The following is a 57,671-nucleotide window of genomic DNA, read 5'->3' on the forward strand; positions in this document are numbered from 1 at the left end:
AACTGCTAAAGAGGAAAGGGAACACAATTTGTAATTACTTTGCCGATCGCTAGTGTTTCTAAAACTTAACCGAAACTTAACAGAAATCGCTGTAAAAATGCGGTAAAATCAACCTTGAAAATCGCAGCCAGTTAAGAAACAGCGAAAAATTTATGTGCCTGCAACCAGGAGATATCCTGCGCCAACGTTACCAAATTGTCAGTGAATTAGGTCGGGGAGGGTTTGCGAGGACATATACAGCTAGGGATTTAGACATACCGGATAACCGCCTGTGCGTTGTTAAGGAAATTAGGCCGCCAAGCGATCCCCAACTCTTGCCAGAAGCAAAGCAGCGATTTGAAAGTGAAGTTCGAGCTTTGCACCGATTGGGCACACACCCGCAGATTCCACAGTTATTCGATAGCTTTGAAGAAAATGACAATTTTTATTTAATTCAAGAATACATTGAAGGACATCCGCTGAGGCAAGAATTCGCTCCAAATACTCAATGGACTCAAGAGCAAGTAGTTCAATTTTTGCAGGATATCTTGCCAGTTATCGCTTTTGTTCACGAACACAATGTCATTCACCGCGATATCACTCCTTCTAACTTAATTAGGCGCGATTGCGATGGAAGAATAGTTCTGATTGATTTTGGGGCTGTCAAAGAAATCAGTTCCTTGGAAATAACTGATTCGGGAAACACTATCAGCCGAACTATTTATACGCAAGGATATTCGCCGGCAGAGCAAATTGCTGGCAATCCTCAATTTTGTAGCGATATCTACTCTGTAGGTATTGTCGCTATTCAAGCCCTTACAGGCTTGTCTCCTGCTCAAGATTTCCTGACAGATTCCCGGCGGGGCGATATCGTTTGGCGCTACTCCACTCCCGATCGCCCTATGGTACAAATTAGCGCTGGCATGGAAAAGATTTTAAACAGAATGGTGCGCTACAACTTCCCCGATCGCTACCAATCTGTTGCTGATGTTTTGCAGGCTTTGAATTCGATCGCAAGCTTACACCCGCCGCCCCCACTGTCACAGAATTTGAATGTACCGCAACAGTTGCAAGATAATCATCCAATCGTATCCCTATCGCCACCGCCGAAACGCGATCGGTTTTCGGGATTTTCTCGATCGCACTTTCGCCGATCGCTGTTGGGAATTGGGGGAATTATTGCCGGATGTGCGATCGCCCTTTTTTTTCACAACGTTTTTACCCCGAAAACTTGTCTTTTACTGCAAGGTGATGCTTTAAGCTGCGGCGAAGAATCTCTACTAAAATCCTCGACTCCTCGATTAAAGCAAGCAGGAGTTAATGAATTTGCCAAATCCAATTATCGGGAAGCATTTAATTACTTTAAAAGATCGTGGCATGAAGAAGAACGCAAAGATCCCGAAACTTTAATTTACATGAATAATGCCTTATTAAAAGCTAAAAAAGCCGATTATTACACCCTTGCCGTAATCGTTCCCGTTAGTACCAACGAACAAGGTAGAGTCGATATCGATTTGGCTAAAGAAATCTTGCGGGGAGTTGCTCAAGCGCAAACGGAAGTTAATTTTAAATTATTCAATTCTGATATAGATCGCAACCTAAATGGTTTAGATTTTCAAGAGAATCAAGCTATTAACGGTAAAGGTTTACAAGTCATAATTGCTGACGATGCCAATCTAAAAGAAGAGTCGATCGCCCGCGCTAATTCCCTAGTCAAACTGGGCGGTCTTTTGGGCGCTATCGGTCACTACACTAACGCAATGACAGTCCATACAGTCGATATTTACAACCAAAATCATTTAGTATTAATTTCCCCAGGCAGTACGACGGAAGAAGCCACAGAAAAACCCCGAAATTTTTTCTTTAGAACTGTGCCTCGGACTAAAGTTAGTGTGGAAGTATTCGCTAAATATCTGATTGAAAAAAAAGGTCAAACCAAAGTAGCAGGTTTCTACAGCACCAGGAGCGAAGCCACTTCCTCTTTTTGGGAAGAATTCAGAAAACAGTTTAGAGAACGGGGAGGAAATATTGCAAATATCACCGAATTCGATTTGTCACACAGCGACTTTAACGTGAAAAAAGCCATACAAGAAGTCAGGCAAACAGAGAAAACAACGATAGTTTTAAGTCCGAGTCACATCCCGATCGCTCTCAACAATGCGATGGCTCTTTTGCAAGCCAATCTCGACCGCAATTGGGTTGTGGGTACAGGGGGAATATACAGTCAAAAAACTTTAGAAGCTGCTGCTCAGTTACCGTCTTTTGAGAAAATGGCCGCCGCAGTTTCTTGGCATCATTTAAAATCTCCCAACCGCAAATTCCTTGAGAATACTCGCAAGCTTTGGGAAGGAAATGTCAGTCACCGAACTGCATTAACCTACGATGCCGCTAAGGCGCTGATTCAAGCAATAGAAAAGCAGCAGCAACCCAGCCGCGAAGGGATGCAAAAAACCTTAGCCGATCCAAATTTTAGCGCCACAGGAGCCACCGGAACAATTCAGTTTGACAAAACGGGTTCGCGCAAAAATTTTAGTCCGATATTAGTGCATATTGTCAAGTGTTCTAAGGAGCAGTTTGGGGTGACTTTTGTGCCGATCGAATTTCCGACAGCAGCAGCGGCGGGTTTAAACTGCGATTGATATAGCCTTTCTCAGGTTTCTGGAGGTGCTCCTAGGCATAGGGCATGGGTGGTTCCTGTTCATGCAAGGGAATTGCTGGGCCGGCTTGCGTGCGTACCTCGCTTCAAGAAATAACTGCTATAGAGAAGAAGGCATTCGGCAGAAGTTCTCATTTCTCATAGGTAATTACCGGGCGACTACTTGGGAGGCCGGGGGAGGCGAAAACTCAGGGGGCTGAGGATTTGATTGAGAGTTCGCAGTTGTTGTGCAGTGCCCAAACAAATCAGCATATCTCCTCCTTCGATCGCAGTTTCTCCCGTAGGCCCCACAATCAAAGTCCCGCCAGCACGCCGCACCGCTAAAACCAAAGCCCCCGATTGCGATCGCAACTTGGCATTTCTCAAAGTTTGCCCAACGTAGACACAACTATTGGGATCGACGAGAAATTCTTCCATGTAAAAAGAACTCTCCGTACCCGTCAAAACACCGTCTAAAAAATCCATAACTTGAGGCCGCAAAGCCGCCGCCGCCATGCGCTTTCCGCCGGTAATGTAGGGGGATACGACGGCATCGGCCCCGCCCCGCTGCAACTTCTTTACGGCTTCTTCTGTGGTGGCGCGGGCGATCGCCCGTACCTTCGGATTCAGAGTTTTCGCTGACAGGACAGTGTATAAATTCTCGGCATCCGAAGGCAAAGCTGCTACTATGCAAATTGCGCGATCGATCCCCACACTCAGCAATATTTCATCGAGTGTCGCGTCTCCTTGGACAGCCGTGTACCCCAGCGCCAAAGCTGCCTCAACCGACTGTACCGCCGAATCTATCACCACAAAATGAATATTTTCTGCCTGAAACTCCAAGGCAATTTGGCGGCCAGTGCGCCCAAAACCGCAGAGAATGTAATGCCCGATCAAAGAATCTACCAATCGCCGCTGCTGCCTAATTCTTGCTCCTTCTTGAAAATATCCTTCAATCAGCGCTTCTGTAAAGCGGTTGACGATGAAACCTATCACAATCACACCCATCAAAATTAGGCATATAGTAAACATTCGCCCGCGTTTGCCGAGGGGGTTAAGTTCACCGTAGCCCACAGTTGCTAGGGTAAATACTGTCATGTAAACGGCATCTAGCAAAGACCATTTTTCCACCTGCCAATACCAGAGAGTACCCGTGCATACAATGCCGCCCAGGGCGATGACTCCGTTTCTTAAGTCTTTTTGCAGGCGCTGGTATTTTTGTTCTAGAGTTGAATACACCGATCGGGCTGACCTATTACCTATTAGCTGCTACCAATTTTAACCATATCAGCCCTAGACGCAGGGGCGGTCAATCGATTTTAGATTTTAGATTTTAGATTTTAGATTGAGCCCACGGATAAATGCGGGGGCTCGAGGATTTTAGATTTTAGATTTTGGATTGATTCCCCGGATAAATCACGTGGCGGGTACCACCTTTGAAATTTTTGGTCAAAAAGCCAGTTTCTGCCTAAATACTTTGCTGCCAAACTCAACATTTTGACCGCAAGCATCCAGGATACAAGCCCCCTGATTCATCCGTCCAGAAATAAAAAACCTGTATCCGATGAAACTTGCCCCCCGAATTTATCCGTGGGGTCAATGCTTCAATTCTAAAATCTAAAATCTAAAATCTAAAATCTAAAATCGATTGACTCTTAACCCGGTTTTTTTTGCGTGAGTTCCGACTGAGTTCCAATCCCGTCGCAGAGGTGGCGATTGTTTTGATTTGCGATCGGATTTGTCTGAAAATAATTGCGGGCTCCATCGCAACCCTGCAGCAACAAATCGTCAAGATTAAAATTCCACAGCATCACAGTACCGTCAGCACTAGCACTAGCGATCGCTTTACCGTCTGGACTAAAACTCGCACTCCACACAGCATCCTTGTTACCTTTTAAAGTTTTGAGCAATGTACCGTCAATGTTCCACAGCCTCAGCATTTTGTCTGTGCTTGCAGATAGCAACATTTGACTGTCGGGACTAAAGCTGATATTTGTCACTCCACTTGTATGCTTTAAAATACTTAGCGGTATGCCGTCTTTGCTCCAAATTCTCGCAGTTCCCCCAGCACTTGCAGCCGCCAGCATTGCTCCGTCGGGACTGAAAGTTACACTCATAATTTTATCACTTTCCATCTGTAAACTTCGGAGCAATTTGATATCGGTGCTGCCTTCGAGTGACTGCTGTTTTTGCAACTTTTCCGTAACCTTTCTCAAACTCCAAAGTTTAACAGTGCCATCAGTGCCAGCCGCAGCAATTATCTGACCATCTGGGCTAAAACTCGTGCTGGTTATCCAACCTCGCTCCACTTTTAAACTTGGCAATTCTTCCCCGTTTATTTTCCATAGTTTAACTGTTCCATCGGCACTTGCTGAAGCAAGTATTTTACCATCTGGACTCAAAGAGACGCTGGTTATTTGACCGCTATGTCCTTTTAAATCATGAAGTAATTCGCCATTTTTTTGCCAAATTTTGACAGTTTGGTCGTTGCTGGCTGAAACAATAATTTGACCATTAGGATTGAAGATTGCCCTGATAATTTTATCCGTATGCCCTGTTAATGTTGCTTGCAAAGTTCCATTAGCTTGCCAAAGTTTGATATAATTATCATCCGTAGCAGTCACAATCGTTTGACTGTCGGGACTGAAACTCGCGAAAGCAAGGGTACTGGCTTGAGTCTGCAAGCGGCGGCGTTCCCGAAAGTTGTAAACTGCCTGTTCTAGGGCGATCGCCACTCGCATCTGAATATCTGAACTCACTCCGAGCGATCGTTTCATTTCTGTAACAGCTCTGATGCTTTCTAGCAAAGCTTCCTCTTTTTTATCGGCAGCAAATAGTGTTTCTGATAGCAAACTGAGAGTGAGAATTTTGTTGTTTCTTTCTTCGATTGACGGTTTTACCCAAAAGGCTACTATCAGGATTGATATTAATATGACTGCGGCTCCTGTAACTGTTTGCACTCTCAGTTGTTGCTCGCGCCAAAGTTTAACTGCAATCGCTTTTTTCTGCTTTTGTGCTTCGCTTAGTTCCTCTAGTAACTTTTTTTCACGGCGCAGTTGTTCAATTTCCGTTTGAGTTTGTTTTTCGCGATCGCGCAATTTGGCAAATTCCGCTTCTTGACTCGCACCTAAAAATTGATAATCTTGGGTGCTCAAGCTTTTATTGGCAGCCCATTTTCTAGCATCTTCGAGTGCTTGACCGCGCAACAATCGAGATTCGTCTTGACAATTTGTCGCTACCCATGCTGTTAGAGATTCGGCATAGGGGCGCAAGTCGCCGAGCGCTTTTTCTACCCAGTCATGGCTGAATATAGCTGCGTAAATGCGGTTGGATACGGTTAATTTTCCGGCTCGTTTTACTACTAATCCGCTCAGCCGCAATTCTGTTTGTTCGGGAGTATCATCCGCCCCAATTCCCGCACCCTCCTTTAACAACGGGAGTTCTGAAAATTGCTGATTTCCGCTGGATCGCAATTCAGTTTGTTCGGGAGTATCATCGGCGCTGATCCCTCCTGCCCCCCTTAACAAGGGGGGTTCTGAAAGTGGCAATATTTTTTGATATAGTCCTAATAACCTACTGGCGCGGTGCTGACTTCGGAGAAGGCGATCGCGAATTGTTTTGATGTGTACTGGTTCATCGGATGATTCCCAATTATCAATAATATGTGATTGCACTATGTCGCTAATTAATAATTGATTTGTAGTAAAATTTTTAGTTTGGCTTTCATCCGTTAAGTCTGATATAATAGAAGCCGATGCTAAGCTTTTTACATTGTGCAAAATCAGCTTGCAAAGCTTTTGAGTCAGAAAAGGCTGCCCTCCAGTCCAATCCAAAATCTCTTTTAAAACCTCTTGAGGATTGTCTACTTTTCCCTCAAACCCCTTTGCTAAAGGCAGAGCTTCCTGTAATGTAAAACCGTGCAATTCAATTGCTAAACCGATATTAAAGGGCGTGCGAGTTGCATCGCTAATTAAATCCGATGGCGTAGCTACTCCCAGCAAAGCAAATGTAATGCGCTGGTATTCTGAATTGTGAGCGCGTTTATTGTAGCAACATCTAATTAATGCAAAAAAATCGTCTAGCGGTTCTTGGAAACTCAGAACGCTATCAATTTCATCAATAAAAATGACCATGTTTTGAGAAATTTTGACCAGCAGCAACTCTTCAATTAACTCTCCTAAGCGCTGCACCGGCGGCATCAACTCTCTCTCCCGCCACCAAGTCATAAACTCGACTGGGTTAAACAGGTTGAAGCTGCACAAGAGTTTGTAAGCGACGCCTCCGTACCACTTATCTAGAGAGACTTGCTGGTTGCCAATGTCCGAAAGGTCGATCGTAGCACAGGCAATGCCATCAGCCGAGAGTTTTTGTACAGTTCGCACTAGCAAACTGGATTTGCCCATTTGTCGGGAATTGAGCACGTAACAAAACTCTCCAGCTTTGAGGGCTTGATAAAGTTCTGAGTCAGCTTGTCGCACTACATAAGTAGGTGCATTTTGCGGGAGACTGCCGCCGATTTGATAGTGGTAATCGACTGTCATTATATTGCCTCTATTGATAACTTTGTCTCAGTTCTATGGTGCCTGTAGCACAAGCAATTTTACCATTTTGATAAGTTGGTTCTGGTGGTTGAATTGTACCAGCAGAATCAGCTCCGCACAATATAGATGTGGTCGTTAGTTTATTTTTAGAAGCATTTGACTCAACTTTTGGAGCAGGAATTACAAAAACCCCACCGACAAAGCTTTTAAGGTCTTTTTGCTTTGAGACTCCATAATTAAATGTTGCTTTTTTTGTGGTGACAAGGGAATATTTGTAATTTTCAGTCTCGGTTTTAATAATGCGAATTTCTAAAGCCTTAACAGAAGTGCTAAAAACACTTTTTTCGGCAAAATAGGCTTGCTGACGTTTGTTGATTAAGCTAATATAATCTCTGGGTTCCCATTGCTTGTTGATCCTAACCCTAACCTGAAAGGATGGCACAACAAATACCCAAGCCAATACTCCCATCACCATTAAACTCACTAAGCATCCACCAACATTCGATGCAAGGCTAGCTGATTTATAATTTTGTTGACTCATTGTTTTGTATCCTCTCTATTCGTTGTAAAAACTTTAGTTCTGCAAATTTCAATTAAATGTCGATTTGATATTGTAATCGACCGTCATTATATTGCATATAGTTAGATTATTGGGGCCATTCTTTTGTGCCTTTACCACAAGCAATTTTACCATTTTCATAGGTGGGTTCCGCTGGTTTAATTATACCGGGAGAATCAGCTTGGCACAATATGGACGTTGTAGTTATTTCCTCTTTAGCAGCATTTGGCTCAAAGTTCTTAGCAGGAACTAGAAAGACACCGCCGACAAAACTTTTTAAGTCTTTTTTATTGGATACTCCATAATTAAATGCTGCTTTCTTAGTGGCACGAATTGAATACTTAAAATTTGTTGTCTCTGTTTTAATGCCAAGTCCTAAAGCATCAACAGAAGTACCAAAAGTATTTTTTTCTATAAATAGGGCTTGCTGTGCGCGGTTCATTGAGCTAACATACTGTTTTGCTTCCAATGTCCTAGTCTTATCTTGCGGGCCAGCAAGAAATGATGGCAGAGCGATCGCGCCAATTACTACAATTCCCATTAAAAGCAATAAGCACCCGCAACCTTTACAAGCTAAGTTGCTAATACTTGATCCTTGATATTTAGTCATGGTATTTTCTCCTTAAATGGTAGATAGAATGCGAATTAAAGTCGGCGAGACAAAGGCTCTGGATCTGCGTTACCAGGCTCGGCCTGGTAACGAGGAAAAGGAGGAAATACTAATCCTTAAGCTCGCAGCTTTTGTACCTCTTTCCGCTCAATTGATGTCGGCTGAACCACTTTACTGCCGATCGCAAAATCGCGCAATTCCACTCTCGTAAACTTCACACCCCAAGGATCAGTCGCTGTATCCAACTCCTCTACTAAAGCATTATTGATTTCATGGCGAGCCGTGTAAAGTTCCTCCAGAGATAATGTCGCAATGTGAGTCCGAATTGAAAGAATCAGCATATTTAACATCGCTTCCTTGAGATTCTGCACTTTGTAGGAAGCTTTTTCTAAGTCAATTATTCGCCAGTAAACAATAAACTCAACGGTGATGGCAAGGCGATCGCGCGTTGTGCATTCTTGCGGTGGCAAGTTTAAAATTTGCTCGCGCAGAGTTTGTTTATAGGCGACTGTTTCGACGAAGGGAATCAAAAAAGTCAAACCAGGTTCGAGTTTTTTGCGATCGTACTTCCCGAAAATTTCAACTAAGGCCTCATCTCCTTGACGGACGATTTTGACGCTGCTGGCTAAGGATACTCCGGTAATTGCAAACAACACCATCAAAAAATACTGATACATAATGAATCTCCTGGTAATTTTAAGCTGTGAACTAAAGAGGAATTGAGGTTGCGGCTAAGGTTTAGCCGTTGATGTGAATTAATCTGTCAGGTACAACAATCAGCGTGTTTCCTTCGCGGCGCAAAACATAAACTTTTTGTCTGGGTGCGATCGCCCCTTGGGAATCTTCATTGCGAGCTTTCCACGAAGCCCCTTCATAAATCACCATTCCGGTTTCTCCGGGGAAAATTTCGGAGATTGTTGTCGCTTCCGTGGCTTCGGGAATCACAAACTTTTTGCGAACAATAAAAATCGGTCGAATCCAGATGCTCAGCGCGAGGGCTATCCCCATCCAGTAGAAGATTTGCCAGTCAAAGTCTTCATACATTATATTTGCCCAACTAAACTGAAATGCTATAGATCCTCTCCACAAAATAAAGGATTCAATTAAAGCAGAAGCTCCCATCATTAGCACGTAAAACCTGTATTTCTGGGGCTGAGTTTTGATGATTAATAACTCGATCGCACTAAGCACAACTCCCAGCAGCAGCCAGAATAGGGGCGGCGTGAAGGCGAAACCTGGTTGATTAGTGGCTGAGGCCAGCGACCAAATTAGGATAGAATACACAATGCTTTTACCTCGTTTTGATGGGATTCAACCTTGTTATTTCTAATCTAATCAGGTGGCTATTTGAGTTGGCGACTGAGTTATTTGAAAAATCATCGACTTTTCATCGACTTTTCATCGACTTTAGGGGCGGTTGGCATTTATGATGGTTTCAGTGTTTTGATTGTGATAAGCAATGCCACGATCGCTAAGGGTGCGCGAAGAGTGCATTCGCGCAGTTAAATCCTGTCTCCTGAGAAATGGCTTTCCCAGTCAGAAAATCCTGGCTGAGGATTTAGGGATGGCGCAATCTACCGTCAGCCATTTTCTGAATGGCAAACCTGTGGATTATGCAAATTTCATCGAAATTTGTCGCGGATTGGGCCAGGAATGGCGCGATATAGCCGATTTTGACGCGAATTCAGAGCCAGAGGAGGTAGTGCTGGTGAGGGCAAAAGTGGCGATCGTCCGATCGACCTCACACAAAACCCTTCCCCAGCAGTTACACCAAGCTTTGAGTGCGGGAGGCCACGAAGTCTTTTTTATTAACAACAGCAGCGACTCAGCCTCATATTTAAAGCGTTGCGATTATTTGCTGTTGCTTATTTCCGAAGAATCGGCCGCTAGCGAAATGATATTGGAACAAGTGCAGCTAGCCAAAGAATTGCACAATTCAACTGCTCATAAACCAGCAATTTTACCGATTTTAGTTGAATTAAATACACCGCTTTCTTTTGATTTACTGAGCTATTTAGCAGGAATTCAGCCCTGGCTGTGGCGCGGTGTTGGCGAGTCATTTAAGTTAATATCACAAATTTTAACCATTATCAAAGAAGGTCGCACATCGTTAACTGCCGACCATGAATTAGCTGTAGAATGGCAAGTAATTACTAGCACCAAACAGTCAATAATTCAACCCCTGCCAGCAGCGCCGCCAGAATTGCCGGGAGGACAAGTTGAACTCACTTCTTGTTTTTATATCGATCGCCCTCCGATCGAATCCCGCTGTTACGAGACGATCGCCCAACCGGGAGCACTGATCCGCATCAAAGCACCCAGACAAATGGGCAAAACTTCCTTGATGGCGAGGATTTTGCATCACGCAGAAGTGCAAGGTTCTCGCACGGTAGCGCTGAGTTTTCAGCTAGCCAATAGGAAAATATTCGCTAATTCAAACACATTTTTGCAGTGGTTTTGTGCTAGCATCGGTCAAGAGTTAGGAATGCTGGAACAGTTGCCAAAGTGTTGGGAATTAGCCGATTTAATTGGCAGCAATCAGTGCTGCAAGGCTTATTTTGAACAGTATTTGCTGTCAGAATCCTCAAAACCTCTGACATTAGGCTTGGATGAAAGCGATCGCCTGTTTGAATCCCCGGAAATTGCAGACGACTTTTTTGGGTTATTGCGAGCTTTACACGAAGAAGCAAAACGGCGAGATATTTGGAAAAAGTTTCGTTTAATTGTGGTGCATTCAACAGAAGTTTATATTCCGCTGGATGTGAATAAATCACCGTTTAATGTAGGTTTACCGATTGAATTACCGGAGTTTAATTCCACGCAAGTGCAAGAGTTAGCAGCGCGACACGGACTGAATTGGGTTGATACAGAAGTTGCCGAATTGATGGCGTTAGTAGGAGGACATCCCTATTTAGTGCGGCTGGCAATGTATCGCATTTCCCGTCAAGATGTGACTTTAAATCAATTGCTGAAATCGGCGACAACGGAGGCAGGGATTTACAGCGATCATTTGCGTCGGCATTTGTGGAATTTAGAAAAATATCCAGAATTAATCGAGGCGATGAGAGAGGTTTCGAGTGTATCAAAGCCAGTCAGATTGAGGCTAGAATTGGCGTTCAAATTAAACAGTATGGGCTTGGTGAAACTGGAGGGCAATTATTGCAGTGCGAGATGCAATTTGTATCAGGAGTATTTTCGCGATCGCCTTGACTGCAAATAATCCCTATTTACCCGATCGCCAAATCCACACTAACTACAAATTCGGGAAAAGCCAGGGGCGAAACTTCGTCGCCCCGCCAAAACATGAGGATTAAACTGTAACCGTTAACCGTTGGCTGGCGGTAAACTTCCAAGCAGTTTTCCTGTAAATTGACAATCCAGACTTCCTGAATTTGCGATCGAGCATAAATAGGAAGTTTCACGTCTCTGTCATAATCTATTGAAGTGTCAGCTACTTCTATTAACAGTAAAACTTCGGATGGGACAGGATGGGCGGTTGAATAGTAATCGGCGCGAGGTTGCAGCAATACTAGATCGGGTTGCGGTTCGGTTCGCTGGCTGACTTGAATGGGGTTTTGTACAGTCACAATCGCCCTTTCTTCTGGAAGCCGGCAAAAGAGTCGGGTAAGGCGGTTAACACAACCTGCGTGACGAGTTCCAATTGCGGCCATTTGAACAAGTTCTCCTTCTATCAATTCTACGTGATCGCCCTCTGAAAGAATACCAGCTTTACCCATCAGATGGTATTCTTCTACGGTGAAAAGTCTTTTGAGCAACTGCACTGCCATAACTTACCGTTCCTCTAATTATTTCTTCGATTATAGTCACACGCCCTATTAAATGCCAGTGATGTCTAAAGTCGATGAGAAGTCGATGAAAAGTCAGTCGAGTTCTCAAATAGCCTGGTGATTTAATAGAGATAGAATAGAAGCAAGGCACAATATGCGAGGTTTGCATACCCCGCCGCACTCAGTGATATATTCAGTTTAACCTCAATGAGGCATTTACCTGAAACCTGAATATTGTCGCGCCTCTCCTCCAATCATTACTCGCTGGACAACTAATCGGCTAACACATTTGAAGAACAATCATGCAGCTTAAGAAAAATCCTCAACTCGATGCACTCGATAAAAAAGCGGAATCTTTAGAAAAAAAGATTCTCGCGGACAAAAAACGTAAATCATGGGTAGAAACTTTACTGAGAATAACTTTTATTTATTTTCCTCTGGCTAGCATAATACTTGTTGCGCTCGCGTTGCCGAATCTGTTCTCTTGTGGCGGCGGCAAAGCGAAGCAGTCAGAAGCTAAACAATATGTTAGGTCAATGAACCGCGCTCAACAAGCTTATTTTGCCGAAAAAGGTGTTTTTGCAACTTCCTTTGATGCCCTCGATCTTGGCATTAAGCCTCAAACAACCAACTACAATTATTCAGTAATTGCTGGTAAAAAAGCTGCCTTTAGTTACGGCGTAGACCGCACGGTACAAAAGGATATTAAGAGCGTTGTCGGAGCTGTTTTTTTAGTACCCACTCCTCTTGCAAATGGTAAGAAAGCTGCCGATACAAGTACGATGCTAACTATATTATGTATCGCCAAATCTGATAGTCCAACTCCACCTGCTGCTCCAATAAATATTAACACTAAATTAGCTTGCGGTGATGGGACAGTAGAAGTGAGTAAGTAAATCGCGAGCAAGATTATGCCAGAAATTGTCAAAGGGTTCATCATCTTAGCTTGCATCTTCATTCCCCTCGAAAGAGTCTTATCCTTGCACAAGCAAAAGATATTCCGTCTCGGATGGGCAACCGATGCCACTTATTTTTTTACAGGTCACTTTATTGGCAGATTAGGCGCTATTGTTGTGGCTGTAATTTTGTCGCTGATAACTAATTTACTCAACCCGGAATTGCAAAGCAAAGTAGCCTCTCAACCTGTATGGTTGCAGTTTGCAGAAGCAGTTATCGTTTCCGATATGGCATATTATTTCGCTCACAGACTACTGCATGAAGTACCCTGGCTTTGGCAATTTCACGCAGTCCATCACAGCATTGAACACATGGATTGGTTAGCAGCAGTGCGGGTGCATCCCTGCGAGCAAATTTTTACTCAGATTTGCAAAATTATGCCTCTTTACTGGTTGGGATTTACTAAGGACAGTTTGGTGGTTTATGCTCTTTATTCGGCGGCGATCGCTTTCTTGATTCATTCTAATCTTAAAGTAAGATTTGGCATTCTAAAATGGTTCGTAGCGACCCCACAATTTCATCACTGGCATCACAGTAAAATTCCCGGAATCAACACCAAAAACTTTGCTGTTCAGTTGCCACTGTTAGATTTGCTATTTGGCACTATGTATATGCCAGCGAAAAAAATGCCTCATAAATATGGAATCTCTGATTCTATGCCTGCTGGATATGTCGGACAAATATTCTTTCCATTTTCTCGGATGATGAAAAATGCTAGATGAAAATGCAAAACCAGGTATTAATCGCTATTCACGCCTTTTGCGAGTAATTATGGGTTTTGGCTTGACGAGTGTTGCTTCTCTGAGTGCAGTTTCCCTATTTCATCACATGGATATCCTAACTTTTATCGCCAGTTTAAATACGAAACAAGTAACTGTCGCTCAATTGCAGCAGGGTGAGTTGAAACCAGTGATTTTGATTGATGTGTGATCGCCCGAAGAATACGCGGAAGACCGCATCGGTGAAAGTCCCCTTGTTCCCATAATTGATATTGAGATGGGGTTCGGTGTCAAGCAGATTCAATCCATTGTAAAAGCTAGGGTTAAATCTGAGCGAACTCAGCCCGTAATTGTACTTTACTGTGCCAGAGGAGGGCGATCGGTTAAAGCATACAAACAGTTGGAAAAATTCGCTCGGTATTCCCAAGAATCGGGAGGAAATGAGACTAATAAGATTAAGGATATTAGCCTGAATGTTGTTGTCCTTTCAGGCGGTATCAAAGCGTGGCGGGAAGCAGTGCCGGCTCCAAAAGATGCCGAGATATTAGCCCCAATTACTTTGCGGAGTTTGATAAAGTCTCCGTCAGTCACCATGCTTTCGGAATGAATCGGGGCAGTTGTGACCAAATAGATTTTGGTCAAATCTCTATCAATAGAAAGGTGTATCCGGCTGACAGATTAGCTATCTTCAAGAAAAGTAGCCATTATCCTCAGCAATCTGTAACGGTTGGCTGTTTGGGCAGGCACCACAATAATTAGAGTTAGCATAACTTTATTCCATGCAAAACACCCTAGAGATACTTCCTTCTTCCGACTCGCCGAGTCTTCCCAAAAAGCAACCCGCACCCCCAAATTACGAAGCAGCTGATCGGCAATTTGTCAATTTGCTAGAAGTCGAGGATTTAGACAAGACGGTGGCGGCAAAACCGTTACTTGTCAGCGATTTTGAAAGCGCGATCGCCTATGCACTTCAAGCAGCTTACCAACAGGAACCGGGCGATGAGGCCGCTCACCGCTTCTTGCAGCGCGTACTTTACCGCATCAACCGCCTCAACTTGTTTTGGTACGACGATTTGCGCCGCTACAATAACGAACGATCGCACTATTTGCGTTCTGTGCGCGATCGCATCGAAGAACCTTCGCAACAGTGGGAAATCGCCCAAATCGACGTTGCAGCGTTGCAAAACATCGAGGATGTCAAGCAAGCTCTGCGCGATCGCGCGGCGGTCGATGTCGATCCAGAACCCACTCCTATCGATCGCTACCTGCGGGAACAGATGACTGAAGAGGGATACAAACACCTGCTGGCGATCGCCTCCTTCGACGGTTTAATTGAATCCAGCCGCGTTTCTCGCATCATCGGCGGTGCCGGCAACGAAATTCAGTCAACCCTGACGCGGGTGCTGATCGAAGAATACGGCGGCGGTCGTCTCCCCCGCAAGCACTCGACCTTTTTTGCTCAAATGCTGGCCGAATTCGGGATGAGTACGGAACCGGAAGCGTACTTCGATTTAGTGCCTTGGCAAGTGCTCGCAAGCATTAATCACAACTTTCTGCTGACGGAACGCAAGCGCCATTTTCTGCGCTACAACGGCGGACTCACTTATTTTGAGGTGGCGGGGCCCGTTGCTTACCGCAATTATCTAGCCGCCGCCCAGCGTTTGGGCCTCTCGCAAGCTGCGATGGGTTATTGGGAACTGCACATCCGAGAAGATGAACGTCACGGCCGCTGGATGTTGGATGAAGTGGCGATCCCGCTGGTTGATAGATACCCGCAGGAGGCTTGGGAATTGGTGTTGGGCTACGATCAGGAGAAGTCGATCGGCGATCGGGCTGGGGCTGCTGTAGTGCGATCGATCCAAGCTGCTGAACGGAATTAACACGTAGATGGGGATTTGCCGTTGGGTGGGGGCGGGTTTATCAAATTATCAATTTTAGACTGAGATTGTTGGTGAACCCGCCCCTACAAATAGATGGGGATTTGCCGTTGGGTAGGGGCGGGTTCACAGACAATAATTGCCGCTCAATCCACAATCTAATAAACCCGCCCCCACCGATAAAACAACCTCCGATCGAGCCGTGCTGTATTTTAAAAAGCTGTCATTAACTGAATGAGCTCGATCGACAAATCTCTTTGCGACTTTTGGTGCTTCTTAAACAAAACTCCAGCCAGCAGATAGATGTTTTCCGTATAAAAAGCCATTCCCTGTTCTCTGAGAGTGGCGATCGCGCTTTTCACTTTGGGTTCCGAACTATAATAGCCAAAAGTTAAAGGTGCAATTTCAAAATTCGCAACCGAGTAGCCTCGATCCAAGGCATAATCGATCAAACCCACAGGATTAGAATAGCTAGAAACCATCAGCAAAACTTCATCGCAGCCCAAAGATAAAAGTTTCTTAGCAATTGTCGAACCATCACTCCCGCCGTGCAACAGCGGCTGGTAAATTTTATCATCCACCGCAGGCAAGTAAGGCGGATTTGAGATGACACAATCCGCCGACTCGTATAAAGGCGAATCAAAAAAAGAGCAATTGTTGACCGTGTATTTTTCGATCAGTTGATATTCCTTAATTTGAGACTGAGCAATTTTCCAAGCTACATTATTTAGCTCAAATCCCTGTATTGTCCCATCAAAATCACTTCTCAGCAAAGACTTAATAACGGGACTTCCCTCTCCTGAACCAAACTCTACGATAAGTCGAGAATTGTCACTAGCATTTAACACTAAACTTTCCAAACAGTGCGAGTAAAAATCCGATTCTTCCGGGCAGTGGAATACCTGTTTCAGAGGATGGGATGAAGTGAGCATAAATTCTGTAACAAAGTTGACTATTTTAAAAATATCGAATAAGTAATATCCCAGCCATCTGTCGCAAGAGCTATTTTATCAAACTCTGCAATCTCTCTCTTCCTGTTTTATCTCGTGCGAGCAAATAAATATTACTGCAGACAGATTATCAAATTAACTAGATTAATCCGATTGACAGATTGCAATTATAGCGATTGCTGATGAGATAGTACCTAAGCAAATAATTGTAAGTTTTAATATTGTCAGATATGACCTTTTTTAATTATTCTGTTCCGCCTCTGCGCCGGAAACAGCTTAACATTGAGGTTCAGGATTTAGAAGGGCTTTGGCAGGTTCAGTTGCCCCTGGGCAAAGATCGACTTTATTCACAATTTTATACTTGTCTCGATCGAACTTGCTTGCTTTGGAGCTTGCTGTTAATACCCATGTTCGGCACAGCACAATTTTTTTCTGTGAGTTGGATGCTGCAAGCTGGTTTGTGGTCAGCCCTCAGCCTCGTAGGTACAGCAGCAATGGTAAGCATGACATACTCTTGGGTCAAAATAGAACGCCTGATTTGGGTGCTTTACGGTTGGGTAATACTAATGTTATTAGGATTGTTGCTGACCGATTTAGCAATTTTTCTCAGTTGGGGAAAACTGTTGGCGAATCTCTGTCCCCTGTGGTTGGGAATGAGCGCAATAGGGTATTTGGGGACTGGATTGGCAGTGCGATCGCGCGCGCTTTTAGCAGCAAGTTTATTTCACCTCTTGGGGATTTTGATTTTGCCTTTCACGGGCAGTTGGTCTTTCCTCTTTACGGGAACCCTAATGATATTTAGCTTGCTCGTTTTAGCCGAATTGCAATGGGATATGGGCCAGCCTATTAACAGGCTGCATTAACGGGTGTACCGCCGCGATTCCCACAGCTATCAACCTCAAGCATTAACCACAACTGATGAGTACATTGCTAATGACTGATGATATCATGCCCGCTAGAATAACGTCACTGCCATTGGTTGGTAGTGAGGACTCTTGGTTTTCCTCAAAATTTGAGGATGAAGTCCTCACTAAACAACGGATAGGGGTTATGTTAGCGGACACGATATTACTGATGGCTGATAACTAATTGCCACCAGACTGTACAGATTTGCGGGTTTGGTTAGTATCGTCGCCCTTGTGATGCCACGTGCCACCTTCGCCTTGAACGTATTCAGATTTTACGCTGTTCCAAGCAACGCTAGTAGCACCATCGGCGCTCATTCCATCTTCACTAGCGCTCTTAAAAGCCGCCTGAAAAATTTGTTTCGCTCCTTGGGGGAGTTCTTGTGCTTCTGAAGGTAAGGTATCAAATTGTTGTTCTGGCATAATGACCTCTAATTATTAAACACAAATTAAATCTTATATACTAGAACCCACTCCTTTCCTCTCTCTAAAAGCAAGTTTTAAACCGCATTTTTTTCATACCGAAGACAGATGTAATATTAAAATTTTTGGGAACTGTTTAGGCAATTGACTTGCCGTTGCGGGTTCAGCCGGGTTGGGGTAATTTCTTTTCTGAAACAGTCATTAATCTGATTTCGGCTTTTTCACTTGCGAATTTAGAAAAAGCGATGAACATGAGATAGCCTATTCTGGCAATAATTCGATACAGCATACTTGATGTCTGCTTGTGAAATGTGTTAGGAAATAAGCGCTATCTGGCATAGTTTTGGCTTTACTATATCAGAGTTTAGCCGATCGCACTCTCAAGCAATTCTGACGAGGGCGCCGTCGCTGGTTAATGTAATCTCATGCGGGTTGGACTTGGATAGCCCTCAGTTCGCCTTCCTATTTTAGGCTAGTCAAAATCCAGTCCAAAGCCCTGCTGTTGCGCGGTCGCAGGTGGTTTGGCGAATCAAAACGGTCGATCGGGCGTTTTGAGATAATTTAGTTTCCTGAAAAAGTTTAAGCGGTATTCTGCCAGCGCCCAAATTGCCAGCAGCAAGTTAAAGAAAAATAGCGCTCAAAAAAAATTTAAACTAACTCATCTGGCGGAGTGATCTGCCAAAATTGACGGTGAGAAAATCAAGAATTTCTGTCTCAAATCACCAGCCGCCGGAGAAAATTTATAGGAAGAACCGCGCGCTTGTCTCAGAAACCCGGTTGATGCGTATATCTCTCGTTACTCAACCCAAAATTCTTCAGATCAACCAGCTTTTTATCCCCCGTACACAAATTTTAATTTAGCTAGTCGGCCGCGCCATCAAATATCATCCACCACCTGAAATAAAACGGCATTCTGCCAAATATTCCTAAAGATGAATGGCGAAATAGAAGCATACGTAATAGCTTATAAACTGTTAACGCGGCGGTGTAATTACTCAGGTAAAAATAATCGACGGAACGGGACTAAATTTGCTCCCTTACCTTCATTATTCCGCAGCGAAGGTTAGAAAATTTGCACGTTACGCTGTCAATTTGACCCTGCGGTTTTGGCATCACAAGCGATCGCAAGACTATACGTAAAAGCAAGCATTACCATGAAATCTTCTAAATTGTTGAAAGCTGTTTTAGCCAGCGCTTGTACTTTAGGTTTAGCAACGGTTTCCTTCGCAGTGCCTGCTTCTGCCCAGTCGGGCGGTGCTGGAGGCGGTGCAGGCGGCGGTGCAGGCGGCGGTGCAGGCGGTAGCGTCGGCAGTGGCACAAGCGGTACGACTGGCACAAGCGGTACAACTGGCACGGGCGGTACGACAGGCACGGGTACAAGCGGTACAACCGGTACGACTGATACCACTGGTACAAGCGGTACAACCGGTACGACTGGCACTGGTACAAGCGGTACAACCGATACGACTGGCACTGGTACAAGCGGTACAAGCGGTACGACAGGCACGGGTACAAGCGGTACAAGCGGTACGACAGGCACGGGTACAACCGGTACAACCGGTACGACTGGCACTGGTACAAGCGGTACAACCGGTACGACTGATACCACTGGTACAAGCGGTACAACCGGTACGACTGATACCACTGGCACAAGCGGTACAACCGATACCACAGGCACTGGCACAACCGGTACAACCGATACCACAGGCACTGGTACAAGCGGTACAACCGATACCACGGGCACTGGTACAACCGATACAACCGGCACTGGTACAACCGATACAACCGGCACGGGTACGACCGATACAACCGGCACCGGCACAACGGGTACAACCGGTACAACCGGCACCGGCACAACGGGTACAACCGATACAACCGATACCACAGGCACTGGCACAACCGGTACGACAGGCACTGGCACAACCGGTACAACCGATACGACAGGCACTGGCACAACCGGTACAACGGGTACGACAGGCACGGGTACAACCGGTACAACGGGTACGACAGGCACGGGTATAACGGGTACGACTGGCACGGGTACAACGGGTACAACCGGTACAACCGATACCACATCGACGCCGGCTGATACTAATTCTGGAGTTTTGAGTGCTCGGCGCGATAGCCCCAACAATTTCGGGTGGCTGGGTGCTTTGGGCGCATTTGGTTTGATCAACTTGTTTCGGAAAGGCAGTACACCATCCCATCGGTAGTTTCGGGCGATTCCCTACGGGATAGCTTCGCACGCGCGTACTTTTGAAAACAACTTAGAGGCTTAGAAATTCATGACTTCACTCAATCGCAAAAGTTTGTTCAAAAAATTGGTAACAGTTGCCGGAATTGCCGGCGTTAGTTCCTTGATAGCTGTGCCGGGATTTGCAGAATTAAACCGCCAGACTCACGGCTTCAACCAGTCGGGCGATCGAGTTTTTGAGCTTGCTGATAGCGACTTAAACGATCCTAATTCTCCGGGACCTTCTGTTACAGATCCTAACAACAACAATCCTGGCGGTTCTCCCAACACTCCAAATACCCCCACCAACAACACTCCCGGCCGTTCTCCAAATAGCCCCATCAACAACACTCCCAGCCGTTCCCCCAACACTCCCACAGGTGGCGAAACTTCGCCTAATTCTCTCAGCAGCCAAGACAGAAACTTTGTCATGCAAGCAGGTCAAATTGGTATGCTGGAAGTGGAACTCGGCAGATTGGCAGTGCAGCGCGGTTCTAGTCCAGGTGTGAAACAATACGGGCAAGAAATGGTTGAGGAACACACCCAGGCTAATCAAGAACTGATGCAGGTAGCAATGCAAAAAGGCGTAAAACTGCCAACCGGAATGAGCAGCCAGAACACAGCTTTGATGGAGCGACTTTCGGGACTCTCCGGTACAAGTTTTGACACTGCTTACAAGCAGGCTATGATCGAGAGCCACAATCAGGCTATTGCTTTGTTTCAGGCTCAATCTCAACAGGGACAAGATGCCGACTTGAAGGCTTGGGCCACCCAGAAGTTGCCGAACCTTCAGGCGCACTTGCAAATGGTTAACCAAATGTTGGCAGATACCAGCCAGCCCAAATAGGAGGTAGAGGAGGTAGAGTGCGATCGCCTAAAACCCGATCGGACTCTACCTCTTGTGCTCGGAGAGGGAACACTAATAAATTCTTTTAAACACTATAATTTTTGAGAACAATGGAAGATTTTCTCCGCAGTTTGTTGGGCAGCAATATTACAGCGACGTGGCTGTTATTAATCGTAGGGTTTTGCTGGATTGCTTACATACCCGGTCGCCTGAACAATTAAAAATTATCCATTAAAACTTCAAAATTAATTAGGTAGGCGCAAATAAACCTTACCGTTGAACAGACTAAGTTATCGCGTGCCTCAGATTTTCTACGATATTTCAGGCCATATCTCCGGGACACCTTACAAATTAGTCTAAATTAATCATTTTTTAACAGACAGGCGTTCGATCGCCCGATCGCCCAAACAAGCAAGTGCGATCGGGCGATTTATTCAAACTACACAAAATTAATTAGCCCTCAGTTTCCACAAAAACACTCACAGCCGCCACAGCGATTAGCATTTCGTCATTTTTATCATTCAGAGAGGCGATCGCCCTTCCTGCCACAATCATGCCTCCTTGCTCCACAATCAGAGTTTTGCTGCCAAAAGGCAGCACCGCCAACACCTCCTGTTCCCGCACTTGTTCCGGGTAAGGAACAGCCACCTTTACCTCAACAATCATCTGATTGGGGTCAGTCAAACCCGCCACTTCCCAAACGCCTAGGAGAGCATTATGGGCGATCGCATTCCGTACAGCCCTTGCACAGGCTACAGTCGGTTCCTGCCCGTGCTGGTCTACCCCCATCCCCATTTCGATGATGAAACATTTACGTGCCATAGTTGCCCCTTGGTGGATTTTTGTTTGTAGTCGTTAGCGAAGCCCTCGAAGAGGAGCGCACTCTTTCCCCAAACAATTATCAACCTAATAGACGGCTTTTGATATTATTTTATCAATCGATATCACAACAAAAGAATAATACCAGTCTAAAAAAATCCAACTGTAAGCAAGCTTCAAACCCTTATCAAATCAGCCATTTTCAATTTCAAATCTCAAATGGTATAACTTATGGTAATATAACCAAATTCAGCTTTCCTAGCGGACTGCCCAACTCATCGCCAGCTTGAATCATGGATAGTTTTCTACCAATTGCCTACTTTCAAAACCAATTTCTCCCTTTTACCGACGCCAAAATTTCCATAGCCACCCACGCACTGCACTACGGAACCGGAGTCTTAGGCGGGTTGCGGGGAATACCCGACCCCCAAAATGCCGATCGAATATTGCTATTTAGATTAGACCGCCACTGTCAAAGATTAAGTCAAAGTGCCAGCTTCCTTCACTGCGATTTACCAGCCAGCAAAATCCAACAAATAATCATTGATTTTGTCCAGAAAAACCAACCAACAAAATCATTTTATATCCGCCCTTTTATCTACACATCAAGTTTAGGAATTGCCCCGCGACTCCACAACGTAGAAACAGACTTTTTTGTCTACGGATTAGAACTATCAGACTATTTGCCCAAAGAAGGAGTCAACTGTAGAATTAGCTCTTGGTACCGCCAAGAAGACCGCAGTTTGCCTTTAAGAGGTAAAATTAGCGGCGCCTACATTACCTCAGCTTTAGCTAAAACAGAAGCAGTACAATCCGGCTTCGACGAAGCAATTATGATGAATACTCAGGGAAAAGTCAGCGAAGCTTCAGGGATGAACATATTTGTCGCCAGAAACGGTAAATTAGTTACTCCAGGTTTCGAGCAAGATATTCTCGAAGGAATTACCAGAGACAGCGTTATAACTATCGCTAGAGACTTAGGAATTGAAGTCACTGAAAGACCAGTTGATAAATCAGAATTGTTTATTGCAGACGAGATTTTCCTCTGCGGAACCGCAGCAAAAATTACCCCAATTAAGCGAGTGGAAAACTATCACTTGCCCAAAAATCGACCCATCACCGAAAAGATTTTGGACAAACTGACGGAGATTATCGAAAATCGCGACAGCAATTATAAAGAATGGGTATTTCCGATTAATCTTAATTAACCGAAAATACCTGTGCTCGTAGAAGCGAACTTACTCAGATTGTAGGGTGCGCAGTGCGCACCTTACCCCATACATAGTGCAAAAATACTCGTTTGTATCATTCGGCTGTAACTGAAATGTTGCACCATTTTCAATAAGCCTTTTATGGGAGTACAGGATGCCCACCCACAACAAATTCACTTTTTGTGGAACAGGCCGGAAAGCCTGTTATTGAGAATGGCGAAGATGTAAGATGTAACCGGATTTGATATTACTTACCCGCACAAAACAGCCGCGTGATGCCGAATGTGCTCCTCCATAAAACTAGCTATAAAATAATAGCTGTGATCGTAACCTTCCTGCATCCTTAAAGTTAGCGGCTGTCCCGCTTTTGCACAAGCTTCCGCGAACACTTCCGGCAACAACTGCCCGTCAGCCAGATACGAATCAGCAGTGCCGCAGTCAATCAGAATCGGACGGTTGTATTGCGCCTCAAGTACCAATTCGCTAGCATCCCAAGCATTCCACATCTCTTTGTCGCCACCGAGGTAGTGTCCGAATATTTTTTGTCCCCAAGGGCAGCGCATTGGCGCGGAAATAGGCGCAAAAGCGGAAACTGAAAGATAGCGATATTCATTTTTCAAAGCGCAAATTAAAGCCCCGTGTCCGCCCATCGAATGACCGAAAATTCCCTGTTTTTCCGGTATCGCTGGAAAATTTTCGGCGATTAAATTCGGCAATTCATCAACCACATAACTGTACATTTGATAGTGAGAATTCCAAGGTGCGGCTGTCGCATCAACATAAAAACCGGCACCACTTCCTAAATCCCAATCGTCATCTTCGCCAGGAATTCCAGTATTGCGCGGGCTAGTGTCTGGTGCTACCAGCATTAACCCGTATTTTGCCGCAAATTGTTGCGCCCCCGCTTTTGCCATAAAGTTCTCTTCCGTGCAGGTTAAACCTGATAGAAAATACAAAACTGGTACGGGTTGAGATAAAGCTTGTGGCGGCTGATAAACAGCGAATTTCATCTCGCTGTTGCAGCTTGAGGATTGATGGCTGTAAAAGCCGAGTTTACCACCGAAACTTTTATATTCTTTGTGCAGTTTTAGGGATTCAGAGAGCATAATTGGGAATTGGGGATTAAGCTTTGTTCTATCCGTCACATCCGTTACAAAATCCGTTGCCGAACTTCTTCCTTCACAAACTCAAAAGGTCAATACTGTGCGAATTACTTCGCCTTTGTGCATTAAATCAAAAGCTTCATTGATTTTGTCTATCGGCATTACCTGAGATACCAAACTATCAATATCAATTTTACCGTCCATGTACCAATCAACAATTTTAGGAACATCAGTTCTGCCTTTTGCGCCGCCAAAAGCCGTCCCTTTCCAAACCCTACCAGTTACTAGCTGAAACGGGCGGGTACTAATTTCTTGACCGGCTCCCGCTACCCCAACAATTACGCTCACACCCCAACCTTTGTGGCAGCATTCTAAAGCTTGGCGCATCACATTAATGTTGCCGATACATTCAAAACTGTAATCAGCTCCACCTTTGGTTAAATCTACTAAATAAGGCACTAAATCACCTTCCACTTCGCGGGGATTGACAAAGTGAGTCATGCCGAATTTTTCCGCCATCTCTCGCTTGTCTGGATTCAAGTCTACGCCGACAATCATGTTAGCTCCCACCATACGAGCTGCTTGAATTACATTCAAACCCACGCCGCCTAAACCGAAAACTACCACATTAGAACCAGGCTCTACTTTCGCAGTATTAATGACAGCGCCGATGCCAGTTGTTACGCCGCAGCCGATTAAACAAACTTTATCAAAAGGAGCATCTTCGCGAATTTTTGCTACTGCAATTTCCGGCAATACTGTATAATTAGCAAAGGTAGAAGTTCCCATGTAATGGTAAAGTTTCTGCCCGTCTATGGAAAACCTGCTCGTGCCGTCGGGCATCACTCCCTGGCCTTGAGTCACGCGAATTGCTTGACAGAGATTGGTTTTTTTGCTCAAACAATATTCGCAGTTGCGGCATTCAGGAATGTAGAGAGGAATTACCCGATCGCCCACTTTGACACTCGTGACTCCCGGCCCAACTTCTGCGACAATTCCGGCTCCCTCGTGGCCTAAGATAGCAGGAAACAAACCTTCAGGATCGGCACCGGAAAGAGTGTAAGCGTCAGTGTGACAAACACCCGTGGCTTTAATTTCCACCAGCACCTCTCCAGCCCGCGGCCCATCTAGATCAACCGTTTCAATGCTCAAAGGTTTGCCGGCACTGCGAGCAACTGCTGCTTTTACTTTCATGCTTTCTCCCTGCGCTCAATTTGTCAATTCACCTGTCAATATGTATTGTATTACTTAATGTCAAACTTGGAGCAAATCTATGACAAAATTAATTGTAATTACCGGAGTCAGTCGCGGTCTCGGTCTTGCCATGACCGAAAAGTTTATTGAATTGGGACATACAGTTGTGGGATGCGCCCGTTCTTCAGAAGCCGTGGAAAAACTCAACCAAAAATATAGTGTACCCCACCATTTTACTTGTTTGGATGTCACCAACGACGAGCAAGTAAAAGCTTGGGCAACCGAAATCCTGGCAAAAAATGAGTCGCCAAATTTGCTAATTAATAATGCAGGTATAGCTAATCATCTCGCGCCTCTTTGGAGGGTCAGCAACGAAGAATTTTCCCAGGTAATTGATGTTAATATTAAAGGTACGGCTAATGTAATTCGTCACTTTGTCCCGGCAATGATTGCTCGAGAAAGCGGCATAATTGTCAACTTTAGTTCGGGTTGGGGAAGGTCAACTTCGCCGGAAGTCGCGCCCTATTGCGCTTCCAAGTGGGCAATAGAAGGACTTACACGCTCGCTCGCTCAAGAATTGCCCGCAGGTATGGCAGCAGTTCCTTTGAATCCGGGGATCATTCACACGGATATGCTGGAAATTTGTTTCGGAGAAGAAGCGGCAAGTTACACATCAGTCAAAGCATGGGTGCAAAAAGCAGTTCCTTTTTTACTCAAGTTAAAACCTTCAGATAACGGAATGCCGCTAACTGTTCCTGGATAATACAGCAACCCTGGCAGGATTTACGCACATCTCTCTTTTCTTCTCCTCAGGGCCCTCTGCGCTCTCTGCGGTTCCTAAAAAAATCTCAAAAATGAAATAAAATTGCTATATTCCCAACTCAAAACTCTTTCCCCAAATAGCAACTGTGAACTTGCCGCTAACCTCCCCCTCGCAAACCGAAACCCGCAAAGCAGACCACCTGCGGATTTGCCTCGAAGAAGACGTACAATTTCGCGAAACTACCAGCGGCCTAGAACGCTACCGTTTTGAACACTGCTGTTTGCCAGAACTCGATCGCACTGAAATTGATTTAACCTCCACATTTCTCGGCAAAAAACTAGCCGTTCCCCTGCTAATTTCCTCAATGACTGGCGGCACAGAATTAGCCCAGACAATCAATTATCGCCTCGCCGATGTCGCTCAAGAATACAAACTGGCAATGGGAGTCGGTTCCCAGCGAATTGTTGTAGAAAATCCTCAACTCGCTCCTACATTTGCAGTCCGGCGGCGGGCTCCAGATATTCTGCTATTTGCCAATATCGGAGCGGTTCAATTAAACTACAATTACGGTTTGGAAGAGTGCCAAAAAATTGTTGAAATTTTAGAAGCAGACGCATTAATTTTGCACCTAAATCCGCTGCAAGAGTGCGTTCAAACCGAAGGTGATACTAACTTTAAAGGACTGCTAGATAAAATTGCCAAATTGTGCGATAAATTACCAGTACCAGTTATTGCGAAAGAAGTCGGCAACGGTATTTCAGGAAAAATGGCAAAGAAATTGCTCGCCGCTGGGGTAGGTGCGATCGACATTGCCGGGGCCGGAGGCACTTCTTGGGCGAAAATAGAAGGAGAACGAGCTAAAGATGGCAAGCAGCGCAGGTTGGGCGCAACCTTTGCCGACTGGGGAATACCGACAGCCGAGTGCATTGTCAGCACCCGCGCGGTAGCGCCGGATGTTCCTCTGATTGCCTCTGGAGGCTTGCAGAATGGGTTGGATGCAGCGAAGGCTATCGCTCTTGGCGCGGATATTGCGGGACTGGCGCGGCCGTTTCTGCAAGCTGCAGCGGAATCGGAATCAGCCGCAGCCCTCCTCGCTGAGGTCTTAATTGCAGAAATCGCTACCGTGATGTTCTGTACGGGCTGCGCTAATTTGGATGAGTTAAAACATTCTGGGGTTTTGGAAAGGTTAAGATAAAAGAGAGTCAGCAGTCAAAAGTCATTAGTCAGCAGTCAAAAGTCATTAGCTAATAACTAACGACAGCGGATAATTGCTTAGTCCTAGTTGCAGGAATTACCCATAATATCGTTTCCGCTGGCATCAGAATAATATTTTTCCGAGTGCAGTGCGAGCGACCAGCTCCCACGCTCGGTATTATTCCGCTATCACCGGATTTGCTATAACTAATGACTAATGACTATTGACTATTGACTAATAACTAATTACCACTTATCTAATGAAAGATTTCCTAAAATATACCTGTGCAAGTTTACTGGGAACCTTCCTAGGACTGCTGCTGCTGGGCAGCATCGGATTGGGGGGACTGGTACTGCTAATTGCTATGGCGGCATCGTCGTCTAAAGATTCAGGCCCGCAAGTTAAAGATAAGTCTGTATTGGTATTAGACCTTTCTTTAAATATCACCGACAGCAAACCGAGCCGTAGCACTAGCGCGGCGATTGAAGAAGTGCTTTCGGAAGATTCCGGCGATACAGTGACGCTGCGGACTGTTTTAGACACGATCGAATATGCGAAAAAAGACCCGAAAATCGTTGGTATTTATCTCGAAGGCAGCTCGGATTCCAGCAGCAGCGGGTTTGCGAATCTCAAAGAAGTACGATCGGCCTTGCAGCGTTTCCGAGATGCCAAAAAACCCATTTTTGCTTACCAGATGGACTGGAATGAGCGAGATTATTACCTCGGTTCTGTTGCTAATACAATTGCAGTCAATCCTTACGGCGCTTTGGAAATCAACGGTTTTAGCAGTCAGGCAATGTTTTTTACGGGTGCTTTGGAGAAATACGGCGTGGGAGTGCAAGTGACTCGCGTCGGCAAATACAAGTCAGCCGTTGAGCCGTTTTTGCTCACAAAAATGAGTCCCGAAAATCGCCAGCAAACTCAAAAGTTGCTCGGAGATATGTGGGGAGAATACCTGCAAACTGTCGCCCCGAGTCGCAAAGTGACTGTTCCGCAACTGCAAGCACTTGCAGATAAGGGCGGAACTTTGATGGCTGACGAAGCTCTCAAAAGCAAGTTAGTTGATAAAGTTGTATATTTTGACGAAATATCGACAGAACTCAAAAAACTCACAGGAACCGATGGCGAAAACAAATCTTTCAAGCAAATTAGTTTGAAAAATTACGCAAGAGTTGCTGAGGATAAAAACTCAACTCGCGCTAACAAGAAAAACCAAATTGCTATACTTTACGCCGAGGGAGAGATTGTAAACGGCGAAGGGGGCCCGACTCAAGTAGGAGGCGATCGCATCGCTCAAGAAATGCGGAAAATCCGAGAAGATAACGACGTAAAAGCAGTGGTTTTGCGCGTCAACAGTCCCGGAGGTAGTGCGACGGCGGCCGAAGTAATTGGACGCGAAGTTATGCTGACAGGCAAAAAGAAACCAGTTATCGTTTCGATGGGCAATTTAGCAGCTTCCGGCGGCTATTGGATTTCGATGGGTTCCAACCGCATTTTTGCCGAACCCAATACGATTACCGGTTCGATAGGCGTTTTTGGAATGCTGTTTAACGCCGAAAAGTTGGCTGCTAACAACGGCCTGACTTGGGACGTGGTGAAAACCGCCCGCTTTGCGGATACTAAAACGGTTTCCCGCCCGAAAAATCCTCAAGAATTGGCGAATATTCAGAGGGTAGTCGATCGCATTTACGATCGATTTGTTACTAAAGTCGCCAACTCCCGCAAACTGCCGAAAAACAAGGTACAAGAAATTGCTCAAGGCAGGGTGTGGTCTGGTACGGCCGCGAAAGAGTTGGGTTTGGTCGATGAAATTGGCGGGCTTGAAGATGCTGTCAGAGAGGCTGCTAAGCAAGCTAAACTCGGCGACGATTGGAAGTTGGAAGAATATCCCAAACGCCGCACTTTGGAGGAGCGAATTTTGGCAAGAATTTCAGGCGTTCACGTTTTGAAACCAGCCGCCAAACTCGACCCGCTAACGGCAGAATTTAAGAAAATGCAAGATGACTTGGCTGTGATCAAGTCGATGAACGACCCGCAGGGGGTTTATGTTCGCTTGCCTTTCAATTTGCGGATTGATTAGTTAATACCAAGTCCGGGATTTTTACCCCTTTGTTCTTCAGTCCCCCTCTGTTAGGACGAAAAAAATTTGGTTCTTGAACCGTTGCAAGCGCTGAGTCCGATCGGGGTTTTTAACGCGGATTTGGTAAAAGTAGGCTGACAAGCGAATTTCAAAGGTGGTACCCGCCACGTGATTTATCCGTGGAATCAATCCCAAATCGAAAATCGAAAATCCTCAAGAAAGAGCATTTATCCCTGGGGTCGCCTCTAAAATCTAAAATCGCGCAATCGATTGACGCATCCTACCCACAACTGAAAAACCCGGTTTCTTCAAGAAACCGGGTTTATGAATACCCTAAAAGTCGATCGACTGGAAATTGGCAATATTTATTATGCTGCACGCTGAGTTAACAATCCCCAGATGAAAAGTAGAACGATCGCACCTACAACTGCAAAAGCTATGCTGGGTAGAGTCAATGCTCCGACAGAAGCTCCGCCGCTCCCCCCAAGGAACATATTACCTAGATAACCTCCCACTAGGGCGCCCAAAATTCCTAAACCTGTTGTTGCCAGAAAACCGCCACCTTGAGTTCCCGGATAAATGGCTTTGGCGATCGCACCAGCAATGAGTCCTAGAACAATCCAAGCAATAATATTGCCCATGTCTTTTTCTCCTGAATACTTAAACTTTTCTCGTCCCTTGTCTTATGTTCTTAGAATAACAACCGCTATCGAGCCTTTACCTCTACCGCAGGGATGAACCGAAAGTGGTAGGATTTATCATGAATCGTCCGAGTTTGAGGCTTTTTAATATGTCAAAAGAGTTAACCGACTTTTTCTAGCGAAGAAAGGTACTTATGCTCAAAGCAAAAGGGAAATAGGAGAATCTTTTCTGGGACTTTTTGTGTTTTGGTGGTGAAAAAAATTACAATGTTTCTGTGAAATGAGGAAAGTTTGCGCCCGATGGATCTGACTCTGTGCATGATTGTGAAGAATGAAGAGGCAACACTGTCGCGGACTTTGGACAGCGTTAAGGGTGTTGTTGACGAAATGGTGGTGGTGGATACGGGATCGGGCGATCGCACCCGTGAAATTGCCCGAGAATTTGGCGCGAGGGTTTATGACTTTGAATGGTGCGACGACTTCGCAGTGGCGCGCAACGAGTGTCTGAAGCACGCCCAGGGCGACTGGATTTTGGTGTTGGATGCCGATGAGGTTTTGGTACCGGAGATTTTACCTCAAATTAAGCAGGCAATTGCGAGCGATCGGCTGCTGCTAATCAATCTCATCCGCCAAGAAATCGGTGCCTCTCAATCTCCCTATTCCCTAGTGTCGCGCTTGTTTCGCAATCGCCTCGATATCCGCTTTTCTCGCCCTTACCACGCAATGGTAGATGACAGCGTGGCTGAGATTTTGCAGAGGGAACCACAATGGAAAATAGCTTCTCTCCCCGATGTGGCGATTTGGCACTCTGGTTATCAAAAAGATGCGATCGCCGCAAAAAGTAAATTCCAAAAAGCTCAAGCAGCAATGGAACGCTATATAGCTTATTATCCCAACGATGCTTATGCTTGTAGCAAATTAGGTGCGCTGTATGTAGAAAGCGGGCAAATTGGGCGGGGAATTAATTTATTAACCAAAGGCTTGACTGCTGCGGCAATTAATGAATCTATTCTTTACGAACTGAACTATCATTTGGGAATTGCATATCGCCAGCAGCAGCAATTTGTTAAAGCAAAAGAACACTATCAAGCTGCAATTAATACAGATGTGTTCCCCGCGCTCAAGTTGGGTGCTTACAATAATTTGGGCAATTTGCTCAAAGAGGAAGGAGATTTGAAATCTGCCGAAAAAGCTTACAAAGCAGCTTTAAAAATTGACCCCAATTTTGGAGTAGGTCACTACAATTTGGGATTGACGCTGAAGGCAGCCGGAAATTTAGCAGATGCGATCGCCTATTACCGACAAGCGATAAAAATCGATCCCGAACACGCGGAAGCTCATCAAAACTTGGCAGTAGCGCTGTTAAAAATTGGCAAAATGCCAGAGAGTTTAGCAGAATTCAAAAGAGCGATCGCCCTTCACGAACAGCGTCGCCCATTTGAAGCAGAACGCCTACGCCGGGGACTGCAAGAAATGGGTTTACTTTAAACTTGCATATCTACTTTATCGTTACCCAATAATTCTTAGGGGCAATCCCCGATGGTTTCCCCTCGCTCCCCAAGGGGTAGGCAAAGAAAGGCACTACCCTACAAATTATGAAAATTACCAGCAAAATCAAGCAATTATCTCTACTTTGCCGCTATCCAAATCGTAGCGGCCCCCAACAACTTTAAGCTTGCCCGCTTTGACTGCTTCAGCTAAAATAGGCGACGAGGATTGTAACTTATCTACATTCATTTTCACATTAGCTCTGACTGCGTTATCCCACGCATCGCCTGTTTGACCTTTGGTCGAATCAACTGCGGGTTTAATCGCAGCCACCAAAGTGCTAATGTGACCAGGCACAGCTTTGCCATCTAAAGCTGCTTGGACAGCACCGCAGCGTTCGTGACCCAGAATTACTAATAGTGGTACGCCTAATTCTAAGGTGGCATATTCTATATTTCCGAGAACCACATCGTCGAGAAAATTGCCAGCTACTCGGATATCAAATAAATCCCCCAATCCTTGGTCGAAAATAATTTCGGGAGTAACGCGCGAATCAGAACAAGCCAGGATGGTTGCAAACGGATGTTGACCCTGTGCTACTTCTACAACTCGCGATCGAGCTTGGTCGGGAAATGTCCGTTTTTGCTCCATGTAGCGTTGATTCCCCTCCATTAATTTCTTAAGAGCACTGCTAGGAGTAAGCTCAGAGATTGCCTCCGCCTTTGCTGCTTCAGCTTGTAAAAACGCAGGTGCAAAGCTTGCCGCCAGCATCCCTGCACCAGCCTTCAACATTAAATTACGTCTCGAAATCATGCCTTTTTTTTCGCTTTCAGTCATTGCTTATAACTCGGTTAAATTGTTGAATTTTTTCTATTTTATAGCATAATATCTACCACCAGCTAAGTCAGACTTCTTTGATTTTTCTTTACAAGGTACTCCGGCACAATGCAAACTTCAAAAAAGCGACCCATTTTTATTTCATTCATATTTTATTTAGTAAAGCCAACTGCGGTCATCCTTCTGTCGGCAGGGGATGCTAGAATGTATCTAAAACGACAATTATTTATCAATGGCTCGAAATGTCCTACGTCGCCAGCATTCATATCTATCCGGTCAAGTCCCTTGACGGCATAGCAGTCAGTCAAGCAACTATTCTAGCCAGCGGAGCTCTAGAAGGCGATCGCTCTTTTGCAATCTGCGATGCAGCAGGAGAATTGGTTAACACTAAGCACAACAGCGGAGTCTGTTTTCTACGCTTATCCTTTGATATCAAAAAGAGAATTGCCGGCCTAAAAATTCAAGGCACCGAACAAGAAATATTTTTTCATGTAGATAGAGAACGCTTGGGAATAGAATCTTGGTTGAGCAGCTACTTCGGTTTTCCCGTCAAGTTAATTGAAAACTTGCTGACTGGTTTTCCCCACAATACCGCTGCACCAGGGCCAAGCATTATCAGTACCGAAACAATTGCCGAAGTTGCATCTTGGTTTCCGAGAGTTTGCGTTAATGAGATGCGCCATCGCTTGCGAGCTAATATTGAAATAGGAGATGTCCCGGCTTTTTGGGAAGACCAACTTTTCTCACAATCCGATGAAATTGTGAGGTTTAAAATAGGAACAGTAATATTTGAAGCTATTCATCCCGGTCAGCCATGTATCCTATCTACGCGAAAGTATGGGGCGAAAGCAGGCGAGCCAAATTTTAAAAATATACTAACAGCCAAGCAGAAGGAAATCATGCCTGACTTGGTAAAAAAAGGGCATTTAAATCACTTTAGTCGGCTGATAGTTAACACGCGACTCGCACCTCAAGCAGGAGAAAAAATATTACATATAGGAGACGAAGTTCAAATTATCACCGTCAGCAAATCCCTATTTAATACCATTTCTGATTAGTTGTAGGTTACGAGTCTGCTCAAGCCGGCGGCAACTCCAAAGTAAGTTGACCCAAAACACCAGTTCTAAAATCGTTTAACATCTGCCGCGCCGTTCGTTCGACATCTCCTTTATACTTGTCTTTTGCGACCTCGTGCAAATAATCTTCACCATTACTAGAGGCTGGATCTAATTTATACCTGGATTTGAAACCAGATATTGATATCAAAGTCTCATCAGCCGCTTGCAGCCCTCGGAGCAAATCTACCATCGCTGCTGCTACTACCTGATTGTCGTAAGCTGCTTCGCCAATATCTTCGCAAATAGCTAATTTTATGGCATTTTCTTGATTGTTAATTCGGGTTGGGATCACTCCAGGCGCGTCTAATAATTCAATTTCGTCAGAAATGCGAATCCATCGGAGCGATTTAGTTACTCCAGCTCTGCGGGCACTGTCCACCACTCTCCGCCCTAACAGCCGATTAATTAGAGCAGATTTTCCCACATTGGGAAATCCCATCACCACTGCACGGACTGGACGGGGCAGCATACCTCGATCGAACCTTCTTTTATTTAGCTGCACCCCAGCATTCTGCACCGCATCCGCCACAGCGTCTACTCCTTGACCGTGCTCGGCATTAGTAAAATACGCAGTTTCCCCCTGGGCCTCAAACCATGTTTCCCACGCCTCGCGCGATCGAGGCGTAATCATATCCATGCGGTTGATCACCAAGACTCGCGGCTTGCCGCCCACCCAACTTGGCATTTGGGGGTGATAAGTAGCCAATGGAATGCGGGCATCTCGGACTTCGAGCACCACATCTACCCGCTTTAGCTGTTCTTTTAATGCCCGTTCAGCTTTGGCAATGTGACCGGGATACCAGTGAATTTTCATTAGTTAGTTGACTGTTGACTGTTGACTGTTGACTGTTGACTGTTGTTAGGAATGAGAATTAAATAACTTACAATGCGTGATGGTTCTTGTGGGATGGGCGTCCCGCCCGCCCAGAAAGGGCGGGCGGGGCCCCCCACTTTCCTTGTGTAAATTATTTAATTCGCGCTCCTTAGTTATTAGTTGTTAGTTGTTAGTTGTTTTGTGAGTTGTTAGTTGTTAATTGACAGTTGTTATTGGTTAGTTGTCAACTGTCAACTGTCAACTGCCAACTGTCAACTGTCAACTGACTAAGGCACAATCAAAACTGCACAAGGAGACAGATTGATCACCCGATTGGTAACGCTGTCAGACGCCCCATCCTCGGTTAAACCCATCCCCCGACAGCCCATCACAATCAAATCGGCCCCAATTTCGTCAGCCACATCGCAAATCGTGAAAGCAGGTTTGCCTTCCCGTTCTATGATTTCAGCTTCAATTCCCTGCTGGGAAAACATCGATTGGGCCTCAGAAAGAAGTTTGGCGACTGCTTCGGGGGAAGTCATCACCTCTCGCGCGGGGGCGTCTGCCTCCTCGGCTGGGGGCTCGACTACCGAGAGAATAACTAAACGAGAAGCGTAGGTTTTCACAATATTGACAACCTTTTCCGCGGCTTCGCGGGCTTCTCTGCTTTGATCTACAGGAAATAAGACAGTCTTGAACATAACGCACATCTCCCGGTACGGACTCCGATAAAATGTTTACCAAGAAATTGGGTTTAAAGCCCTGTCCTTCTAGGACGGCTTTTTATTCAATGTTTTAATATAGTCCCTGAGAACCTCAGCAGGCCATACTTGCTCCAATTCAGCATCAGCAACTAACTCCTCCCATTCCATTTCAGTTAGCCGTAAGTTGTATACTTTGGTTCTTGCCATTGTCACCTGTTTAATGTACTGTGCTAATTATAGTGGCAAAGGTAATCAACCACTTACAAAACCTGGCTGCCCAACGGCAAAGCACTGAACCTTGACAATTAAATCTATGCGGTTCTACTGCATTGTTCTAGTTTTTTCCTAGCAGTGGGTAAAGGATTTATAGGGGCTAGACGAACAGTATTGTGAAACAAATTTGTTTCTTTCCTCAAACAGGACTTGCAGCAATGCAAATAGGGTAGGGCATACCCGAATTAACGCTTTGGGAGAATCCCACCTCTGGTCTAGATGACGCAAGGACTCTAGGTTAAGTGGTTTCGTTGAACCAAGAATCTCCCTGCCTGATAGTGGGAGAGTGTCAAGTTGAGCCAATCAGTGCCGTTTGTTTCATCTTCCGTTTTTTGTACGGACGCGGTTGAATGCGTCCGAGGCCCAAGTGCAAGTGACCAGTGCCGCCATTTCAACGGAATTCGACAAAAACACACATATTAGGAGGTTAATCCTGTGACAAAAAAAACTGTAGCAAATTTATCGGCATCGGACTTATCGGGCAAACGGGTACTGGTGCGGGCGGACTTTAACGTGCCGCTCGACAACGGCAATATCACCGATGATACTCGCATCCGGGCGGCTCTGCCGACAATTCAAGATTTAGCGTCCAAGGGCGCTAAGGTGATTTTGTGCAGCCACTTCGGCCGTCCCAAGGGTGTGACAGAGAAGTTGCGCTTGACGCCGGTTGCTAAACGGCTGTCGGAATTGTTGGGCAAAGAGGTCAAAAAGACTGACGACTGCATCGGTGATGAAGTCGCTGCTACAGTCGCGGCGATGCAAGATGGCGATGTGGTTTTGCTGGAAAATGTTCGCTTCTATCCAGAGGAGGAGGCAAACGACCCAGAATTTGCTAAGAAGTTAGCTTCTGTGGCCGATTTGTATGTCAATGATGCTTTTGGTACTGCTCACCGGGCTCACGCTTCTACTGAGGGCGTTACTAAGTATCTGAGTCCTTCTGTGGCTGGGTTTTTGATGGAAAAGGAACTGCAATATCTCGGCAGTGCGATCGACAATCCTCAGCGTCCTTTAGCTGCTATAATCGGCGGTTCTAAGGTTTCCAGCAAGATTGGAGTCATCGAAAAACTGCTCGAAAAGTGCGACAAACTGCTGTTGGGCGGTGGCATGGTTTTCACGTTCTACAAAGCTCGCGGCTTGAACGTTGGCAAGTCTTTGGTGGAAGATGACAAGCTGGAATTGGCTAAGTCTTTGGAAGCTAAGGCGAAGGAACGGGGAGTTGCTTTTCTGTTACCTACTGATGTGGTAGTTGCTGACAAGTTTGCTGCTGATGCTAACACTCAAACTGTCCCTGTTGAAAGCATCCCCGACGGTTGGATGGGTTTGGATATCGGCCCGGATTCAGTAAAAACTTTCCAAGATGCTTTGGCCGATTGCAAAACTGTCATCTGGAACGGGCCGATGGGCGTGTTTGAGATGGAGAAGTTTGCTGTAGGAACTGAAGGTATTGCTCATTCTTTGGCTGAACTTACTAAAACTGGTACTACCACAATTATCGGTGGTGGTGACTCGGTGGCGGCTGTGGAACAGTTGAATTTAGGTGAACAAATGAGCCACATTTCTACTGGTGGCGGTGCTAGTTTGGAGCTGCTCGAAGGTAAGGAATTGCCTGGTGTTGCTGCTTTAGATGAAGCTTAATTAAGTTAAGTAGGGCGGGCAAAGCCCGCCTTGCTGTCAGCAGGTCTATATCCTTGGCTGCGAATCATTTTTTTGAGGGTTTACCGCAGAGGGCGCAGAGAAAAGAGAGCAGGATATGGGTTTAAAGTCTATAGTTGGTTAGTATAATTTATTTGAAGTAGCAGTGAGGTTTGTTTGTGAAACTTAAACTCTTGGCAACTGTAACGGCAAGTTTAGCTTTGTTGGGGCTGGCAGCTCCCGTTAAAGCTCAAAATCCCGATCATGTTAGGCAATTGCTGGAAAGTAAAGAGTGCGAGGGCTGTGACTTGAGAAATGCTGATTTGTTCAATGCTAGCTTGTACAGAGCTAATTTAAGAGGAGCCGATTTAAGCGGAGCAAATCTCTATGAAGCTAATTTGGTAGAAGCGGATTTAAGTGATGCTAATTTGTCTAATGCTAATTTAGTCAACGCGGAGATGTACGGAGCTGACTTGGAGGGTGCTAATCTGCGGAATGCGGATTTGTCTAATGCTTTTTTGGCGCGAGCGAATCTGACGAGTGCTGATTTGCGCGTTGCTAAACTTTTTAATGCGAATCTTGCCGAAGCTTATCTGTTGCAAGCTAATTTGTCGAATGCCGATTTGAGGCGCTCGCTGCTGTTTAGAGTTAATTTGAATCGTGCGAATTTAAGCGGAGCGAATATGTCTTTCGCGGATGTGCGCGAGAGTAATTTGCAGGCTGCTATTTTGTCAAATACCAGGCTTCCTAATGCTCTATTGACCGGGACAAATATTGATGCGGCGAATAACGTGCGGCAGGCTGATTTGGGACGTGCCAACTTGCGAGGTACGAATTTGGGGCCAGGGGTTTGTGTGATAACTAATTTTCCTTATTGTGTTTTGGATTTGGAATAATCTGCCTGCTGAGTGCGTCAGCCTCCATTTTTTTGGGCAGCTACGGGAGTTTTTGCTCCCGCCCAAAAACGGATAGAAGCCTCAGACTTAAGTAGTGGAAAGAGAAAAATTTTAGACTAAAGTTTTAGCTCCCAGATGAATCTGTGGAATAAATCTAAAATCTAAAATCTAAAATCTAAAATCTAAAATCCACTGGCTGGCGCACCCTAAGTTAAGATCCGAGCTAAGTTTGAGGTGGTTTGTATCCTCTTTCTAGGGCAAATCTCACAAGCTGGGCACGATTTTCTAACTGTAATTTGCTGAAAATGCTGCCTAAATGAGCTTGCACAGTGCGGGGGCTAATAAACAGCCGATCGCTAATTTGTTTGTTAGTATAACCCTGGATAACCTCCCAAAAAACTCTTTCCTCGGCTGGTGTTAAAGGCAAAGGTGCAGGTGCTGGCAATACTGCCACAAATTGTGGTTCCACCGCCCTACCGCTAGAAGTTTGAAGCAGTCGGACAATTTCGGCGTGAATGCGGTGAGAGCGCTCTAACTGCGCTTTTACCTTAGCTAAGATTTCTTCAGACTGAAAAGGTTTTACCAGATAATCGTCAGCGCCGATCGCATGACCTTCAACTTTTGACTCAATCTCCCCTTGACCCGACAAAAATATAAACGGGACTAACTGTCCCAAACGGGTAGTTCGCAAACGGCGACAAAACTCAAACCCGTCCATTTCCGGCATCATGACATCTGAAATTACCAAATCTGGGGGGGCATTTTCAAAAATCGAGAGCGCCTCAACCCCGGAAGTAGCGCATTCCACCCGATATCCTTGACTTTCCAGGTACATTGCTAAGACTGTTTGACAGTCTGCTTCGTCGTCCACCACTAATATTCTTTCCATGACAGGCTTGCACCAATTCCAGTTGGACAGTTCTTAAAACTGCCAGTCCCAAAGTAGGAACTTAAATGAGTTTACCTCCTGCCACTTGATAAAAGCTCGCAATTTCAAGACGCCACACTTTCTCAAATAGTCCAATTAGGGGCGCCTAGCGCATAAAAGGGGAAGCAGTAGAGCAATATGGGGAACAATATTCTTCTTTGATTCGCCTAGCATCAAAAGCTACAACTTTTTATGAGGAAGCGTCAACTTTTATGCAGAAAATAGAAAATAAAAGAAAGAATTTTATTCTATTCTACAGAAATCTTGGTGACACTTACACTATTCCTAGACCCGACATGGAAAGGTTTTTAGATTTTTCGGGTTCGGACACAGGTACAAAAGGGACAACGCGAGCAGACCCTGCTGCTGGGGGCGGCGCGAACAAACTAGGGTCGGCAACCAACATAGTTTCAATTATGGCTGCTGGTTCGGGGCGGCTGAACAGATACCCCTGCATGATATCGCACTGATGTTGTTTCAAAAAATCTAGTTCTGCTTCTGTTTCCACTCCCTCAGCAATTACAGTCATATTCAAACTGTGACCCAGTAAAATTACTGCTGTAGTAATAGCAGCATTTTGAGTATCTTCGTTGGCATTACGGACGAAAATTCGATCGATCTTTAAACTGTCAAAAGCAAATTGCTTAAGATATCCTAAAGTAGCGTAACCAGTACCGAAGTCGTCAATAGCAATCCGAATTCCGAGAGCTTTTAGTTGGTTTAAAGTAGCGCCTGCTACTGTCGCATTTTCCACCAAAGCGCTTTCGGTCATTTCTAATTCTAAATTAGCAGGCTCTAAACCTGTAGTTTCCAATATTTGGACGATTCGCGCCTTGAGTTCCGGGTCAGACAACTGCCGGGCCGACAAGTTTACTGATATTGTAAATGGCGAAAACCCGGCCGCCAGCCAACTAGCGGCTTGAGCGCAAGCTGAAAGCAGTACCCACTCGCCAATCTGAATAATTAAACCTGTTTCTTCTGCTAAGGGAATAAATTCGCAGGGAGAAATTATTCCTCGATCGGGATTTTGCCAGCGGACTAAAGCTTCGGCGCCGATAACTTGACCGGTAGCAATATTCACTTGTGGCTGATAGTATACCTGAAACTCACCTTGTGCCAAAGCGTGGCGCAACAAAGCTTCGAGAGCAAACTTTTCAGGAGAGAGGGTTGTAACCTTGGTGGAGTCGTTAACTAAATCTTTGAGTCTGGCTTCTGCTTGGTGAAGTGCGACTGTTAGCGGTTGAGTAATAGTTTGCCGTTTCAAGACGCGAGAAGCAATGGCTCCCAGCAATTCAGCCTTGGTAAACGGCTTTGTCAAGTAATCGTCTGCCCCCAATTCCATCCCCCGGCGAAAATCGGTTTTGTCACTTTGAGCCGTGAGGAAAATAAATGGAATTGTTGCAGCCAGCGAGTTTTGCCGCAGAGTCCGCAACACGTCATAACCGTCGAGTTCCGGCATCTGCACGTCGCACAAAATTAAATCCGGTATCTCCGAAAGTGCCATCTGCACCCCAGCTCGACCGTTTTCAGCCGCAATGACCCGGTAGCTGTGAGATTCCAGGAGTTGCAGAAGAGTTTCCCGGATTAATTCGTCGTCTTCAATCACCAAAATTTTGAGCATTATACTTAGATAATAGATGGCACTATATATCTGAACCTGACTAACTCTAGCATACTCAAACTAGCAAATTAATAATTAAGCTAATTAGCCAATAAATGATTAGCCAAATGGCTGAATATTTCCCCTCGGTTCTTAAGTCACAATCAAAGAACTGCCCAAATTGGGAAGATTTCGATATCTTTCAAGAGCAGAAAACTGCTGCGGCCGACTTGTTTAATAAATTTTTATTACAAAATACCCCCATATTTATCATAAAAAAAACTAGCCAACCGTTTCAGTGCGCCGATGGCGGAAATTACTCAGACAATCACTTATATGATTTCCGGTTAAGTGTTCATAATTAGTCCGTGTTTTTACTGACAAGTAGAGTTTTCTCTCAATTGATGAATCAGGACGCAGTGTCCTGATTCATCCAAAAAAGGATACTTGCTTTCAGATAACAGTCGTGGAGAGATAAAAATTTTAGATTAAGGTTCAAGCTGCCAGATTTATCTGTGAAGTAAATCTCAAACCTCAAATCTCAAATCGACTAACGGAGAACTTAACTATGGTTCTCTAACCAGAAATCCTATTATGCGCTGCCTTAATTCACAGGCTTAGGGGAATTCGCGCAAAACTTTTCATCTACAATTGCAGAATTGATACTGACAGCGTGCATGGATGATGACGGAATTATCAGGTCTTGCGGAACTACCACGGTCTTTTTACAAACCAGCTCGCTACTGCCTACAGAGGCAAAGTTCCAAGCATAAAATTCGGGAGTGCTGACTGTCGCATTGGCCGGATGTAAACCTAGTGCAGTCACTAATACTAACCCAAAAGTCACTAAAGCTACGATCGCGAATCTCAGCATATTCTTTGTTTGAACCCGACAACTTGTCTGATTGGTATTACCTTATTATTGCCTGGGTGGATAGAGAGCGTCAATCGATTGCGCGATTTTAGATTTTAGATTTTAGATTTTAGCATTGACCCCACGGATAAATTCGGGGGCGTCTTTATCGGATACAGGTTTTTTATTTCTGGACGGATGAATCAGGGGGCTTGTATCCTGGATGCTTGATTGTCAATAGCAGTTATTCCGCCGTCAGGTTCAACTCGTAAGCGATCGGCTCAGATGCTTGAGAAACTACCACGAATTCATAATAACCAGTATCATCCAGCAATCCAGACCAACTAAGCCCCTCTGCATCTTCCAGTAAGGCTCGCGCGCCCTTTGTCCGCCCCGGAGTATAAATTGACAGTAGAGTAGATTTGCGCGGTGCTTGCAAATTCACGCGCAAAGTTTGATTTTGAGCGAACCTGGCAATGTAAGCTTTCCCTTCTCCGGGTTTGAGATTGCCTGTGAGGCTTTTGCTCTTCGATAGGCGGTCAAATTCAACGCTTTCAACAGTTGCTCCCGCTTGTAAGGCTTCGAGTTCGTCGGCGGTAATTGCTTGCCAAATTTGTCCGATCGGCAAACCGATGATATTGCGATCGCGCGGCTGTTCTGGAAACCAATAAAAGAACCTAGCATCAGCCAAATCGTACAAAGCCCGACTGCTCAAATTCAGCTTGTTAACCTCAGTTTTCCAGCGATCGATATCTGTGGTGTCGTAACTGCCCAACCGTGCTCTAGCGTCGCTGCTGAGATTTTCCAGCTTGTCGAGCAACTCGTCGCCGATTTTCTGCCACCTTTCGCGCCATTGGCGATCCTCATCGCCTTCTTTTAACAATCGTCCGCCCAATTCGGGGTATTTGGCATAGAAAGTCTCGTCCACAAGGTTGACATAACCGCTATAGAATCGATCGTCAATTTTGAGCTTGACAAAGCGATCTTGCAAAGCATCTTCTTGCTGCTGCTTCGGGTTTGGCGGCTGGGGAACTTTCTGCACTTTGGATTGCAGATTTAACAAAGAATTGCCCGCAAACCAGCCAACTCCCCCCATAGTTGATAACACAGCCACCACAAACAAAACCATTTTCCAAGCAGGCATTTTTTGCTGATTGCCAATAGCAGCAATTCGCACCGGAGTTCCCGGCAGTTTTGGCGCGGGGGCGGGCACGGGTATAGGCGAGAGATCCGGCGGCTGCGTGAGCCCAAAATCCGGGGCTGGCGGCAAAGGTGGCTGTAAAGGCGGATTGCCGGAAAGAGCAAGCATTACCTCGCGAGCCGAGGAGTAACGCTGGCTCGGCTGTTGAGCAAGCATTTTATCCAGCACCAGGGACAAATTCGGAGACAGAGAACATTCCGCCCGCCAGTTCCAATTGAGCGTCTGGCTGTCGAGCAACTGATGCGGTTCCTTTCCAGTCAGCAACACCAAAACCGTGGCCGCCAGAGCGTACAAATCGCTGTGGGGAGAGACGATGCCCATCTGCATCTGTTCGACGGGAGCATAGCCGAGCTTGCCGATGCGAGTCGCGGGGGCGAGAGTGCCGTTAGCCTCAGCGAAAAGAGACTCTACGGTGGCGGCGACTTGTTTTACTCCGCCGAAGTCGATGAGCACGGGCATTCCGTCAGAACTCCGCAGAATCAGGTTGTCCGGGGAGATGTCGCGGTGAATCACTCCCAAAGAGTGAATGTATTCGAGCAGGGGCAAAATCTGCAGCAGCAATTGATTGATTTCTGCTTCTATAAACCGCAAACCCTGACGCTTGCGGGCGTCGAGCAAAAAGCGGTAGGTTTGACCGGGAACGTAGTCTTGGACGAGAAATAGGTAGCCTCGATCGCTGATACTGACGCGGAAGAGTTCGCGGAAGCGCGGGATTTGATTGTGTTGCAGCTTGTAGAGCACTCCTGCTTCCCGCTCGAACAGTTCCTCGGATTTTTGTAAAGCGTAACTTCCATGTACTTGGGGCGCAAATTCTTTTAAAACGCAGGGTTCGTTAAATCGGTGGGCGTCTTCAGCGAGGTAGGTGCGCCCGAAGCCTCCGTGTCCCAATTCGCGGACGATGCGGTAGTGGTTGTTGAGAGTTATGCCGGGGTAGATGGGATTGTTCATTGGAACTTGCTGCGTCGGATTTTCACGCTTGACTGAGACTGGGAGTTTTGGGCGATCGCTGAATTAATCTTGACATAGTGTGTGAGTGTTTATTAGTCGCTCGGCAGCTTGGCTATCCCCTGTGGTTATTGTGAAAATAGCGGTTTCGTGCTATGGAAGTTTATCTACTGCGACATATTTTCGATCGACCTCAAAATGTGTTCAAATTTTTAGTGTCCAGCCCTATGTGCGATCGGGCGTTAGCGCTACTAATTGAATCTTGAGCGATCGGGGTGCAAAATACCCATTTTAAGGAGCAAATCATGCAGCCAGAACAGCGTCAGCGAGCAATTGGGGCGTTTGAAGAGTTTTTGAGAGCGCCGCTTGAGGAACGATTGCAACACCAGCAGAATCGAGTTGCCGAAGCCGGAGCGATCGCGCTTTTTCAAAAAGTCGCGGCCACAGTACCAGCTTACCAGACTTTCCTAGCTGCACTTAACATCAATCCCGCTTCAATTCAAACCTTTGAAGACTTCCAAAAATTGCCGCTAATTACCAAAGAGAATTATTTACGCTGTCACCCGCTACCTCAGTTGTGTTACGAGGGGAAATTAGAAACTTGCGATTTCATTGCTGTTTCATCTGGTTCGACAGGAAACCCGACATTTTGGCCGCGTTTTATCAGTGACGAATTGCAAATTGCTGCTCGTTTTGAACAAATATTTCACGACAGTTTTTACGCTGACACTCGCTCAACTTTAGCTGTCATTTGCTTTGCGTTGGGAACTTGGGTAGGGGGAATGTACACGGCAAATTGCTGCCGCTATCTAGCGAGTAAGGGCTATCCCGTTACAGTTGTGACGCCTGGAAATAATAAGACTGAAATATTCCGAGTTGTGCAGGAACTTGGGGAGCATTTTGAGCAAGTAGTTTTGTTGGGATATCCGCCATTTATCAAGGATGTGATTGATAGCGGAATTGCTGGGGGTGTGGAGTGGCAAAAATACCGAATTAAGATGGTGTTTGCGGGAGAAGTATTTAGCGAAGAATGGCGGAGTTTGGTGAGCGATCGCACTAATTCTGACAATCTATATTACAACTCTGCGAGCCTTTACGGTACTGCGGATGCCGGCGTTTTGGGCAACGAGACACCGCTGAGCATTTGCATCCGCCGCTTTTTAGCAAACAATCCCGAAGCAGCACGCAATTTATTCGGGGAATCGCGGTTGCCAACGCTGGTGCAGTACGATCCCAAAAGTCGCTTTTTTGAAGTGAATAATGACGGCACGCTGTTATTTTCTGGCGACAACGGCATCCCGCTAATACGCTATCACATCTCCGATAACGGCGGTTTAATTTGTTACGAAGCAATGCTCAATTTTTTGGCTGAATGGGGATTTAACCCTGTGGCACGTTTGCAGCAAGAAGCAGGTATGAAAGTTTCTGATTTCCCCAGAGGAATTCGCTGCTTGCCCTTTGTCTATGTATTCGGGCGATCGCACTTTACCGTTTCCTACTTCGGTGCCAACATTTACCCGGAAAATGTCACCGTAGGTTTAGAAGTTCCCACCATTCGGGAATGGGTGACGGGAAAATTTGTGCTGCAAGTCAAGGAAGATGCGGATCAAAATCGGTTTTTATCGGTGGTTGTGGAATTAGCAGCGGGGGTGGATGGCGACGAGGAGATGCAGCAGGCGATCGCATCTTCAATTCTCGCGCAATTGCGGCGGCTAAACAGCGAATTTGCTAATTACGTGCCACCAGAATATCAGTTACCTGTGGTGACATTAACTGCGATGGGCGATGCGGAGTATTTTCCGATTGGGGTAAAGCACCGATACACGCGGCAGTAAGTAGTTTGAATTGATGAGCTATCAGTTTTCCAAAGTCTTATGTTATTCTATAATTAGGGTGAGATTTGATGGTTCAGCTTAAAATATGCCAGCAAAAGACATCTACCACAATACTGTCAGAACAGCTCTAGAAAAAGACGGGTGGACGATAACAAACGATCCGCTACCTTTAAAAATTGGCAAACGTACTCTCAACGTCGATTTGGGTGCAGAAAAACTATTTGCTGCCGAAAAGCAAGGTCGCAAAATTGCTGTAGAAGTAAAAAGTTTTGTGAGTGCTTCACCAGTTCATGACTTAGAAGAAGCTGTTGGACAGTATATTGTCTACGAAGATATTCTAGAGCGCTCGGAACCTGAACGGATAATATATCTGGCAATTCGTGCAGAAGTTTATGCAGAAATCTTTTCTGAACCTATTGGGCAGATTTTGTTAGAGAACAAGAGATTTAAACTAATAGTTTTTGATTCATTAAAGGAGACAATTGTCAGATGGATAGACTAGATGAGTATCGCCAAATTGTTCGCAATGTTTTAGATAGTTATGCCCAGATTTCTTACGGAGATGGAGAAATTAAAAGCAGCGTTATTGTTGACAGCGAACAAAACAATTTTTTACTAATGCACGATGGCTGGCAAGGGCCTAAAAGAATTCACGATTGTATCGTTCATGTGGAAATTATCGACGGCAAAATCTGGATTCAACACGATGGTATAGAAACGGGAATTACCCCAGAACTTGTAGAATTAGGAGTGCCTAAAGACCAGATAGTTTTAGGGTTTCATCCGTATCATGTTCGGCAACATACGGGATATGCGATCGCCTAAACGCGCTTACAATACAGAAACTTAGAATAAAAAGGACGATCGCTAAATTGTATCGGGATCAATATTTAATTCTCGCAGTTTCGCGACTAGGCGATCGGCTCGTTTCTGCGCCCAGGACTATTCTGGAAGCCCGATCGCGCTTTTTGCCTAAACACGCGATCGAACACCGAATAATTAGTTTTTAATTATTAGCAATTAGCGTTTTATTGACCATCAGTTTGTCTGAGAGCAGCCAGAATTTCCGGTCGTTTCATGCGCGCGTAGCCCCGCACTTTCCTGTCTTTGCCGATCGCCTTCAACCGTCTCAGCGAAAGACTTTCGTAGTCTTCTTCTGGGGACGGGGACGGAAACGGCAACTCCAACTGCAACTGCGGTAACTGAGGTTTCTGCTGTGCTTTCGACTGCTTCTTCGGCTGCGTTTTTGACTGCTTCTTCGGCTGTGCCTCCGGCTGTCTTTCTGAGTGAGTCCCTGCGGCTCCCAGTTGGCGGCGGAGCGTTTCAATTTGAGTTTTTAGGTCATTTTCTACGTCTTCAATGGCCTCGGAAACAAACTGATTAATTGTTTGGACTGTGCGTTCTAATTTGATTGACAGCAGTTTTTCCAGTTCATCCAACTGTCTCAAAGCACTTTCAAGATTTACCTCAGAAATAACAGCCGATGTTGGCGGACGGTTGCTGCTCGATTGTTCAATTTTTTTAGCCATTTTATCTACCTTTTCCTGAAATGCTTTTTCCACTTGTTCTAGCAAATGCTTAATCTGTTCTATTTGGTTACGCTCAAAGTTCTGCTCAGTTAGAGCTTTTACGTGCTTTTTTAGCAGGTCTTCATTTTTTTTAACAGATTGTTCTATTTGTTTTGTTAGACTATCTACCTTTTTTTGAAATGATAGCTCAAATTGTTGCAGTAGAGTCTCAATTTGTGCTGTTTTAGGAGTCGATTGCGGAGCTAAATGTTCCATTTCTGCTTGAGCAACAGCTACCTCCTCGTCGGTCATTTCAAATACCCACGCCCACATTTGTTCGGTGCCGAGTTCTTTAGCAACAATACACCAATCTGAGCCGCAGACAACTTCATATTCTTCTTCGTTGCTGTAAGCTTCGGTAGGGCGTACAATTAAAGGAATTAAGTTGCTGCCTTGCTCGATCAGACTTCTCCTGAGAGCTTCGCGGCGTTCGCGAGGAATTTCGCCCCGATGAGGCTCTGGTATGGCAATTTGGGAAGTGTAAATCTGAGTGTGACTAATTGGCTTAATCCGCAAATATTCAACTATTTGGTTTTGATCGGACGATCGCTCCATCTTGTTACAAGTCCCCTTTTGTCATTAAAATCTGCTGTGTAGGTATTTACGTATGTTTGCACTTTACAGCCTGCGTTTTAAGTGCTGCAGGACTAACCCAAAAACTCTAATTGTAGGGTGCGAGACAAACACCTTACCCAGACTGTGGTAAGTTAAAGGGTTTCTTGGCCTGAGTCTTCCCAGTCTGCGATCGAACTCAGTTATCTGGAGGAGATATCGCGTTGCTGCTGTAACTGTGCGGCTGGCTGTGCAGTGACAGCCCGATCGGCAAAAGTTACTGCAATTCCTAAAAAAGTGACTGTGAAGAGTTTAACTGCCTGCGGGACACCAATGATCCACTGCTTTACTCATCTTTACTTATTTTGGCATCAGGGCGATCGGGCTGGCGTTGCGAGTTGCGATCGCAATTGCGATTTATACGAAAGCCAGCTTTAATATCGCCCTTATTCTTTAGTCTCAAGCGAGAGGGGCGAAAGTTTCTGTAGGATGGGTTTCAACCGCCGAGTCAGATCGGGTTTTTCAACTTTTGTCGGGCGGGCTTTGAGCGCCCCAAAAATGCAATTGAGATGGCTGAAAGCTTATAAATATTTTTGCCACTTGTCAATAAGCTTAATCATTGTTTTGTCGCCTAACCCTTTACCTTTCATGCGTTCCAACACATTTTCAAAAGATGCAAACTGCTCCAAATCTCGCTCTTTGATGATTTGTTCTATTATTTGAGCTTTTATGCCAGCATTTTTCAAATTTGTAGCCAATTTGAATTTATCTTGAGTGTTGAGTGCTTCCAACAGCGGAACAGGTTTGGGAATCCGGCTTTCAACATCTTTAACCCTCTCTATCAGCGCCTGTTTTTCCCGCGTATACTCGGCTTTCAATTCATTAATTCTGTTTTCCAATCGAGTTTCAATATTTGTCAGCCGCTGTTCAAAGCTGGAGGACTGTTGGGGAACTTCACTTACAATTTTATTCTCAGTGATTGCGGTTTTTCTGAGAATTTTAAGTTGTTCCAGTAGAAGCTCTTCATTTTCTTCTTCCAGGATGAATGCTCCGATTGTCTCGCCTTTTTGAGGTTCTATTTCTTTGGCTCTCGCCGCCGCGTAGAATTCAAAGTCTCCGTCTACTATTTCGTAAGCATCCATACCGTTGCGGCGGACAATTATCGGGTTAATCAATCCTCCTGACTCTAAAATCAGTCTGGCTAATTTCTCCAAATCCGGCTCTGCAAAATTGGAACGGGGAACTGCGGATGTTATTTTTTTAACGGCAACCAGTGACGGAGATAATTTTTTCATTAGTTTTTACCTATTTTTTCCAAAACTTCGAGTGCTAGCATTTCAAATTCTTGGGATGCGATGCAATCAGGCTTAAAGTCTAGCACTGAAATGGGATCGGCGATTTCCATATTTCCCACGATTTGAAATTGTTCTGCACACTTTGCTAAATCGTCTCTCTCGTAAATTACGCTGTCCATGATTTCAAAGCCGTAGCGTTTGGGAATTGCCTCCCTCCGCTTGGGCAAACTGTACTGTACAAATTTAGAATTTGTGGAGATTTTGCAAGCAAGTACACCTAAAACTTCTAGATGTTTCTTGCCAATTTGTTTTTTGAATCCATTAACTTTTTTAATAAAATCCTTGACATTAATCAGTCCTTGATTGGCAAAAGGTTTTAAGTCAGAAGGAATAATTAAATAATCCGCCGCAATTAGGGCAACTCTAGCATAAAAATTCAACGATGGTGGCGTATCGATCAGTACAATATCATATTTATTTTGTACTTCTGCTAGTTTCTGAATTAAAATCATTCGGCTGTAATCTAGTTGATTGAGTTCCGTTTCATATTGCATTAAATCAATGTGGGAAGGAACCACATCTATTTCTGGATGGCAAAAATTAGACTTGCGAGCTACTTGTGCAATCGAGAAAAAGTCTTCTGATTGCAAAACTTGAAGAATATTATTATCTTTCAAATCGTCTTGTTCTTCATCCTCAAATTTTACTAAACCTGTCGCAAAGGTTGTATTAGCCTGACTGTCTAAGTCTATCACCAAGACTCTCTTACCTTTCTTGCTCAGCGCAGCAGCTAAATTGACTACTGTTGTAGTTTTGCCAACGCCGCCTTTATTGTGGTAAACTGCAATAATTTTCATACTATTTTGGCTTTTTTGGGGAACGGTTACATCGGATTTAACTTGAGGCTTAACTGGATAATTTTCAGGTATTTGTTCCGGTTCTGAGATTTGACTTGGCTCAGGTTCTGCGGTGGCGGGATTGTTTTGCTGTACTGGCACTTCGCTAATTAACTCAGGACTAACCAAATTAATTTTACTATCTTCCAGAAGTTCGAGATTATCGGGATTTTTTATAAATTTTAAACGCTCTCTGCCAATTAAAGCGATAATTTCATCAATTCTATTTTCAATGTCTTTTCCAGCACACTTAAAGACTAGCTGAATATCATCGGCGACTCGTTCATAAATTCTAATTTCTTTACCGTTAGTTATGAGTCCGTAGCGGATGCTCAAACTTGTTAAATAGCGATGGAGTTTTCGCAGGTGGCGGTCTAAATTTTCCTTCGGATGTTTTGCCTCCATAACTACACTCATCGGCGAGTCTGCATCGACAACTATGGGGATAACTTGGGTGGCAAATGAGAGGAAGTCTAGACGAATATTCCCAAATGCTATTTCTTGGTGCCAAGTGTCGGGCGTATAGCCTAACTTTGGTAGCAGATAGCTGACAATGAGTTTGCTTTCTACTTCGCTTTCGTTGCGACAGTTATTGGGATTGAAAGTCATTCGATTTTAGATTTTAGATTTTAGATTTTAGATTGGGAATGACTGATTTAGTAATGGTACGGATTGTGATATTGACAGTAGGGCGCGCACCCCGCCCCTTACAAAGGCTACGGATTGTAATATCGAAAAACCCGGTTGTGTTTGACAAACCGGGTTTTTCTGGCATTTATCGCGTTTAAAACTTACTTTGTTTTAGCGTTAAATTCCTGTAATGTCTGATAGCCGCCAGCGGGATTGTACAAGTGACAGTTGTCGGCAATCCGCTTCATTAAAGACCAAGAAAATTCTGTTTCGTAGAGATGATCTTGCCAATTTTCCTTTAAGCTGCTGTGGGCGAGGCGCAAATTGTACCAGGGAATAGCAGTTGAAAGGTGGTGGGGAACGTGCACGTTAATGTCGTGGCACAGAAACTCTACCCAGCGGGGATAATCGCAGTGAACTGTTCCCGATAGTTGCGCTTGGGCTTCGTTCCATTCTTCGGGTTCTTTAAAAGAAATATCAGGTGCTGTGTGGTGGACGATCGTAAAAGTGCTCATCCAGAAATGGTAAACCAGCCAGGGCACCAACCAAAATTTGACAAATCCCCAAATGCCTGTGGTTGCAATTAAAATCGGGAATCCGATCGCAGCACCGATTAACACCACTAAGACAGAAAACCGCACTTGTTCTTGTTTCTGTTGACCTTTGAAGCGCCACCACATAAAGTGTACTTTTGCCCAGTGGGCGACCGAGCCGATCCACCACATCCGACCGAATATTAAACTATAAGCTATTTGTAAAGGCTTGGACGCGCCAGCGTAGTCTTCTGCTGTCATCGGCTGCCAAGCATTATCCTCGCCCATTTTGTTGGTGTGCTTGTGGTGGTAATTGTGTCCGTGCCGCCATGCGTGAAACGGAAAAATTAACGGCAGGAATGCCAGATGTCCCACTAAATCGTTTACCCAGCGGCGGTTAGCAAATGACCGATGACCGCAGTCATGGCCGATCACAAAAAAACCGGTTAATCCGGTGCCTGTGAAAATCCACATTAGGGGTAGTAGAAACCAAGGAGAGACTGCTACGCCCCAGTAACCGACAGCAACTAAAAGAACGTTGACGATTACTTTTGTCCAAGCTTTGCGGGGGTTTTTGACGAATACTTCCCGCGGCAAGGTTTTGAGAATATCTTTGAGGCGCAGGTTGGAAGTGTCACTTGCGGATGTCAAATTTAGTGGTTTTTCGATCGATGCTGTCATAAACTGATTTCGATTCTCCGTATGCCATGAGCATGGCTTAACAAATTAGCGCAATAAAAAAGCGCCATAAAATGTCAGCTCGTTGCCAGCAAGCAGCAGACGAGTTGAGCTGTAGGCAAGCGCGTTTTAGCAAAAGCTAGCGATCGCTATCCGCAGTTAGGAATTTCTGGCACTTTTGGCAAAAAACACTGCGGGTAGCAAAACCTTTGTTTTTATAACACAGGGGCAGCACAATTAGCCTTAGCGACTGTTGTCTGCTAATTGCTGTTGCTGCCAGAAATGGGGTCTAGAGCCCGCAAGCCAGCGATCGAGCGTTGCTGTTTGAGGCTTTGCACTTCCAGCAGCAAGGATTCGATTTCCGCTTGCAAGTGCAGGAACTTAACTTGCTGATCGGCTTGGTAGGGGCACTTCACCGAATCTACTTTGCGGGCAAAACTGGTCGATAGGGTAGAAGAACTAGCCATTTCGGGGTTGCTCGCGGTGACTTGAGGCCGGGAAAGAGTGGATGAATTATTTGACATTAGTAATTGAGTAGACATATCTACACATTCACACCATTAAGTTACTTTAACCTGAACCGATCGTATTAAACATCAAATTAACCGATCGAGCTAAAATTAGTGTAAATTCTTCGGCCATTGCCTAAAACCATTGACACCGTGACCCTGATTCTACCTGCTACTGACTCTGCTGCTAACTCTGCTGCCCGCGCCGCCGAGCCGAAACGCTACGGCTGGCCCGGCTTGATCGAAGCTTATCGCCCCTACCTGCCGGTGACGGAAACCACGCCGGTAGTGACCCTCCAAGAAGGCAATACTCCCCTGATTCCAGCACCTGCGATCGCCTCTCTCATTGGTCGAGACGTGCGCGTCTTGGTGAAATACGACGGCCTCAACCCCACTGGTAGTTTCAAAGACCGGGGGATGACAATGGCGATTTCCAAGGCAAAGGAAGCTGGTGCCAAAGCAGTAATTTGCGCCAGTACCGGCAATACTTCGGCCGCCGCCGCCGCCTACGCCCGACGCGGGGGGATGCGAGCTTTCGTGTTGATTCCCGAGGGTTACGTGGCTTTGGGCAAGTTGGCGCAAGCTTTGCTTTACGGTGCCGAAGTCATTTCGATTGGGGGAAATTTCGATCGAGCCTTAGAAATTGTCCGCGAAATGGCTGTCAACTATCCCGTGACCTTGGTAAATTCGGTGAATCCTTACCGCTTGGAAGGTCAGAAAACCGGAGCTTTTGAAGTGGTGGACGCTTTAGGCGACGCCCCAGACTGGCTGTGCATTCCCGTAGGAAATGCGGGAAATATCACAGCATACTGGATGGGTTTCTGTCAATACCACCAAGCCAAAAAATGTTCGCGCCTGCCGCAGATGATGGGATTTCAAGCCGCTGGGGCTGCACCGTTGGTAACGGGCTCACCGGTGGCGCATCCGGACACCCTGGCGACGGCAATTCGGATTGGGAATCCGGCTAGCTGGAAACAGGCGATCGCAGCTTCCGAAGCCAGCCGCGGCGGTTTTGCCGCAGTCACCGACGCCGAAATTCTCGACGCTTACCGTTTGTTAGCATCGCAGGAAGGGATTTTCTGCGAACCGGCGAGTGCAGCTTCTGTGGCAGGTTTGCTGAAGGTGAAAGACCAAGTTCCGACTGGGGCGACGGTGGTTTGCGTGCTGACTGGTAACGGTTTGAAAGACCCGGATACGGCAATTAATCACAGCAACAATCAATTTAAAAGTGGCATTGCTCCGACTTTGGATGCAGTAGCTGGGGCGATGGGATTTTAAAAGAAGGAAGAGGGAACAGGGAAGAAGGAAAACTCTTTGTCATCTTCTCTCTCTTCTCTTCCTCTGCGTCCTCTGCGTCCTCTGCGGTTCGTTAAAAAAATTCTTAATTCATCACCAGGAGCAAACAGAATGGTTCAATCACCTGCCAAACTTCTAAGTGTTGATGAATTTATTGCCAACTTTGGCGACAGCGAGCGTTACGAACTAATCGATGGTGAATTAACCGAAAAGGAACCAACGGGGCCGCACGAACAAGTATCCGCCTTCCTCGGGCGAAAACTCAATGTAGAAATCGATCGTCTGGAGCTACCCTACTTTATTCCCCCTCGCTGTCTCATCAAATTATTAGGAACAGCAACAGCGTTTCGCCCCGACGTACTTGTAGTAGATCGAACTCAACTAATTAATGAACCTTTGTGGCAACAAGAACCTGTAATTACATCGGGAAACTCAATTAAACTAATCGCTGAAATTGTCAGCACCAATTGGCAGAACGACTACACCCGCAAAGTTGAAGATTACGCACTGCTGGGGGTGCCTGAGTATTGGATTGTGGATTATCTGGGCATTGGCGGCAGAGAATATATTGGCAAACCCAAACAGCCGACAATTACTATTTGTATGCTGCGAGAAGATGAGTATCAAAAACAGTTGTTTCAAAAGAGCGATCGACTGATTTCTTCACTCTTCCCAGACTTGCAGTTAACCGCACAACAAATCTTCGGAGCAAGCAGTATTTTAAATTCCTGATTACCAAACGGCGGTAGTTTGAGTAACAGTAAGCTCCGTAGCGTACACCCTACAGAATAACTTCAAAGAGCTTATATGGTGCGGAGAATCAATAAAACTTTAGCAATTATACAATGACCAAACCTACTGCAACCCTGTTAATTGCCTGTCCCGATCGCAAAGGACTCGTCGCCTTACTTGCCAACTTTATCGCATCCCACAACGGCAATATCATTCACGCGGATCACCATACAGATTTTACCGCTGGATTATTTCTAAGCAGGCTAGAATGGCAATTAGACGGTTTTGACTTAACCACCGAACAAATAACACCTGCTTTTAGTGAAATTGCCAAGGACTTAGAAGCCAATTGGCAATTGCATTTCTCCCAAAAAATTCGACGGATCGCGATCTGGGTAAGCCGTCAAGATCACTGTTTATTAGACTTGATTTGGCGACAGCGAGCGCAAGAAATCAGGGGTGAAATTCCGCTGATTATCAGCAACCATGAAAATTTAAAGCCTCTTGCCACACAATACGGTATCGACTTTGAGTATATTCCCATTACTAAAGACAATAAAGCTATTCAAGAAGCACAACAGTTAGAAATTATTAAAAAATATAATATCGATTTAGTAGTTTTGGCTAAATATATGCAAATATTGAGTCAAGACTTTATCAGAAAATTTCCCAATGTGATTAATATTCACCATTCATTTTTACCCGCGTTTGTGGGCGCAAATCCCTACGAAAGGGCTTATGAAAGAGGGGTAAAAATAATCGGTGCAACAGCCCACTATGTTACACCTGATTTAGATGCGGGCCCGATTATCGAACAAGATGTTGTGCGCGTGAGTCACCGCGATGAAGTGTCTGATTTGGTTCGCAAAGGTAAAGATTTAGAAAGAGTTGTGTTAGCAAGGGCGGTGCGATATCATTTACAAAATCGTGTTTTAGTTTATGGCAATCGGACTGTGGTTTTTGCTTGAAAGTTATGCCTGATATCAATCCTGATTTGCTACTCGTTTAATCACTCGGCGAGTGATATCAATTCCGGTTGCACGAGCCAAGTGCAGCGAATCCCAAAGTTTGCTCAGCTTGACATTTTGCATGACTGGTGATGCTGTTAAGATTTTCCGTTGCCGTCTTGTTGCGATCGCCCTTGGCCCACTTTTCGCACAGAGCCACTAATACGACGAAGTTTCGGAACTTTACGTTTGTCTGCGGGCCATCCTTCACGCTGCTGGGAGCGATCGCCATCTGTCTCTTCGGTTTGATCGTGCAACAAGATGTTCCGCGTGGGATAAGGCAAATCGAGCCCGTTTTCCACATATAGCTTTTTTTTAATAGCACAAATTACCTTGTCGCGCGATCGCAGATCGTCAATTCGGCGCGGCGGAGCAATCCACCACCGAACGCGGATATTGACCGTACTTTCTCCTAGATCCATCGCCAGTACATCGGGTTCAGGAGCTTTCAAAACCTCCTTCAGGCTGTGCAGTGCTTCCAGGATTAACTGCTTGGCGTGGTCAATATCGTCCCCGTAACCAATACTAATATCGTATTCCATGCGGCGTTTATCGAAAGCAGTATTCACAGTCACCGAATTCGTAAACAATTCGGCATTTGGAATGACAATCCGCCGACCATCATAGGTTTGGATTGTTGTAGCGCGGGTCTCAATATTTTCTACCGTTCCCTCAAAGTTTTTAAACACAATTTGGTCATCGATTCGGAACGGTTCCGTCAACAGAATTAGGATACCGGCTAAGAAGTTTTGCAAGATATCGCGAAATGCAAAACCAATCGCCACCCCGCTAATTCCTAGCAGTTGCACCAAATCCCCAGCTTTCAATGTGGGAATTATAATCGAAAGAGAAATAAATAGACCAACTAGAACGATCGTACCCTGCGCCAACCGTCCTAACACCAGCCCCAAATTTCGAGCTTGGTGGTGGTTGCGGGTAACTCGCCTGACCACTCTCTTAATTTGCCTACCCACAAAGTAAAAAATTGCAAAGACAATTAAGGCCAGCACAATATTAGGCAGCATGATCATAAAGCTGTCGATCATGCTCTGAATCTTTTTCCAGACTATGGATATCTCTGCCTTCATGAAATTTCCTCGTGCATCAGTCGTTGTCGATAGTAGTAAAATTTAGCTCGATTAAGTTCTATCTAAAGACTGTAGGTTGGTACGACGCGAGGAATATTTTTTGGATGTTTTAAAAATTTTGAATGCGGATTATAGGTTGGGACATAGTACAGTTAAATCGATTAGTAAACCCTCTGTAGATGGGGAATAATAATGAAGCGGATGAATTAATGCCTTCTAATTGCAGGAATAGCAAAAACAACGCATCGCTGACTAAATCCCACCTGCTAAGGGGACTCGCCATGCCGACAATTCCTGAATTTTTACCAGAAAGAATTGGTTTAAAGCCCCAAGCATGAGCGACAGAAATTAAAAGAAGACTATTCATTACTCCAATCCTCTTCCTTCCAGGTAGAGGTCGCTATAAAGCGGTCAATCGATTGCGCGATTTTAGATTTTAGATTTTAGAGGCGACCCCACGGATAAATGCTCTTTCTTGAGGATTTTCGATTTTAGATTTGGGATTGATTCCACGGATAAATCACGTGGCGGGTACCACCTTTGAAATTCGCTTGTCAACTGTCAACTGTCAACTGTCAACTGAACTCCTAATTCCCAAAGGGCGGTAAATCGAGTAACTGATTTTTAGAAGCTGGAAGCTGGGCGGGATTTTTGCCTGGGGCGGAAGTTTGGCGGATTTCCAGAGCAGTTTCGCCAGGATTTGCAGTGCGAGTAGGTACTATCTCCAAAGAATATACTGTCTCGGTTTTTGCAGGGGCAGGATTTTGGGCTTTGGTGAGCAAGTCAACGGCATCTCCGAGGGCGCTAGTTAAATTTTTGCTAGTTTCGGCGTGACGGGCTTCTTCTTGTTTGAGGGCTTGAGTGAGTTGTTTAACTTGTTCGATCGCCCGATCGCGCTCTTCGAGAACTTCTGCTAACTTAGCTTTAAGTTCGCCTACTGTTTGCAGTTGTGCGATTTCCTGCTGGCGAGCAACCCCAGCATCAGATCCTTCGGGCACAAGGGGGGAAAAATTTTGTAATTGCTCTATTTGTGCTTCCAGAGAAGCGATGCTTTGCTGAGCTAATTTGGCATCATTCCGCCGCTGTTCGGCTTCGGTATTGTAGAGTTGGCGCCACTGAGCAGCACTTTCACCGGCCTCATCGCGATCGCGCGAAACTTCTGTTAACTGCTGTTGCAGCCGCTTGATTTCATCTAACCACTGTCTGACATCCTGATCCATAATATTGATTTTAGATTTTAGATTTTAGATTGGGGAATGGGAAATTGGCAATTGCGAGTTGATAATGGCTTAATTAATTAACGAGTTGTGTTACGTGATCTTTCACCCCGTTTCCTGTGCGCTATGAACATTTATTACTGGTTGCGCTACCTGATTTTAGCTTTGTTTAAGGCGCTTTTAAGGCTGTTTCGAGCTCTCAAACGGAAATGGGGTGGTTTTTGGCTGTTTTGTCGGTGTTTGACTTGGGGCACGCTCAAGGAAGTCGGGGCGAAGGCGGGAGAGCAGCGCTTGCCGGGGCTGTCTGCGGAAATGGCCTACAATTCTATGCTGGCGCTGTTTCCGGGGCTGTTGGCTATTTTATCTGCGATCGCTCTGTTTGAACCTTTGCAGTCAACACTTTATCAAATCGCCCGTCTTTTGGGCGAAATTATACCCGATGACGTGCGGAAGTTGATTGGTGGCTTAATCAAAGAAATTCTGTTAACTCGCAATAAAGGGCTGTTTTCGGTGAGCT

General features: G+C 45.3%; 53 protein-coding genes and 1 pseudogene (1 of these 54 running past the window's edge). 26 read left to right on the forward strand and 28 right to left on the reverse strand.

The features are described 5' to 3' along the window. Positions 1-152: 152 nt before the first annotated feature. Positions 153-2,618, forward strand: a complete 2,466-nt coding sequence (locus QUB77_RS00970; protein WP_333169663.1) for a protein kinase domain-containing protein — start codon at positions 153-155, stop codon at positions 2,616-2,618. 176 nt (positions 2,619-2,794) lie between these two features. On the opposite strand, the gene QUB77_RS00975 is transcribed toward QUB77_RS00970, so the two are convergent. The 6 genes from QUB77_RS00975 to QUB77_RS01000 form a co-directional block, all read right to left on the reverse strand. Then, complete coding sequence (locus QUB77_RS00975) at positions 2,795-3,853, reverse strand: potassium channel protein (protein WP_333169664.1); 1,059 nt, start codon at positions 3,851-3,853, stop codon at positions 2,795-2,797. A gap of 416 nt (positions 3,854-4,269) precedes the next feature. Continuing rightward, positions 4,270-7,155, reverse strand: a complete 2,886-nt coding sequence (locus tag QUB77_RS00980) for an AAA-like domain-containing protein (RefSeq protein ID WP_333169668.1) — start codon at positions 7,153-7,155, stop codon at positions 4,270-4,272. Between the two features lie 10 nt (positions 7,156-7,165). Continuing rightward, on the reverse strand, positions 7,166-7,696 hold the full coding sequence (locus QUB77_RS00985) for a type IV pilin-like G/H family protein (RefSeq protein WP_333169670.1): 531 nt from the start codon (positions 7,694-7,696) through the stop codon (positions 7,166-7,168). Between the two features lie 106 nt (positions 7,697-7,802). Continuing rightward, a complete protein-coding gene (locus QUB77_RS00990; RefSeq protein ID WP_333169672.1) occupies positions 7,803-8,324 on the reverse strand; it encodes a type IV pilin-like G/H family protein in 522 nt (173 codons plus the stop codon). A gap of 116 nt (positions 8,325-8,440) precedes the next feature. Then, positions 8,441-9,001 carry an SPFH domain-containing protein gene (locus QUB77_RS00995; protein WP_333169673.1) on the reverse strand — a complete coding sequence of 187 codons (561 nt, stop codon included), beginning with the start codon at positions 8,999-9,001 and terminating at the stop codon, positions 8,441-8,443. A gap of 61 nt (positions 9,002-9,062) precedes the next feature. After that, complete coding sequence (locus tag QUB77_RS01000) at positions 9,063-9,608, reverse strand: NfeD family protein (protein ID WP_333169676.1); 546 nt, start codon at positions 9,606-9,608, stop codon at positions 9,063-9,065. Between the two features lie 175 nt (positions 9,609-9,783). On the opposite strand from QUB77_RS01000, the gene QUB77_RS01005 reads away from it, so the two are divergent. Continuing rightward, on the forward strand, positions 9,784-11,544 hold the full coding sequence (locus QUB77_RS01005) for an AAA-like domain-containing protein (protein ID WP_333169677.1): 1,761 nt from the start codon (positions 9,784-9,786) through the stop codon (positions 11,542-11,544). A 7-nt stretch (positions 11,545-11,551) separates the two neighbouring features. On the opposite strand, the gene QUB77_RS01010 is transcribed toward QUB77_RS01005, so the two are convergent. Continuing rightward, positions 11,552-12,112 (reverse strand): Uma2 family endonuclease, encoded by a 561-nt coding sequence (locus QUB77_RS01010; RefSeq protein ID WP_333169681.1) that lies wholly within the window; start codon positions 12,110-12,112, stop codon positions 11,552-11,554. A 302-nt stretch (positions 12,113-12,414) separates the two neighbouring features. Between QUB77_RS01010 and QUB77_RS01015 the strand changes: the two genes are divergently transcribed. The 5 genes and pseudogenes from QUB77_RS01015 (at position 12,415) to QUB77_RS01035 (ending at position 15,668) form a co-directional block, all read left to right on the forward strand. After that, positions 12,415-13,008: a type IV pilin-like G/H family protein gene (locus tag QUB77_RS01015; protein ID WP_333169684.1), complete on the forward strand. Its 594-nt coding sequence runs from the start codon at positions 12,415-12,417 to the stop codon at positions 13,006-13,008. 15 nt (positions 13,009-13,023) lie between these two features. Further along, the gene (locus QUB77_RS01020; RefSeq protein ID WP_333169687.1) at positions 13,024-13,791 is read left to right on the forward strand and encodes a sterol desaturase family protein; all 768 of its coding nucleotides are present in this window, start codon (positions 13,024-13,026) and stop codon (positions 13,789-13,791) included. After that, the gene (locus tag QUB77_RS01025) at positions 13,781-13,999 is read left to right on the forward strand and encodes a hypothetical protein (protein ID WP_333169690.1); all 219 of its coding nucleotides are present in this window, start codon (positions 13,781-13,783) and stop codon (positions 13,997-13,999) included. Before QUB77_RS01020 ends, QUB77_RS01025 begins: the two co-directional genes overlap by 11 nt. A gap of 15 nt (positions 14,000-14,014) precedes the next feature. Continuing rightward, a pseudogene (locus tag QUB77_RS01030) lies at positions 14,015-14,395 on the forward strand (hypothetical protein); the annotation flags it as partial. 172 nt (positions 14,396-14,567) lie between these two features. Further along, entirely contained in the window at positions 14,568-15,668 is a 1,101-nt protein-coding gene (locus QUB77_RS01035) for an iron-containing redox enzyme family protein (RefSeq protein WP_333169693.1), read from the forward strand. Positions 15,669-15,877: 209 nt separating this feature from the next. On the opposite strand, the gene QUB77_RS01040 is transcribed toward QUB77_RS01035, so the two are convergent. Further along, positions 15,878-16,597 carry an SAM-dependent methyltransferase gene (locus QUB77_RS01040; RefSeq protein ID WP_333169696.1) on the reverse strand — a complete coding sequence of 240 codons (720 nt, stop codon included), beginning with the start codon at positions 16,595-16,597 and terminating at the stop codon, positions 15,878-15,880. 248 nt (positions 16,598-16,845) lie between these two features. Between QUB77_RS01040 and QUB77_RS01045 the strand changes: the two genes are divergently transcribed. Beyond that, positions 16,846-17,478 carry a hypothetical protein gene (locus tag QUB77_RS01045; protein ID WP_333169698.1) on the forward strand — a complete coding sequence of 211 codons (633 nt, stop codon included), beginning with the start codon at positions 16,846-16,848 and terminating at the stop codon, positions 17,476-17,478. Positions 17,479-17,700: 222 nt separating this feature from the next. Here the strand turns inward: QUB77_RS01045 and QUB77_RS01050 are convergent, their stop codons facing one another. Next, the gene (locus QUB77_RS01050; RefSeq protein ID WP_190662935.1) at positions 17,701-17,943 is read right to left on the reverse strand and encodes a ChaB family protein; all 243 of its coding nucleotides are present in this window, start codon (positions 17,941-17,943) and stop codon (positions 17,701-17,703) included. Positions 17,944-19,097: 1,154 nt separating this feature from the next. Here QUB77_RS01050 and QUB77_RS01055 point away from each other — a divergent pair. Together QUB77_RS01055 and QUB77_RS01060 are read left to right on the forward strand one after the other, a co-directional pair. Beyond that, entirely contained in the window at positions 19,098-20,156 is a 1,059-nt protein-coding gene (locus QUB77_RS01055) for a hypothetical protein (RefSeq protein WP_333169699.1), read from the forward strand. A 72-nt stretch (positions 20,157-20,228) separates the two neighbouring features. Next, positions 20,229-21,023, forward strand: coding sequence for a DUF4142 domain-containing protein (locus tag QUB77_RS01060; protein WP_333169702.1), 795 nt, complete (start codon positions 20,229-20,231; stop codon positions 21,021-21,023). 453 nt (positions 21,024-21,476) lie between these two features. Here QUB77_RS01060 and QUB77_RS01065 read toward each other — a convergent pair whose 3' ends face one another. Next, positions 21,477-21,845, reverse strand: coding sequence for a Lin0512 family protein (locus QUB77_RS01065; protein WP_333169703.1), 369 nt, complete (start codon positions 21,843-21,845; stop codon positions 21,477-21,479). A 290-nt stretch (positions 21,846-22,135) separates the two neighbouring features. On the opposite strand from QUB77_RS01065, the gene QUB77_RS01070 reads away from it, so the two are divergent. Further along, a complete protein-coding gene (locus QUB77_RS01070; RefSeq protein ID WP_333169706.1) occupies positions 22,136-23,050 on the forward strand; it encodes a branched-chain amino acid transaminase in 915 nt (304 codons plus the stop codon). Positions 23,051-23,304: 254 nt separating this feature from the next. Here QUB77_RS01070 and fghA read toward each other — a convergent pair whose 3' ends face one another. Next, the gene (gene fghA, locus QUB77_RS01075; protein WP_333169707.1) at positions 23,305-24,159 is read right to left on the reverse strand and encodes an S-formylglutathione hydrolase; all 855 of its coding nucleotides are present in this window, start codon (positions 24,157-24,159) and stop codon (positions 23,305-23,307) included. 81 nt (positions 24,160-24,240) lie between these two features. Then, positions 24,241-25,350, reverse strand: coding sequence for an S-(hydroxymethyl)glutathione dehydrogenase/class III alcohol dehydrogenase (locus QUB77_RS01080; RefSeq protein ID WP_333169709.1), 1,110 nt, complete (start codon positions 25,348-25,350; stop codon positions 24,241-24,243). A 79-nt stretch (positions 25,351-25,429) separates the two neighbouring features. On the opposite strand from QUB77_RS01080, the gene QUB77_RS01085 reads away from it, so the two are divergent. The 3 genes from QUB77_RS01085 (at position 25,430) to sppA (ending at position 29,388) form a co-directional block, all read left to right on the forward strand. Then, a complete protein-coding gene (locus QUB77_RS01085) occupies positions 25,430-26,113 on the forward strand; it encodes an SDR family oxidoreductase (protein ID WP_333169710.1) in 684 nt (227 codons plus the stop codon). A gap of 145 nt (positions 26,114-26,258) precedes the next feature. Then, the gene (fni, locus tag QUB77_RS01090) at positions 26,259-27,308 is read left to right on the forward strand and encodes a type 2 isopentenyl-diphosphate Delta-isomerase (protein WP_333169711.1); all 1,050 of its coding nucleotides are present in this window, start codon (positions 26,259-26,261) and stop codon (positions 27,306-27,308) included. A gap of 259 nt (positions 27,309-27,567) precedes the next feature. Beyond that, a complete protein-coding gene (sppA, locus tag QUB77_RS01095; RefSeq protein ID WP_333169714.1) occupies positions 27,568-29,388 on the forward strand; it encodes a signal peptide peptidase SppA in 1,821 nt (606 codons plus the stop codon). Between the two features lie 368 nt (positions 29,389-29,756). Here the strand turns inward: sppA and QUB77_RS01100 are convergent, their stop codons facing one another. Next, complete coding sequence (locus tag QUB77_RS01100; RefSeq protein WP_333169716.1) at positions 29,757-30,029, reverse strand: GlsB/YeaQ/YmgE family stress response membrane protein; 273 nt, start codon at positions 30,027-30,029, stop codon at positions 29,757-29,759. A gap of 300 nt (positions 30,030-30,329) precedes the next feature. Here QUB77_RS01100 and QUB77_RS01105 point away from each other — a divergent pair, with 300 nt between their 5' ends. Then, complete coding sequence (locus tag QUB77_RS01105; protein WP_333169718.1) at positions 30,330-31,517, forward strand: tetratricopeptide repeat protein; 1,188 nt, start codon at positions 30,330-30,332, stop codon at positions 31,515-31,517. A 126-nt stretch (positions 31,518-31,643) separates the two neighbouring features. Here the strand turns inward: QUB77_RS01105 and QUB77_RS01110 are convergent, their stop codons facing one another. Then, positions 31,644-32,354, reverse strand: a complete 711-nt coding sequence (locus QUB77_RS01110; RefSeq protein ID WP_333169720.1) for a carbonic anhydrase — start codon at positions 32,352-32,354, stop codon at positions 31,644-31,646. A gap of 242 nt (positions 32,355-32,596) precedes the next feature. On the opposite strand from QUB77_RS01110, the gene QUB77_RS01115 reads away from it, so the two are divergent. Then, positions 32,597-33,412 (forward strand): MOSC N-terminal beta barrel domain-containing protein, encoded by an 816-nt coding sequence (locus tag QUB77_RS01115; RefSeq protein WP_333169723.1) that lies wholly within the window; start codon positions 32,597-32,599, stop codon positions 33,410-33,412. A gap of 19 nt (positions 33,413-33,431) precedes the next feature. On the opposite strand, the gene ylqF is transcribed toward QUB77_RS01115, so the two are convergent. After that, complete coding sequence (gene ylqF, locus QUB77_RS01120) at positions 33,432-34,286, reverse strand: ribosome biogenesis GTPase YlqF (protein ID WP_333169726.1); 855 nt, start codon at positions 34,284-34,286, stop codon at positions 33,432-33,434. A gap of 287 nt (positions 34,287-34,573) precedes the next feature. After that, complete coding sequence (locus QUB77_RS01125; RefSeq protein ID WP_333169729.1) at positions 34,574-34,987, reverse strand: universal stress protein; 414 nt, start codon at positions 34,985-34,987, stop codon at positions 34,574-34,576. 711 nt (positions 34,988-35,698) lie between these two features. Here QUB77_RS01125 and QUB77_RS01130 point away from each other — a divergent pair. Next, positions 35,699-36,898: a phosphoglycerate kinase gene (locus QUB77_RS01130; protein WP_333169732.1), complete on the forward strand. Its 1,200-nt coding sequence runs from the start codon at positions 35,699-35,701 to the stop codon at positions 36,896-36,898. A 176-nt stretch (positions 36,899-37,074) separates the two neighbouring features. Further along, positions 37,075-37,791 (forward strand): pentapeptide repeat-containing protein, encoded by a 717-nt coding sequence (locus QUB77_RS01135; protein WP_333169735.1) that lies wholly within the window; start codon positions 37,075-37,077, stop codon positions 37,789-37,791. A gap of 223 nt (positions 37,792-38,014) precedes the next feature. On the opposite strand, the gene QUB77_RS01140 is transcribed toward QUB77_RS01135, so the two are convergent. The 4 genes from QUB77_RS01140 to QUB77_RS01155 form a co-directional block, all read right to left on the reverse strand. Beyond that, the gene (locus tag QUB77_RS01140) at positions 38,015-38,680 is read right to left on the reverse strand and encodes a response regulator (RefSeq protein ID WP_333169739.1); all 666 of its coding nucleotides are present in this window, start codon (positions 38,678-38,680) and stop codon (positions 38,015-38,017) included. 313 nt (positions 38,681-38,993) lie between these two features. Then, positions 38,994-40,340: an EAL domain-containing response regulator gene (locus tag QUB77_RS01145; RefSeq protein ID WP_333169741.1), complete on the reverse strand. Its 1,347-nt coding sequence runs from the start codon at positions 40,338-40,340 to the stop codon at positions 38,994-38,996. Positions 40,341-40,923: 583 nt separating this feature from the next. Next, on the reverse strand, positions 40,924-41,193 hold the full coding sequence (locus QUB77_RS01150; RefSeq protein ID WP_333169744.1) for a hypothetical protein: 270 nt from the start codon (positions 41,191-41,193) through the stop codon (positions 40,924-40,926). A gap of 223 nt (positions 41,194-41,416) precedes the next feature. Continuing rightward, positions 41,417-43,321, reverse strand: coding sequence for a serine/threonine-protein kinase (locus QUB77_RS01155; RefSeq protein WP_333169746.1), 1,905 nt, complete (start codon positions 43,319-43,321; stop codon positions 41,417-41,419). Between the two features lie 302 nt (positions 43,322-43,623). Between QUB77_RS01155 and QUB77_RS01160 the strand changes: the two genes are divergently transcribed. The 3 genes from QUB77_RS01160 to QUB77_RS01170 all read left to right on the forward strand — a co-directional run bounded on the left by QUB77_RS01160 (position 43,624) and on the right by QUB77_RS01170 (position 45,978). Further along, a complete protein-coding gene (locus tag QUB77_RS01160; protein WP_333169748.1) occupies positions 43,624-45,153 on the forward strand; it encodes a phenylacetate--CoA ligase family protein in 1,530 nt (509 codons plus the stop codon). Between the two features lie 85 nt (positions 45,154-45,238). Continuing rightward, positions 45,239-45,655 (forward strand): element excision factor XisH family protein, encoded by a 417-nt coding sequence (locus tag QUB77_RS01165; RefSeq protein WP_333169750.1) that lies wholly within the window; start codon positions 45,239-45,241, stop codon positions 45,653-45,655. Then, positions 45,643-45,978, forward strand: coding sequence for a XisI protein (locus QUB77_RS01170; RefSeq protein WP_333169752.1), 336 nt, complete (start codon positions 45,643-45,645; stop codon positions 45,976-45,978). Before QUB77_RS01165 ends, QUB77_RS01170 begins: the two co-directional genes overlap by 13 nt. A 203-nt stretch (positions 45,979-46,181) precedes the next feature. Here QUB77_RS01170 and QUB77_RS01175 read toward each other — a convergent pair whose 3' ends face one another. Further along, complete coding sequence (locus QUB77_RS01175) at positions 46,182-47,276, reverse strand: Rho termination factor (modular protein) (RefSeq protein ID WP_333169753.1); 1,095 nt, start codon at positions 47,274-47,276, stop codon at positions 46,182-46,184. Positions 47,277-47,528: 252 nt separating this feature from the next. On the opposite strand from QUB77_RS01175, the gene QUB77_RS01180 reads away from it, so the two are divergent. Continuing rightward, positions 47,529-47,711 carry a hypothetical protein gene (locus QUB77_RS01180; protein ID WP_333169754.1) on the forward strand — a complete coding sequence of 61 codons (183 nt, stop codon included), beginning with the start codon at positions 47,529-47,531 and terminating at the stop codon, positions 47,709-47,711. Positions 47,712-47,854: 143 nt separating this feature from the next. Here QUB77_RS01180 and QUB77_RS01185 read toward each other — a convergent pair whose 3' ends face one another. From QUB77_RS01185 to QUB77_RS01200, 4 genes are all read right to left on the reverse strand, one after another. After that, the gene (locus QUB77_RS01185) at positions 47,855-48,568 is read right to left on the reverse strand and encodes a ParB N-terminal domain-containing protein (RefSeq protein WP_333169756.1); all 714 of its coding nucleotides are present in this window, start codon (positions 48,566-48,568) and stop codon (positions 47,855-47,857) included. Further along, on the reverse strand, positions 48,568-50,073 hold the full coding sequence (locus tag QUB77_RS01190) for an AAA family ATPase (protein ID WP_333169758.1): 1,506 nt from the start codon (positions 50,071-50,073) through the stop codon (positions 48,568-48,570). Before QUB77_RS01190 ends, QUB77_RS01185 begins: the two co-directional genes overlap by 1 nt. 182 nt (positions 50,074-50,255) lie before the next feature. Next, positions 50,256-51,308, reverse strand: a complete 1,053-nt coding sequence (locus QUB77_RS01195) for a fatty acid desaturase (protein WP_333169760.1) — start codon at positions 51,306-51,308, stop codon at positions 50,256-50,258. 257 nt (positions 51,309-51,565) lie between these two features. Beyond that, entirely contained in the window at positions 51,566-51,772 is a 207-nt protein-coding gene (locus QUB77_RS01200; protein WP_333169762.1) for a hypothetical protein, read from the reverse strand. Positions 51,773-51,967: 195 nt separating this feature from the next. Here QUB77_RS01200 and thrC point away from each other — a divergent pair, with 195 nt between their 5' ends. The 3 genes from thrC (at position 51,968) to purU (ending at position 54,810) form a co-directional block, all read left to right on the forward strand. Continuing rightward, on the forward strand, positions 51,968-53,092 hold the full coding sequence (gene thrC, locus QUB77_RS01205) for a threonine synthase (RefSeq protein WP_445251707.1): 1,125 nt from the start codon (positions 51,968-51,970) through the stop codon (positions 53,090-53,092). Positions 53,093-53,221: 129 nt separating this feature from the next. Continuing rightward, positions 53,222-53,842 carry a Uma2 family endonuclease gene (locus QUB77_RS01210; RefSeq protein ID WP_333169764.1) on the forward strand — a complete coding sequence of 207 codons (621 nt, stop codon included), beginning with the start codon at positions 53,222-53,224 and terminating at the stop codon, positions 53,840-53,842. Between the two features lie 113 nt (positions 53,843-53,955). Next, entirely contained in the window at positions 53,956-54,810 is an 855-nt protein-coding gene (gene purU, locus QUB77_RS01215; protein WP_333169765.1) for a formyltetrahydrofolate deformylase, read from the forward strand. A gap of 137 nt (positions 54,811-54,947) precedes the next feature. Here the strand turns inward: purU and QUB77_RS01220 are convergent, their stop codons facing one another. The 3 genes from QUB77_RS01220 to QUB77_RS01230 all read right to left on the reverse strand — a co-directional run bounded on the left by QUB77_RS01220 (position 54,948) and on the right by QUB77_RS01230 (position 57,157). Beyond that, positions 54,948-55,937 (reverse strand): mechanosensitive ion channel family protein, encoded by a 990-nt coding sequence (locus tag QUB77_RS01220; RefSeq protein WP_333169766.1) that lies wholly within the window; start codon positions 55,935-55,937, stop codon positions 54,948-54,950. Positions 55,938-56,046: 109 nt separating this feature from the next. Then, positions 56,047-56,304 (reverse strand): hypothetical protein, encoded by a 258-nt coding sequence (locus QUB77_RS01225; RefSeq protein WP_333169767.1) that lies wholly within the window; start codon positions 56,302-56,304, stop codon positions 56,047-56,049. Positions 56,305-56,524: 220 nt separating this feature from the next. Continuing rightward, the gene (locus QUB77_RS01230) at positions 56,525-57,157 is read right to left on the reverse strand and encodes a hypothetical protein (RefSeq protein ID WP_333169769.1); all 633 of its coding nucleotides are present in this window, start codon (positions 57,155-57,157) and stop codon (positions 56,525-56,527) included. Between the two features lie 123 nt (positions 57,158-57,280). On the opposite strand from QUB77_RS01230, the gene QUB77_RS01235 reads away from it, so the two are divergent. Continuing rightward, positions 57,281-57,671, forward strand: partial view of a YihY/virulence factor BrkB family protein gene (locus tag QUB77_RS01235; protein WP_333169771.1) — the 5' end (the start) only. It continues 635 nt past the right edge of the window; only the first 391 of its 1,026 coding nucleotides appear in the window; the start codon lies at positions 57,281-57,283; the stop codon falls past the right edge of the window.

This window comes from Microcoleus sp. AT9b-C3 (assembly GCF_036705485.1).
In the GTDB taxonomy this organism is placed as follows: domain Bacteria; phylum Cyanobacteriota; class Cyanobacteriia; order Cyanobacteriales; family Microcoleaceae; genus Microcoleus.

Excerpts from the sequence above, each read along its gene's own strand:
- QUB77_RS01125 (WP_333169729.1), bottom strand. The coding sequence starts at position 34,987 with ATGTTCAAGACTGTCTTATTTCCTGTAGATCAAAGCAGAGAAGCCCGC.
- QUB77_RS01065 (WP_333169703.1), bottom strand. The coding sequence starts at position 21,845 with ATGGCACGTAAATGTTTCATCATCGAAATGGGGATGGGGGTAGACCAG.
- QUB77_RS01110 (WP_333169720.1), bottom strand. The coding sequence starts at position 32,354 with ATGACTGAAAGCGAAAAAAAAGGCATGATTTCGAGACGTAATTTAATG.
- QUB77_RS01145 (WP_333169741.1), bottom strand. The coding sequence starts at position 40,340 with ATGCTCAAAATTTTGGTGATTGAAGACGACGAATTAATCCGGGAAACT.
- QUB77_RS01025 (WP_333169690.1), top strand. The coding sequence starts at position 13,781 with ATGCTAGATGAAAATGCAAAACCAGGTATTAATCGCTATTCACGCCTT.
- purU (WP_333169765.1), top strand. The coding sequence starts at position 53,956 with ATGACCAAACCTACTGCAACCCTGTTAATTGCCTGTCCCGATCGCAAA.
- QUB77_RS01045 (WP_333169698.1), top strand. The coding sequence starts at position 16,846 with ATGACCTTTTTTAATTATTCTGTTCCGCCTCTGCGCCGGAAACAGCTT.
- QUB77_RS01160 (WP_333169748.1), top strand. The coding sequence starts at position 43,624 with ATGCAGCCAGAACAGCGTCAGCGAGCAATTGGGGCGTTTGAAGAGTTT.
- QUB77_RS01115 (WP_333169723.1), top strand. The coding sequence starts at position 32,597 with ATGTCCTACGTCGCCAGCATTCATATCTATCCGGTCAAGTCCCTTGAC.
- QUB77_RS01200 (WP_333169762.1), bottom strand. The coding sequence starts at position 51,772 with ATGGCTAGTTCTTCTACCCTATCGACCAGTTTTGCCCGCAAAGTAGAT.
- QUB77_RS01175 (WP_333169753.1), bottom strand. The coding sequence starts at position 47,276 with ATGGAGCGATCGTCCGATCAAAACCAAATAGTTGAATATTTGCGGATT.
- QUB77_RS01165 (WP_333169750.1), top strand. The coding sequence starts at position 45,239 with ATGCCAGCAAAAGACATCTACCACAATACTGTCAGAACAGCTCTAGAA.
- QUB77_RS01060 (WP_333169702.1), top strand. The coding sequence starts at position 20,229 with ATGACTTCACTCAATCGCAAAAGTTTGTTCAAAAAATTGGTAACAGTT.
- QUB77_RS01210 (WP_333169764.1), top strand. The coding sequence starts at position 53,222 with ATGGTTCAATCACCTGCCAAACTTCTAAGTGTTGATGAATTTATTGCC.
- QUB77_RS00995 (WP_333169673.1), bottom strand. The coding sequence starts at position 9,001 with ATGTATCAGTATTTTTTGATGGTGTTGTTTGCAATTACCGGAGTATCC.
- QUB77_RS01225 (WP_333169767.1), bottom strand. The coding sequence starts at position 56,304 with ATGAATAGTCTTCTTTTAATTTCTGTCGCTCATGCTTGGGGCTTTAAA.
- QUB77_RS01080 (WP_333169709.1), bottom strand. The coding sequence starts at position 25,350 with ATGAAAGTAAAAGCAGCAGTTGCTCGCAGTGCCGGCAAACCTTTGAGC.
- QUB77_RS01020 (WP_333169687.1), top strand. The coding sequence starts at position 13,024 with ATGCCAGAAATTGTCAAAGGGTTCATCATCTTAGCTTGCATCTTCATT.
- QUB77_RS00980 (WP_333169668.1), bottom strand. The coding sequence starts at position 7,155 with ATGACAGTCGATTACCACTATCAAATCGGCGGCAGTCTCCCGCAAAAT.
- QUB77_RS01040 (WP_333169696.1), bottom strand. The coding sequence starts at position 16,597 with ATGCTCACTTCATCCCATCCTCTGAAACAGGTATTCCACTGCCCGGAA.
- QUB77_RS01070 (WP_333169706.1), top strand. The coding sequence starts at position 22,136 with ATGGATAGTTTTCTACCAATTGCCTACTTTCAAAACCAATTTCTCCCT.
- sppA (WP_333169714.1), top strand. The coding sequence starts at position 27,568 with ATGAAAGATTTCCTAAAATATACCTGTGCAAGTTTACTGGGAACCTTC.
- QUB77_RS01195 (WP_333169760.1), bottom strand. The coding sequence starts at position 51,308 with ATGACAGCATCGATCGAAAAACCACTAAATTTGACATCCGCAAGTGAC.
- QUB77_RS01015 (WP_333169684.1), top strand. The coding sequence starts at position 12,415 with ATGCAGCTTAAGAAAAATCCTCAACTCGATGCACTCGATAAAAAAGCG.
- QUB77_RS01050 (WP_190662935.1), bottom strand. The coding sequence starts at position 17,943 with ATGCCAGAACAACAATTTGATACCTTACCTTCAGAAGCACAAGAACTC.
- QUB77_RS01055 (WP_333169699.1), top strand. The coding sequence starts at position 19,098 with ATGAAATCTTCTAAATTGTTGAAAGCTGTTTTAGCCAGCGCTTGTACT.
- QUB77_RS00970 (WP_333169663.1), top strand. The coding sequence starts at position 153 with ATGTGCCTGCAACCAGGAGATATCCTGCGCCAACGTTACCAAATTGTC.
- QUB77_RS01105 (WP_333169718.1), top strand. The coding sequence starts at position 30,330 with ATGGATCTGACTCTGTGCATGATTGTGAAGAATGAAGAGGCAACACTG.
- ylqF (WP_333169726.1), bottom strand. The coding sequence starts at position 34,286 with ATGAAAATTCACTGGTATCCCGGTCACATTGCCAAAGCTGAACGGGCA.
- QUB77_RS00985 (WP_333169670.1), bottom strand. The coding sequence starts at position 7,696 with ATGAGTCAACAAAATTATAAATCAGCTAGCCTTGCATCGAATGTTGGT.
- QUB77_RS01190 (WP_333169758.1), bottom strand. The coding sequence starts at position 50,073 with ATGACTTTCAATCCCAATAACTGTCGCAACGAAAGCGAAGTAGAAAGC.
- QUB77_RS01100 (WP_333169716.1), bottom strand. The coding sequence starts at position 30,029 with ATGGGCAATATTATTGCTTGGATTGTTCTAGGACTCATTGCTGGTGCG.
- QUB77_RS01170 (WP_333169752.1), top strand. The coding sequence starts at position 45,643 with ATGGATAGACTAGATGAGTATCGCCAAATTGTTCGCAATGTTTTAGAT.
- QUB77_RS01155 (WP_333169746.1), bottom strand. The coding sequence starts at position 43,321 with ATGAACAATCCCATCTACCCCGGCATAACTCTCAACAACCACTACCGC.
- QUB77_RS01085 (WP_333169710.1), top strand. The coding sequence starts at position 25,430 with ATGACAAAATTAATTGTAATTACCGGAGTCAGTCGCGGTCTCGGTCTT.
- fghA (WP_333169707.1), bottom strand. The coding sequence starts at position 24,159 with ATGCTCTCTGAATCCCTAAAACTGCACAAAGAATATAAAAGTTTCGGT.
- QUB77_RS01035 (WP_333169693.1), top strand. The coding sequence starts at position 14,568 with ATGCAAAACACCCTAGAGATACTTCCTTCTTCCGACTCGCCGAGTCTT.
- QUB77_RS01010 (WP_333169681.1), bottom strand. The coding sequence starts at position 12,112 with ATGGCAGTGCAGTTGCTCAAAAGACTTTTCACCGTAGAAGAATACCAT.
- QUB77_RS01140 (WP_333169739.1), bottom strand. The coding sequence starts at position 38,680 with ATGGAAAGAATATTAGTGGTGGACGACGAAGCAGACTGTCAAACAGTC.
- QUB77_RS01220 (WP_333169766.1), bottom strand. The coding sequence starts at position 55,937 with ATGAAGGCAGAGATATCCATAGTCTGGAAAAAGATTCAGAGCATGATC.
- QUB77_RS01150 (WP_333169744.1), bottom strand. The coding sequence starts at position 41,193 with ATGCTGAGATTCGCGATCGTAGCTTTAGTGACTTTTGGGTTAGTATTA.
- QUB77_RS01230 (WP_333169769.1), bottom strand. The coding sequence starts at position 57,157 with ATGGATCAGGATGTCAGACAGTGGTTAGATGAAATCAAGCGGCTGCAA.
- QUB77_RS00990 (WP_333169672.1), bottom strand. The coding sequence starts at position 8,324 with ATGACTAAATATCAAGGATCAAGTATTAGCAACTTAGCTTGTAAAGGT.
- QUB77_RS01005 (WP_333169677.1), top strand. The coding sequence starts at position 9,784 with ATGCCACGATCGCTAAGGGTGCGCGAAGAGTGCATTCGCGCAGTTAAA.
- QUB77_RS01185 (WP_333169756.1), bottom strand. The coding sequence starts at position 48,568 with ATGAAAAAATTATCTCCGTCACTGGTTGCCGTTAAAAAAATAACATCC.